The organism is Enterococcus sp. AZ084 (assembly GCF_051714905.1).
Lineage (GTDB): Bacteria > Bacillota > Bacilli > Lactobacillales > Enterococcaceae > Enterococcus_B > Enterococcus_B pernyi.
On record NZ_JBIOSS010000003.1, the window covers coordinates 1 to 57,671 of the forward strand.

Sequence of the window (57,671 nt, forward strand, 5' to 3'; positions counted from 1 at the left end):
CAAACAACTCTTCTACCGAACCATTCCTTCAAGTAACCAAAACAAGCAATATAAAGGGTACCAACTATTGGTTCATGATGGCTCCGATATTAATATTCCTTATGATGAAAACGATCCTGAATCCCATTACACCATCGGAAAGTTTGATAAACCTGTAGGATCTTTTCATCTCAATGCTTTATATGACCCATTAAATAAATACTATGCATCGGTAAACTTCCAAAAAATTAGACAGCTAGACGAACGGAGCAGTTTGTGTCAAATGGTTGATGAGTTTACTTTTGAAAAGCCAACAATTATTATTGCAGATCGTGGTCATGAGTCATTTAACGTGTACGAACATATTAGAAAAAGTGGTCAAAAATTCGTAATTCGAGTAAAAGATACCAAAAGTAATGGCTTTCTTAAAGGACTTGGATTACCTCAAAAAGGAACATTTGATAAAGAGGTTAACCTTTGGTTAATAAGAAGACAGACAAATAAAATCAAAACTGACAAGAGCTATCAATTTGTGCGTAAAAAAGCCAGCTTTGATTATCTCCCATCCGATTCAAAAGAAAGCTATCCCGTTAGTCTCAGAGTCGTTCGGATTAAGTTGAGTGAGGATAGTTATGAATCTTTAGTCACAAATCTTGATTCCTTCACTTTTAAAAGCGAAGATTTAAAAGTACTTTATCACTTACGCTGGGGAATTGAAACTTCCTTTAGAGAATTAAAATATGCCTTAGGTTTAAACCAATTCCACTCAAAGAAACTAGAGTTTATTATTCAAGAAATTTACGCTCGTCTCATTATATACAACTTTTCAATGGAAATTGCTCAGGTAGTGGCGTTATCAGCTCCTTTAAAGCAGTTCTATCAGCTTAATTTCACACAAGCTATAGGCATTTGTAAAAGATTTTTTCTTGATCAAACCGTCAATGTAGAAATTTTGATAAGAAGATATCTCCTCCCCATACGACAGAATCGGAGTGACCAGAGAAATATAACAAAAAAGAAATTTGTTGGTTTTTTATATCGTATTGCCTAATATTATAAATCGGACTATACCATATAGGACGTTTTTTTGTGTTGCTTAAAAATATAAAATTGGTCAAGTTAATAAGAAAAAAGCGATATACTTGAGACTATTATTTACTTTTTTGCCTTAACTTAATGACATTGGAGTATACTCTGTTGTCCCTTAAAGAGAATAACTTTCTGGTCTAATTAATTGAGACAGATTATGAGAAAAGAGAAACCCTTGGATAAAAGGATTCCTCTTTTTTATTTATCGCTTAATTTTTTAATCATACGGTTGATCGTTTATGACACTTCAAAGAACATCGTCATGCTTTCCAGTAGCTAGTAACCATAATTCTAAAACATCGTTTTTTATTTCGTATACAAGTAGCCAATCTTTTTCAATATGCAATTCTCTAAGTCCTTGTTTATTTCCTTTTAATGCATGGTCTCTATACTTTTGATAAAGTACGTCTGTTCGTTGTTGGACAAGTAATTCTAAGACAATTTCTAGCTTTTGCATGTCATAATGCTTTTTCTTTAGGGTCTTGTAATTTCTTTTAAAAGTAGGAGTTCGCTTAATCTTCATCGTTTAAGTCTTTCATTAATTCAGCTACACTATCAAATGACTTATAATCTTCATTGTTCATTTCTTCTAATGCTTGCGCAAGATTATCTTTTCGTACAGTCATTTCAAAAGGAATTCCTTTTTCACGAACAACTTTAGTTAAAAATATTTTAATCCCTGTTGTCAAGTCAATTCCAAGAGAGTCAAAGATCTCTTTAGATTCTTCTTTTAATTCATCATCAATTCTAAAGTTAATTTGAGCCATTTTTCTCACACCTTTCATATTATAAGTATAGCATTTTTGTGTAGCGTTATAAAGCGAACGCTTTACAAAATGAGAATTGACTCCTTTTTTTCTTTAATCATTCTATCCGCCCTACCTCCTTATTAATTATTTAGTTTTATGTTCCACATTCTTTTCGGCTTACTAGTAGCCATATACGATTGCTGGTTAAATACTCGTAACAAGTAGTAAAACAAACACGGCGAGATTAGCCAAAAAGAAAAGCCTTAGAGTATCTTACTACTCTAGGGCTTCAGTGTTCACATGTTCTTTTTCTGCAAAACAATCATATCGTGATTTGTTGTTTTTTTAAATGGTGACCTCACCTATCGTTTTCCTTTGTAAGCCCAATTATTTTAGAAATATTCATCATCTTTGTATCGATCAATTATTACCACTTCATCTATAACATCTTCTTTCATCTGTTTAGCAATCAAGCTAGGACGAATTTTTTCTAACCAATTTTGATCAGGTACATAGTCAAGAAAATTACCGATTGTCGTTAGAACTATCTCATCACTAGATAATTCAACTAATCGTATAAACTTGAACTGTGGGATTGCTGCTACGTAATTGATAATATTTTCATCGGTGTGTTCAAAAGATCCCATATACTTTAAGCTAATGTTATCGTAAATATCGATTAATTTCATAGTGTCATCTCCTATTAATTTTTTTATTTGTAATTTTAGTTAGTGCATATATTCGCTTTTCGGAATATATTGGTTTAACTCAAATTGTCTCTTTCAGTTCTGGTTTGTTTAACATATTTCTTCTGTTATTGGTAATATCTGCCGTTAGAATAAATTTTTTAATGTTCTAACCATTCGGTTATTTCTTTCAGTCTCTGTTCATCAGGTTTATAGCCCAATTCATCCATCATTTTTATATCTTGTTCCAACGCTACTTTCATTCTTTTACTTTTTTCATTTTTTACCTCTTCAATTGTTGGTGAAAAATCAGGGCTTATGTGTGAGGTAATGAAGCCTTTATAACGTTCGTACAAATCCTCTAGTGTATCAACCCACTCAGTAGTAACAGCACCAGTGGTTAGCGTTACAAAACTATATTGTGTTGCAGATTTAAATTGAGTTCTTTCGACAACTATATGCCATGCAGGATGGCCGTTTATTCCCCACAGGACTAAATCTCCTACTTTTAACATGTTTAACCCTCTTTCTACTTAATTTTTTCTGTTACTTAATTATTTAAAAGTAGTAATGAATTTCCCTATATCTGACTGTAAAAATTCTTTTTCTTGTTCAATATCATAAATTTCCTTAATTCGTTTAGTTATTTCATTTTCCGAATTATCATTCAGCCAATTAGTAAGCATCATATATTGATGGCTATCTCTTGTCTTAATTATTTTCAAAGCTTTTTGAGGATTGAAAGTAGCACTACTTTTGCCTAAGAGATACTCCAGTAGTAGATTCAAATTATGAAACCATGTCTCTACAATTTGTGATTTTTTATTAAGTTCATTAATTTTTTTTTTATGGAAATCCAACCTGTGTGTGCGTGTCAACTTATTCATTATTATCACCTTTCTGAATCAGCTATCGCTTCCGTTAACAGACTACTTATTTTTCTTTTTTCAATAATAAAATCTTTGATCTCATCTGACTTGTTTTGATGTCTTAAACGGTTTAAGTGTTTGTATGCTTTGTAAAATGCTTCATTGATTTCTTTTTGTGTAAAACCTTCTGTTTTCAACTCAAACATAACTTTATCTGAGTAAGTAGGTACGTTATCAGGTGGATAGCCCAAGCCTTCTCCTGAACAAACAATTTTAGTTTTTTTGTCAAGCCAACATGGTCCGAATTGGTTTAATATACCTATATTTTCATAGAATGCAGTCCTTTGGTTCATGTGTTTTTCATCTATAATATAACCTCGCTTATTCAGCCAATTGTTTAGCTCCTCATGCGTACCGATAAATAATATCTCTTTAGTGAACATAATGAATTAATTCCTTTCTATCACATTTCTTTCGTTAATCATCTATTTTGGTGGTTAGTGGACTAAGCGTAAGCCCACATTTCATTTTTTGGTATCTTGGTCATCGTTATAGTCCAACCATAAGAACCGTCTGTGTAATAATATTCTTTATCCTCTTCCTCGTCTTTTAATCTTTGCCATTCGTTATGATTATCATTGAATCTTAGACACTCTTCAAAGGCTTTTGTCGCTTTTCTCAAAGTCGTAAAAACTCCAATTTTAATATCTCCACTGCCAGGATATTCTTCTACCACAATAAACAATTTAGTCACTCCTTTTTAATTCCGTAATCTCTGTCTTTAATGGAATTATTCTTCTTCCTTTTCCAACTTCACTAGCTCATTTAGTAGCGATTTGTACAGCCATTGATAGCTTTCTTTTGCTATCGGCGCTTCGATGTTCACTCTATGTTCATCTAAAATTTCTGTTAGTTTCTCTTTCATTAATGTTCCTCTTTTCTATTATGATATCTTCCATCTGAAATAAATTCTTCTTCAATCTCTGCCACCATTTTTTTAAAACCTTGATTCTCTCCTATCGAACTCTACTCTAACCAGTAGATTGTATTGTCTTTACTCGGATATACTTTTAGTTTTCGTCCAGTCAGTTTTACCAAATCAAATAATAAGCTGGTAGGTATTCCTTCTTCTTCCAAGGCATTTGATCGATAGCTATGATTAGTCATCAATTCACGAGCAACTTCCTTATCTAAGACGCGTTGCTTTACCAATAAATCGACTAATTGACTCAAAGATAAATAGTTCTGCTTGTTAGAGTGAATCCCACCTATAGTTTTAGTCATAAAGAATACTCTCCTTTGGTTCACAACTAATTTTTTCAGAATAGGCAGTCAACGTATCTAAATAACTTTCCGCTTCTTTTCGTGTTAGAAACTCCGCAATCTTCTTTTCATTTTTAAATACAAGATACTTTTCTTTTGCTGATTTGATCGTATACATTTATTCTCCTCCATTTCGGTTTTCTTCAAGCCTTACAAGCTGATTCTTGCATTGACTAGCCTCTCAGTGATATACTGAACCTATACAAATCAGAAACGTTATGGGACTATCTTAATTCGTACTTAAGATAGTCCTTGTTTCTATGCTACATACTTCTCTTTTCTAAGTTCTTTTTCCCAAATACTTATTGCCTCCCTCAGTTTTTCTGGAACAGGTACTCTATTCCTAGTACTTTGAACTTGTACAATTTTTCCGTCTTTAAATTCTAATGTAAAGTATGGTTTGCTTGGATTATCAACCTTTCTTGCAAATAAAATGGTTGTTTCTCCCTTGGCGTGCCTGTCAATGTAACTAGCTACACAATGCTTTAGTTCTTTTCCTTCTTGTTTTATATCTTCTACAGACTTAGGTAGTAGGAACAAGATATTGCCGACTTGTCGCTCCATATAAGCTAAATTTTGGGCTCGTGTTACAAACTTCTTTTTTTCATTTTCTGTTTTTCTAGCATTGATAATATCTACTAATTTATCATGTGCTTCTTCTAAATCATCAGGGTACTTGTTTTTATTATTCACCTTAATTCCTTCGTCGTTCAACATATTCAGATAATCTCGATACATACTAAAACGTACCTCTTGCTTTAGTAAATACGTTTGTAACTTCATTAAGTGATTATTTTCAAAAAAATCATTGATTTCATATCTGGATACATATTTTTCAATACCTAAAATCATTTGAATGCCTCGTGTTTCCATTTCTTTTTTTAACAAGAAGTCGGCATATCCACGAGAAGATTTTTGAAAAAACTTCTTAAACTTTCTTAGCCAATTTTTTGTCATTACACGCATATCTATCAGGTATATTTTGTTCATAATATCTTGTGCAAGCTGTTTTGCCCCTATTTTTTGAGCAAATTCAATTCTTTCTCTATATTTGTAAATGTGGGGTAATTGTTCTGGTTGCACGCCTCTCAAGTCAAGATATTTTAGCTCTGAACTTCTACCTAGTTTCTCTATCCAACCATTAGGATAAACCTCTGGAACATAATAATTAAATATGCCAGTGACCGCTTTCTTACCAAAACAGTAATGCTCGTTTGATTCTCTGCATACCTTCAAGTGCTTGTTCTCTGCTAACCTCTCTAAGTTAAAAAGGTGATATTTAAACATTTGCTTCCCTTCTTCAAAAAAAGAGTAAACTTCATAGGTTTGTATCTCGATTCTTTTTGTCGAAGATAGAACAATCATGAAATACTGGCACTTATCAAAAAATGTCAATCTTGAATTTTTTGCCAGTCGTTTCTCGTACGTGTTACTATGTTTTCTAGTCGAAGCGACAATCGTTTCTCGTTTGTTTTTCCATACGTACGTTGGAAATTGTTGATAACACCATTCAAAGAATGCTTTTGGCGGTTTAAGACAATCTTTAGCATAGTCATTCGCAATTTGTATTTTTTTCATAGAAAATCTAGCAAACTTAATTGCTCTCCTTCCGGTGATTTTGTTTCTTTTTTAGGAACATGGTTTTCTTTTTCGCATTGCTTACTTACTGTTACTGATGGATTCGTTACGCTCATCTTTGGTTGCTTTATTTCAACTTCTTCACTCTTAAAGTAATCTGTCACCCATTGAAAAACATCATCATGGATAATTAGTGCGCACCCTCCAATTGCTTGCTTCATTGCCTGCGAGTAACAATACTGCATTGCCTTTCTAATACTTTTCCCTTTCTTTAGAATCCCCTCTAAAAGCTCATTATCTACTTGTACCTGTTGGCACAACCAATTGTGTATAATATCTTCCGACCTTGGACGTTCCTCACTCATTTCTTCCATCATCTTGGCATGTGCCTTTTCTATTAATTCATTCATTTCAATTCTCCTTTCTTATTGTGTGGTGCTTTCCATAAACTAGAAAGCACCTATCCGATTATTTTCTCGATACGAGTAGTAAGTATTTTGTCCGACAATAATATGGTCTAAAAGCTCGATATTTAACATTTTTCCGCACGATTCAATATTTTCGGTCACAATATCATCTTCCTTGCTTGGATTCGGCTTGTTCGAGGGGTGGTTATGTGCGATTAAAATTCGACAAGCATTTGATAGTAACGCACGTTGAAAGATATCTCTTGGGTGACAAGTAGTATAGTTTAACGTTCCCTTATGGACGATTGAGTAACTGTTAATATTATTCTTGGTATCTAAACATAACAGCACTAAATTTTCTTGTGTGTCATAGCCAATTTCATCTTGCAACCACTTTGCAATTGAATAAGACGAGGTAATCTTTAACGGTGGAAACTCTTCATAAACACGACATTCTTGCTTGATTTTGACGATTTCATAGACTTTTTCCATAAATTCAGCTCATTTCTTTTAAGGTTTTGGGTTTTCAACATACATTTTTTTTAACGTTTTTCTGAGGCGAAAAGGTTTTAAAAAATTTCAATTTTCAGATCGTTAGATTTCGCTCCTTTCTTTGATTAAACTTCGTTCCATTTCTTCCAACTGTTATCCTCGGCGTGCTTATGCCCTACACCTGTAGCAGGCAGAAAAAAAGGGAGTGCTGTAGGGAAAAGTTTTGAGTGATCTTCTCAAAAGTTTTCCCGCCCCTTTTTTTCTGACTGCGGAAGGTGTATAAGCAGTGACGCTGAGGGTAACAGTGGTTTGGGAAGAAATGGAGCTTAATCAAGACATCGGACGAACGAGCTGAAAATCGCTTTGAAATTTAAGCCCTTGACCTTGAACTTGCCTTTTGGTTTTGATCTTGATCTCTTGTTTTTTACTTATTCTTTTGTCGCTTTTCCTGTTGAGTAATCAATGATTATTCCAGTCTGTATATTTGGTATCAGAACGTTGAAATTAATCTGCTTGTCTTCAATACTCTTCGCTTCTAATTGGATAGCGCGTGGGACTAACTCTGTTTCCGTAAAAATAGGTGTTACTCTATAACGTACATGATTATTTGTACTCTTTAAGTATTGCGCAATTTCATTTTCATACTTGACCATGTGAATCTGATTTAATTCTTGTGTGCCAGTAAATAGGTTTTTCCAGTTTGCATTTTCACCAGTTAGTTGAAATCCGAGTAATAGCGATAGGTAATCCTTTGATATTATCTCCGGATTTTCCCCCGCTCCACACCGTACGTGAGACTTTCACCTCATACGGCGTTCCATCTTATATCATTTCTTCTAATTCAACTAAATTACATAACTCACGATAGTGTTTAATTTTTGTCAGTTGTTTTCCGTTTAACTGAAGGATATTTAAATAGTTATTTATCGTGCCTTTAGAAACCGCATGAATCAAAATATGAACCCATTTATGAACAATAACTAAATTATCAAAGCTATCCGTACCACCTAAATGTTTGGGTATTTTATGGTGGCAATGGACATCTTCCGCTTTAAGAAATGCTCCTGTGACTGCACATAAGCCTTGTTGCATAGAATATTTTGAAATTCTATTGTCCGCGTATTCTATATTTTTATTATCAGAAAGGTACATAACCATTTTTGAAATTTCTGTACATATATTGGGCAAAAGTTGGCTGTAAATTTTCTTTCGCCCCTTCTTTGTATAGAAACATATATCTTGGCTAAAGCACATATCATTTTTCGTTTGGACATCTGATATCGGATATAGGTACGCTCCTGCAATATTGTAGGTTTTATAGCTGTTCTTGTGTAATCTCTTATAAGTTGCGTTTGCTTTAGTGGGTGGTCCATATTTCCCTGCTGATTTCAACCGATTACGGAAAGTCTGCATAAGACGATAGGCGATTTCGTGAAAGTCTTTATTTACATGTGTAGCTGATTGAAAATAATTCTTTGTTCCTAGTAAATACGCATTGTATTTGTAGGCTGATTTTTGTATAGGGCTTTTCTGAATTTCACGAATAAGGCATCTAAGTTTTTCACTTATCTGTTTCTTTTTGGCTTTTGTTATATACGTATGAGCGACATAGGATTTTCGCTTTTTGACAGCTTTTAACGTGAAGCCCAAAAATTCTGATTCTCTTTTCCTTAGATTAGTTATTTTAGATTTTTCTGGTGAAATATCTAAAGATAAATGATTGTTCAAATAGCCTTTTATACCGTGGTAAATTCGAATTGCTGACTGGTGATTTTTAGTAAATATCTTGAAATCATCAGCGTAACGAACGATAAACATTTCTTTTAGCGTTGTTTTCCGCCTTAAGCCCCTTAATCTTGAAGATGGGTGATATGGCTCTCTCGTTTTCATGAATTCCCATTGGTTGGCAATCCACCAATCAAGCTCATTTAATACCACATTAGATAACAAGGGAGACAATATCCCTCCTTGCGGAGTCCCCTTTTTCGGAACACCCTCTCCTTCAATTGGGGCTTTTAACATCTTGGCTAGAATTGCTAAAACTCGTTTATCTTTTATCCCTATCGTATATAGTTGCTTTATCAGCTTATTGTGATTTACATTGTCAAAGAATCCTTTTACGTCAATATCTACCACGTAGTGAAAATTCTTTCGCGTTAGAAATTTACATCTTGCCATTGCGTGTTTAGCTGACCGATTAGGTCTAAATCCATACGAATGGTTATAGAATTTTGCTTCACATATTGGTTCTAAGATCTGTAAAAACATTTGTTGGATAACTCGGTCTCTCATTGTTGGAATTCCTAGTGGTCTCTTGTTACCGTTACTTTTTGGAATATAAACCCTTCTTACTTTCTGAGGTTTGTAATCCGACAGTACACTTCGAATATATCTGACAAACATTTCTGTATTTGCTAGTTTATAATCATCGATCGCGATCCCGTCTACTCCAACTGTTTTTGAACCTGTATTATTTTTAATCACCCTGTATGCCAAGAGGATATTTTCTCTGGAGATAATTCGTTCATACAAAGGGACAAATGTTGTGGATTTGTTTTTGCTTCTCTCATATAAATCGTCTAATACTTCTTGCATACCGTAATATTCTACATATCGTAAATACGTACTCACCGATGGATAACTCACTCCTATTTTGGAAGTCCCATCATCTTACTCGACCCTGTAAGTTTCATTCAGTTGTTTTAAAATTCAATAATAATAAGACTTGGGGCTATCCCTCCATGCGAATTACCACATATCAACAGTACTGTGCCCCTACTCTCACAAGGATAAAATAATTTCGATTGTTCTCTTATATATACCTGCTCATGAATTAGATGGTTCTCATGCAGTTCCTTGCTTTCCACGTTCCAATTAAGTTAGCTTTGCATATATCCTTAGGTACTTACTTTGAGCCTGTTAATTTATATCTTCTTTGTTAGGTATTCCGAATTTCTTCCTCATCACCATACTTTTCGGTAATTAACCCTGCGCACGCAGTATATAGTTTTCACTATATTACCGATTTAGACCCGTTCATTCGCAAGTTCGTCAGTCAACGTTTGACATTCTTACCATAGATAATTTATAGCATCCCGACCTATCCTCAGCCATATCTTAGGTACAGACTTAGGCTTTGTTCAGCCGACTTCACCTGGCTTCACACAATAAATAGCTATTCCTATTTGTTGCATGCAGGAGTATCAGATAGTTTGTTTCAGCTCAACTTGAAGGCTTTCATTCCAAACTTCACTTAATTAGTTATAACTACATATTTTGTAGTTCTCCTATTTCGTATTTACATACTTATAAGGAAACGTGTCACACAATGCGATCGATTATAAAGCCAATTACCATCATCTAATTTCTTTTGATTCCAACCAGTCGGATAAATCATTGAGATATCTTCTCTTGGCTCTGAAGGCATCATACTTTTATGTAGCAACGCATCAGCGACTCCTACTCTGTTCAATGAATCTAGATCCGAAAACGTGTGCCAGGGTTCAGTTGATTCCAATTCTTCTAGTGTGAAACTCGCATAATTACCGTTCAAATTTACAATGCTTTTTATCTCGTCAATTTCAATTTCCCCAAGCTCATTTACCGGTTGCCTATTGATTTGGATCATAAAAGACTCGATCATGTTTTCTACATCGACATTTATCATCCCACCACCTATAAACAAACCAATCAAACCAATTAAAGTCGTAAAAAGAATCTTTAATTTCTTCACTTTTTTTCTCCTTTTTTATTAATTTAGCTTTAGCAAAGAAGAAGGGAGCGTTAGCGTCCTTCTTCTTTCCATGAAACTCATTAAAATAAAACAAGTTGTTCGGCGTCAGTTGGTGGTGTCCATTCTTCTTCTAATTTGTTTTCTATCTGAAGCAGTGGGTTTATTTTCTCCTCTTGATCACTGTTTTTTTCAGGAAATAGGTATTTGGGATTGATCATGTGAAAGGGTGTATACCAAGTTGAAAATTTTTCTCTTGATAGCGAATCTTTTACCTCACATACGGCGTTTACACCAAGTAATGAAAGTTGTACATACGTCATTAACAGACAATTTTCATCGATATCTTCACACCACACACGTAATTGCTGTTGATAGTTATATCCCTTACGTTCCATTGCCTGCGTAAATGCGATTATCATGCTACCTGCGCCACATGCTGGCTCATAATAACCAAGCCATCCCTTTTCTTCGATTAACGGTTCATTTTCCGTTAAAGTTAGTTCGGACATTAGCCTTGAAATCCCATAAGGTGTAAAAAATTGTCCGGAATCTTTGTTGCTAATTTCGAGATCCATATAAATTTCACCGAGCCAATCCGTCACTTTTCGATCAAAAGCTTGTACTAATAAACAGAAACATTTTACAAAAACATCACTCTCCGTTTTCGTGTATTTTCCGATTATCTCGACATATTCAGCTTCTCGGCTATCAAATTGTGTTTTATCTACACTATTTGATACGGTGTATGCCATTAAGTGAACCCAATCAAAGAAAATCGTAGATATATTCTGCTTTCCAGATATATTTTTTAGTCGTTTTGAGATCTCATCTTTATAATTCATATTTTCTCCTTTATTCGGCAACCGCATATGCGGTTGCCGATCTTTCCTTTTTAGTTAAATCATTAATCTTAGAATGGTAAATCATCATCTGAAATATCAATTGCTGCACCTTCAAAGTTTGGATCACTATTATCGTTTTGTTGATTATTTTGGCTACTTTGGCGTTGTTCGTTGACTGTTCTTGGTTCAAGTAATTGGAAAGTTTCGACGACAACCTCAGTTACATAAACACGTTGTTGTTCTTTATTTTCATAACTTCTTGATTGAAGACGTCCAACAATCCCGATTAATGAACCTTTTTTTGCATAATTTGCTAAGGTTTCCGCTGATTTCCCCCAAATGACACATTGGATATAGTCCGCCTCACGCTGTCCTGCCTGGTTCGTAAATCTTCGATTGACTGCTAGTGTAAAACTTGCTACCGCCTTGCCACTCGACGTATAGCGCAAATCAGGGTCTTTTGTTAAACGTCCTACCAAAGTTACATTGTTAATCATAGTAAATTCCTCTTTTCATCTGCTTTATTTTTTATTCATCTTCTGGGTGATCTTCTTGCATTTGTTGTAACAATTCTAAAAATAGTTTTTCGTCTTCAGCTGAACCTTTGGCGCGTATTGGTAACCCACGTCCAAAATTTTGGCTTTCAGACCTTTCTTCTTGATTTTCTGGAGTATATTTTGCTATCAAAGTTCATATTCACCTCTTAGTCTTTTGGCACAAGGAGCGCAAACATAACCTACGCCCCAAGCACCCCTTGGTAAATAATCAAGTAGTCGGTGGCATTCCTCACAGTCGCCGTAAAAAGTCGCTTCACTCGCAAAATCGATCGATTGTTCTAAGCGTGCCAGGTTGATTTCAATCGTTCTGAATCGTTTCATGCCCCGCCCATCTTCACGATACACTTCGCAATCGACTAATATTGGCGACTCGATATCATTGATACCAATAATATCCCCTTGCCTAATTTCTTCTTCTTGAAAGACAAAAGAATTTTTGCATTTATACTTCTTTCCTTCATTTATCTTCATCTTTTGATTGATACGAAAGGGTTATAGAACCCTTTCGTATGTCTCCTTTCCTGATTCTTTAGTTTAGAGTTTGCCGAAGTGACCAATTGTTTCAAGTAAAACAAGCGCGTGTGCTAAATCATAAACACTATTCATAGGGTGTCTGCGGTATCGAATCGAACTAGAACGGTCTTTCATCATTAATGAAATTGATTTATCTTTGAAAAAGGCAACGGCTCTCACGCTCTCTGTTTCAAATATTTGTTCACCGTTATATGTGTCTAGCTGTTCTAAGTGCCGATAAATGGTTTCTGCTTGCTCGTATTTCTCTTCAATCGCTTGTTCTAAGACTTCCTCTTCGTACTCACAAAACACGTACGTATTACAGCCCTCTAAAATCTCACCTTGTACTTTTTCGTCATATCGAATGCTCCCCCACTGTTTTTGGATTTCGTAACGAATCGCTTCCGTTTCTAGCGTTAAATCGTGCAATTTTACTCTGATAGAAGTGCTTCCGTAGCCCACCATTTCAACCCGAATACGTACTTTTTTCGTATTAATTCCTTGCTCTCTCAAACTTCTTTTGATATTATTTGCAGTTATTTCCATGCGAATCTCTCCTTATTTGTCGTTTTTTGTTCCCCAAAGTTCATTTCAGCAAGCGATTTGTGGGAGGCGAAAAGAATTTGATTTTTAAGAATGTCAATGGTCCTTTATTTATTCTTTTCCTCTTAGCTTTGTTTGATCTTGGATCATTTCGAGCTGAGCTGATAGCGGTTTGGCGTGCTTGTTCCATACACCTGTAGCAGGCAGAAAAAAAGGGAGTGCTGTAGGGAAAAGTTTTAAGTGGGCTTCTTAAAAGTTTTTCCGCCCCTTTTTTTTCTGAATGCGGAAGGTGTATAAGCACTCTCGCCAATCCGATAGCAGCGGCTTCAGATCGACATGAGACAAAACAACAGCGAGAAGGTGAAATAAAGGCCCATCGCCCTGACATTTTTAAAAATCTAAAAAAGATTCCGCATGCGGAATCTTACTTCTTGCGGAAATCATTGCTTGCAATGAGGTTCCACTTCTCTTTTCTTTTGACTTTCTGGAGTAATCACATGGCTTCTTCCGTAACGATGGAATATCTGGAGGAATTACGGAGTATTTACTCAATTAGTACACTACATATCTTCATTTTGATTTCTATTCATTATTTCACTTTAATTCATCATAAAAATATTGTTTTATGATAAAATTTTATTAAAAAGGAGGTAATGACTATGGGGCATCTGATAACTAAAGCAATTCCTACAGAGGCTTCAGCAATCGAGTATTTGAAGGATCACCCGACGTTACATGAAGGGTTTGCAATATCACCTTTAACCGCAAAAAAACTATTTGGTCAATATATTCTCGATAAATATAAGTTTGTTTGCCCAACTGATGGCTGTTCTGCTAAAGTTACTTGCCGTTCAATCGAACCAATCCACAAAAATAGTCCCACATTTGTTAGCCGCCGTCGTGTAAATAGTGCTCACATTGAGGCTTGCAAATTTCATCCTAAAAACAAAGATCTTGTTTTCTCTAAATCGAATAATCCAGCTGAACGATTTGAACGAATTAAAACAGGTGATATTGTTTCTGATTTATCCGGTACACAAGGTTTTTCTCCTAGAAAAAGTGTGAACACAAAGAAAGAATCACCCGATACGGACGCTACAGAGACGCAATTTTTTTTACCTAGTTCATCAAAAAAACAAGATTTGAGTACACCACGTTCAAAGCGACCTACAAGAGAACATTTAAAAACACTTCAAGACCACGTGGAAATGTTCAAATATGATCCTGAGTTTAAAGTGACTCGTAAAAGTAATAGTGCGGTTGTACCTATAAAGTATCTTTTTAAGCCAATCTCCGCTAACTGCCTTTTCGAAGAATTAACTGATCAAAAATATCCTACAATTTATTATGGAGAGGCTAGGTTAGCAAAAACACAGAAAGAATCTGTGATTAGCATACGCTTCAAGCATAACTTTCAAAAAAATACTTTGAAATACTCAGATAGAAAGAACCACTTTCTATCACTTCTCATCTCAAAAGAGTATTTAATGAAAGAGTATCCAGATATTTACAGTATTTTTAAAAAAAGGAATGATTATCTTTTCAAAGTTTACACCACGCTTCCAATGTTTTGGAATGTTATATCAGAAAATACAATGTATTTAAATGTTTCTTCTTTTAAAGAAGCTATAAGAGTCGATCCTTTTAAAGACGAATTATTTTCTAACATCTTTATCTCTCAATAGTTTAGGTTAGGGGCTGCACACTTGTAGACCACTAATCTAAACTGTACTTACATATGAGGCATATGGCATTATATACATCTATTTCTTCTACGGTTGCTGGGAACCAATCTATTTTTTTTGTATCTATATATTTAAACCTTGAAATCACTTCTAGATTAGTTTCTAATAAATTGACAACGTTAAAGTCAAAATAATCCTTCATTAGCATCTCGATTTTCTTGCATTCCTCGTCACGATATTCTTCTGGAAGCGGGCCAAAATCTAATGCGTTATAAATGTGGTAGTTATCTCCTTTCTTTTTGTAATATCCCCAGTGGACAACTTCCAATGGATTACTAGGAGGTTCCTTATCATCGATTTTGGCGAATTTATTTTTTTCCTGATACTCTAATATCGTTGCTATAGAAGAGTGAATTTTTCGTTCTTCTTCCGTTACAGAAATTAATTCCAGTTTTGACGTATCTAGGTAAGCTACGTTCCTCATTTTTCGCAAATCTCTATGTGTTAAATCAGCAACTAAAAAGTACTGATGATTTTCAAGAAACTCATTTTCCCTTTTGATTTGATAACCTTCTGGAAGTTCATGTTCTGCTATTGCTTTATAAAAACGCTTTTTGTAATAATCTTCATCCTTGTAGTATTCTCCATGAATAATTTTCATTTTCTTTGGTCCCTTCTACTCTGCTATTTTCGTCTTAATCTTCAACGATTGCCATTTGGTGAATATATGGCTTCTTCCGTAGCGGCGGTGGCGGTTGGAGCGAAGGAAGAAATACGTCTAACTAACAAACAAAAAACCAGCATGAATGCCTTAGAGTTAAGGATTCATACTGGTTTTTATGGTATAATAATAGGTGACAGTAAAGTTTAATGACGGTGGCTATCCAATCGAAAGTGAGGTGGTGCGTATGATCGTACTTCCGAAATCTTATGAAAGGAGACGCCTTTTGCCTGTTGAAACAGCGCTAGCATTAATGATTAGTTTCGGTTCTTTAATCGCAACAATCATTTTTGGTATTCTAGCGATAGTAAACAACGACAAAAAGAAATAGCCGTCACTTTAGCCGAGGACTAGCTATTTCTTTTTAAGATATACAGTTAGCGGTCACCGTTCTTTAAACGGTGCTGTCATAGGGAGAGTTGTTAGCGCAACTCTTCTTTACATATTGATTATACCACGATACTGCTGAAAAAACTACATAAATGCCAAAACCGGAAAGCTTGCTTTCCTTTTTTTGTTGCCCCGTAAACGGTGGTGGCGGTCGGAGTGTCGGGGCAACAAAAAAACTTATCCTACAATACATTTGTATTCTCAATTATGTCATCAATCAGATCCATTGTCTCGATAGGTTCAAAACTCAGTTCTGCCGTTAAGCGTGCGCTCGTTTTTTCAATTCGATAGACAACCTCCATATTTTTTTTTACTATTTCTGTCACCTCGTTATTAGGTAGTATCGCCTCTTTCACACACACATTTAATGAATCAATCGCTATTGAATTATTTTCTGGAATCAAATTCTTCAGCACTTGGAAGTATTCCTCAATCATATAGGTATTTTCTTTACAATCTTGTTTGATAGATTCGCTTCCTGGTAATTCCCAAAAGCTCGTTGCTTTAATGACTGGTCCCAAATTTTCTCTCCACATTCTTTTGGTCATAAATATAACAATACCTCTCATTAGCAAACTAATTACCAAAGCATGACCAATGGCTGTCAGTGAAATATTAAAATTTAGGGTAATCAAAGAAATGAAAAAGACTGTTCTTACTATCTTTTTTATCAAATCCAGAGAAAATCTATTTTTGTGCACCCAAATCAATAAAATTGCCATTGCACCGAGTACTACCCAAATCTGTATTAGTTGAATTGCTAAAACATTAATTGCTTCGTTGAACGCATCCGCACTAATGATTTCCCCATTTAAAGTGAGTCCAGATTGTACAAACTCCGTTACTATTTGACTTTTAATCCATATCAGAATGCTTGCATACAGGCATAGTAAAGCTCCCTTTCTAAGAAAAATTTGTGTATAATTCAGCATGGCTAGAAATTGCGCTCTCCAGTATAGGTTTCTTTCACTTTTTTCACTCATATCCTGCCTCCAATAAGTTTCTTTTATTATTTTCATTTTTAAAACTTCGATTCTCAGTTCGACCGTAAAGATAATCGATACTTACGTCGTAAAAATCACATAAAGCTACTATTCTTTTATTACTAGGATATTGGTGCCCATTCTCCCAATTACTTACCGTTCCTTTACTGACCGGCGGATCAAAGATATTACTCACATCATCTAGCGTTAAAAATCTTTCCTTCCTTAATTGAGCAAGCCTCTGATTGATCAATATTCCTCTTGTTTCTTTCACCTTATCTATTCCTCCATCGATTGTGATATATTATTGTATTAATTGTGTGATCACTGCTACAAAGTTATAACTCATATGAAGCAGTATTGGCATGACGATCGTTCCACTTTTTTTAAATGCCCATGAATAAATAAGGCCATTTATTAAAAATGGGAAAAAGTTCTTTTGCCAATGAAGAATGGCAAAAAGGATACTAGAAATTCCTACACTTATTTTCCAAGAAAAAACTCTTTGTAGCAGTGAAATCAAGTATTTCCTGAAAATCATTTCCTCTATCACTGGTACCCACGTTAGGCTTCCGATTATGCTGAATAGATTTACTTTTTGAGCTATATTCTCAAACGGAGGCACGTCCAACAAATGGTTAGCTGCATACGTTATAATCCACGAAGTACCCACCAATAAACATAAACTGACGATAAACAAAACCCAATCAAGTTTATTTTTTAGAAAGAACAATTCTTTCAGGCTTTTTTTTATGGACCTTACGTTCATTTTCGTTAGTTGATTTCTCCTTTCCTGTTTTTACGAAGGTTGTAATAAACTTCGAGGGTTCACCTGGACGATTGTGGGAATAATAATAGCCATGAAGATTAGGAAGTCGTTTAATTTTGTTCGGATTGATTACAAATTCATCTACTACATTATTTGAACTTTCTCCGGTATTTCCTTCCTCATTGCTTCGACTCGTTTGTTTCACTTGTTTTTCAGTTCCAATAAATTTTGATAGTTCATTTGCCGTATCATCATCTGTCCGTAGAATGACAAAATTTGTTAAATTACCAAGTATCTGTTTCGTTAACTCTTCTGATACTTTATTTACATCAGCGATTACCTGCATAGCTACGATAGTTTTTACGCTAAAGGACGCGGTTCTATTCAGTAAAGCTTCAAAGGATTCATCAACATAAACACCCAATTCGTCCATCACTAACAAGGCTTCTGTTTGGTCGTCTCTTTCAGCTTTTTGACTCAGAAACAATTTGTACTCGGCGACAACCAGCTTTCCTAAACTTCGTGCAAAATCACTGTATTTGAATTCATTTAAGTACACGACAACGACTGCGTCTTCCTCATAGGCTTGCCGTAAAGTAAACCCATCTTGTCCAAAAAGATAGCGGCCGTCTCCATCGTTAAAAATCGCTAAACGACCGATTGCTTGGACGACAGTATCTTTACAAGAAGCTAATACTTGTTTTGCTCTACTGTACAATTCCTTAGAAATAATATCTTTACTATACAGTCCTTCAATTAAGTTTTTAAAATTTGAGGGATCAGAATACTTAATAATACTTTGAAAGCTATACTGAATGTCGGCCGCTCGCATGACACGTCCCATTACTTGCCAATAGGTAAGTGCTTGAATCCGATAATGTTCTTCGGACCACTCGGTTAAACTAGACAATAAATCTTTTAATTCTGTCTCAGTTATGCCTTTAAATGGATTATACGGATTCGTTTTTGAAATTTCTGATTGATTAATGACATATAGGTTTCGATTGTATTTCTTTGCCAATTTTTCGGTGACTATATTCAAATCGTAGTTCGAAGTCCCCCCTTTACCGTCGATCACGACGGTAAATTGTCCTTCACGGATCGACTGTTCGATATAATGCAAAATAGTCGCGGTCTTCCCTGTACGAGTAGATCCGAAAGCACCAACGTGCCCCTTGTCATTAAAGTTGATCCCGCCTCGACTATTTAACATAACTTCTCTTCGTGTTTCCTGTTTAACTGTTTCATCCATAAGAATCTCTGAAGAACTTTTTTGTAAGAGTAAACCTGTACTAACTATCATCGTTCCTACACCCCATCCAAATAGATTGATTCCTAGAATCCATTGAATTGTTGACGGTAGGAAATGTTCTCGAAAATATCCGTCAGCTGTGACGTATGCCACCATACTTGCAAAACCATCTTGGTTTGCAATGAGTTGGGTATAGATTAGACTTAACAAGCCCATTGAGCTTCGGCCCATTTGTTTCTGATTTAAATAAAAGATACTTACCACAAGAAGGAAAACTCCTAAGGTGAGTATCATCAATTTTGACGACTTTTTTTCATAGTATTCCTGAAGAATTAAATACGAAAGCAACGCAAGTGATCCTGGTAATGGAAAGAGAAATATTCCTAGACAACATAAGACGATACCTGCTTTTGATAATCGACTTCGCCAAACAAAAACGACATCTTGATACATACGTTCACCTTTCTTTTCAGTTAATAATTGGTATGGAACAAGTCCATTTCCCTGTGTTCAGAATAAGAATAGAACTCCTCAATGAGTGCATCGATAGGTGTAGTAGAAAGAGTCGCAAGACGCTTTGATGGTCTTTCTAAAACCTTCTCAACCTCTTCAAAAGTGAGCAATTTAAATTGAGCATCATCAATTCCAACATATTCTTTGGCTTCTACTAATCTGTTGTAAATTAAAGATTTCATTTTAGGATAAATCCAAATTTGACCATACGCACGATTTTTATTTGCACTAACATTTGTTTGTACTCGAAAGGCCTCTTTCTTTTCTTTTTCGTATTCAACTATCCACCAATCATTTCCTACTTTAAAAGTTAAGTCACCTTTTCGAGTCATTTTTTTGTAACCACCATAATTATTTTTTTTATACTCATAGGTTCTAAAATCACGATCGGTAATGATAGAATGGTAGTCTAATTTTGCTTCTGAAAAATACTCTCGTAAAAAGCAAGTACATGTTAAAACACCCAACTCATGTCGAACTGTTGCGTCACTTACTTTCCCAAGCCCAGAAATTTCAAGAACTTCCTTACCTTTGGTACCTAACGAGTAAATTTGTGCTTCCCTTCCTTGACGCAAGTCTCTTTTCAAATAACCATTTAATTCTAACTTGCGAATTCTTTTGCGCACATATTCAATAGACGGAAAACCGAGTAACGAACAAAAATGTTTTGGTTGCGCAATCCTCCATCGGTTGACGACTTCAAGAATCATCCAATCTCTTTCAGTTAATTCAAGTCGATTATTCAACTGCATATATTTACCTCACCTTTCCAATAAAAAAAGAAAATAGTAAAACTATTTTCTCCCTTCTCAAATCTAATTATCAGTCATATGATCTCATTCAGGTTTATGAATCGAACGAGATAACTTGCCAATCTAAACATCAGTCGGACGATCTCTTTTGGTTTTATGTTTTTAAGACAGCCCCTTCAAGATTTGGTGAAGGGGCGTTGGCGCTAGGGGTAGTTGTAAGTTCCCTCTTTCAACGATTGAAAGAGGGCGGAGGGAGTTAGTTCGAGACCCCCAAGACTGGGGGTAGGGGGTTGATCTTTTGACCTTGACCTTATCCCTTTATTTTTCTCTCTTCCACACCCATTTTTTATTTTTTTCATCCTATTTATTTTATTTTTTTACTCTTTATATGTTCTCTCATCTTAGCTGCCCGCCCCCGCAAATATGCTTTGTTATACCATATTGCCGGTAATCAAATTTGCAAAATTTTATTATTGTTGGGTGTGGGGGGTTCTCGATCGAAGAGCGAGAACCCCCCACACCCAACAAAGGCGGTATAACAACGTTTTGCATAATTTGCGGGGGCGGGCAGCGGGTCCACGGCAAAGACCCAAGACCGGACCCCTAAAACACCATAAATGCGATACCGGACCCAAGACCAGACCCTATATAGGACCTCTTACAATAAAGGGATATTTGGTCAAGGAAATGGAACACTTACTTTTGAATTTCTTCAATCCTTTTTTCTAACAACTTAATACGTTCTGTTGCCTCACTTCTCAGTTGTTTTTCTGTTTCTAATTGCTCATTCAGATTTGAAATGGTACTTTTTATCGCCGAAATTTTCCCTTCCGTTTCCTGTAAAACACTGCCGACTTGGAATTTTTTTTCTTCCGTTAGTTGTTCATATTGATCTAAACGATGGGCAATATCTTGATTAATTATTTGACTATTTTTTTCACTTTCATCGATTATTACCGTCTGAATACGTATATCATTTTGAATTGAATCGATTTGTAATTTGCTTTCTTCCGCATTTAAAATTGACTCATTTTCCATCTTAGATTCCTCTTTTGAGACATAAAATCTCAAGGATTGATTCATTTCTTGGGTTGCATAATAAGAAATATCCAATCTTACAGTTGCTGCGTCTGGTTCAATTCCTTCTGCCATTAATACAAAATAGCGACTCGTAACAGGAATAACTTTTACCTTTATTTGTTCCTCTGGATTCTTATCTGTCACCAAATCAGCTTCAATTTTTCGTTGCAAATCATCGACTGATTGGGACGTTGGTTCAAAAAATAAGTCCATTCGGAAACTATTTTCTTCTTCATTGAACACCTTTTTAACAACTGACAAGGTGCCTTGTTGAACCAAATGCTCTTCAAATAATTCAACTTCTTGGTAGTCTAAATCAGATTTTTGTGCCATGCCATGAACAAAAACTACGACTATGGAAAGGAGAAAAACAAACAGCGTTTTGAAATATACTTGGCTTTTTGTACCAAAATATTTTTGTTTAAATCGTTTAATTTCCTCCATTACTATCTCCCTTATTCAGTATAGTTAATTCCGATTCATGAAATATTTCACTGTCATTTGTTTGAAAAAAAGTGACCGTTATCGGATAATTTTTTTCCTTTTTTATGCTTGTAACGCATCCAATTTGTCCAAATAAATCTCCGTTCGTTGTTTCATATTCATCTGAAACAATGACGATATCATTTAATTCCATTGCACTTTTCCCTCTCTATTCTGTGTTCTTACTCTTGACTAGAAAGAATAATTTGGAACCCTACTTGATCAATTACCCACCCATCTGATTGAACCATTGAAACTGTAACAAGCATTTTTTGTGGGACATTATCGACTTTCATTGAAAGTATATTGATTATTGTTCCTTGGATATGATCAACCGTTTGAACAATCGATTCAGTTTCTAAATCTTCAATGTATGGTTGGAATACTTGGCCACTTTCAGGAATTTCTTCTTCCTCAAAAACAGATTCTGTGACTAGCTCTTTCAGCTTGGCATTTCGTTCTTTGGGTTTTAAATTTCCATAATAAGCAGCAATGAATGCCTCGTTCACTTTCTTCATTTCTCGTTCATATTGTGATTTTTGTTGCCACTCGATATAAGCATTATCGACATCTGCTTCTGGGATCACTTCTAAACTTTCAGTTGTTGATTCTTCTGTTTTTTCTTCCCCTAGTATTTCATCTAGTAAGGATTCTTGGGTGCTATCTTCTGTAGTTTGGGTTTGCGCTATGGAAGAAATTGTTTCTCCTGTGTTACTCTCAACAGTACTCGTATCTTCTTCATTATTCGTGTTGAAAAACCCTGTCATAGCCAATATTGCTAGAATAACTACTCCTACACCTATTCCGATTCCTACCACCTTTTTCTCGTTTTCTTTCATTTTATTTTCCTTTCATTGACTGATTCCCAGAACCTCTGCTGGGTCTAATAAGCTTGCGATCGATAAATCTCTTGACGTTGAAATTTCTAAATGGAGGTGAGCGCCGAAGCTGTTTCCTGTGTTTCCTACATGACCGATAATGTCACCTTGTTTCACTTGATCACCAACTTTTACGTTGTTTGAAACATTGTGTGCATACAAACTACAGTTGCCGTTAGCATGTTCAATCCGGACGTAATTCCCCCAGGAGTAATGATATTCAGACGCAATGACGACACCGTCAGCTATTGCCTTTATCGGTGTTCCTTGCGGATGACCAAAGTCAATTCCTCGATGGAATTCTTGCACTCCACCTAAGACACGCGTGCCGAACCATGAAGTTATCTGCGGTGGACTCAATGGCAAAATAAATCCTTCGTTGCTACCAACTTCTCCCTGGCTTAGATACTGTCTGACTAAATCAACGTAATGGAAATTTCCGCCGTTCCAATATAAGTAAGGGCGTCCATTCGTTTCTGAAACAGCATTTACATAGCGGTACGTATTACCTAAAACATTGCCTAAAGAAGGAGCTACCACGTCTCTTGAGTACGCTTCTGCTAAATCGATCGTATGTTTTTTCCCTCGTTGCGACACATAGCCGATATAGCTTGTACCGAAGTTATAGGCTTGAACAACTGCCCATTTATCTGTGTCTACGGCTTCTGCTAGCTGTAAGGCACTTGCATAGTGTTTCACTCCTTGAGCGATAGAATCCGGTTCATTATCGATTGTGTTCATCGGCAATCCTGCACTCTCTGAAGATTGCATGATGTCTGGCAAACGTCCGCCCGTTTCTACAGTCGTGATGGCCATGAGTATTGGTACGTGATCCACAATGTCGTATTTTTGTGCTTCTTTTACAAAGTAGGACTCCCACTTCAATACATCCGCCGGAATATTTTGAATGCTCCCTACCCCTTCGTCTTTCGTCGAATTGGTCATGGAGATAATCATAGTGACCGACACAAAGATAAACACTAAAAAAAGACCACCGGTCGTAAAAAACAAACTTCCGAAAGTCTTTAGTGCGAGCATTACTTTTTCTCTTTTCGTTGCTTCACCAGTTATAACTCGTAAAATTTTCCTAAACACAATGCCCTCCTGTCCTTCACTGTAATCCATTAATTAGTTGATAGGATCTACTATTGGATTGGAATTGCTTCACACAAATAGATGCCCTCTACTGTTTGAAAGTGCATCATACCAAAATCAAAAATTATTTTTTCCTGAGTTTTAAATATTTTATCAACCTTTTTTGAGTGTTTTTTTGGAACTGTTAGACCAAATTGATTGATTTCATCAATAGAATTAAAAGTAAACTCATTTAACTGATTAGTGCTTTTTTCTTTTTCTTTCATAACTTAATGTCCTCCAGCAAATCGTATCAATTGTTTTTCATCAGGATCTGTCGTGATTTTATAGTTATTAGCTCCACCTAAGTTGATAAATACTTCCCCTTGTTCCATCAATGATAAATCATTGTATTGTCCTTCTGTTAAAAGACTGCCCATTGCTTTTTTCATCGTTCCAGCTACAGAAGCATCTAACCCTAAGAAGAACTTACTTGAACACAATTCAAATACCTGTTTGATTTTTGAAATATAATCATCAGAAGAATTTTCAGGAAGTAATTCTTGTGGCGATTGTGTCGCAAAGAAGGCACCAGCTGAGAATTTTCGCATTTCTTTTAAGAACTTTACAACTTGTTTAACGACGAATACAGTGTCTGGACTAAGAATCTCCTGACATTCATCCAAAAAGAAAGCAAAGAAAACGACATCATCGATCTCGATCTCATTGTTCGCCAGTGCGATTTTTTGTCTTCGCCCGTTGTTCAATGCTTGATTCCAAACAATATTCATAGCCGTAAATAATAGGCATTTGTAGATTTCTGTATCAAAGTGACCGATCGTTTCAATATCGAAAAACAATACCTGCTCATCATTAAGATTCTTAAATGAGGTTGTCCCATTGAATATTGAGCCGTATTGATTGGTCATTGAGTCAATAACGGATAAAAAGTTTTCCATTTCGACCATTTTTACACTTGTCACTCGATCTTTATAGCCATTATTCACATATTGGTTTAGAAAGACATTAAATTCACTCATGATGGGATATTGCTTGGGATCTAAACCAATGATATTAATTTTCTTTTGGTTTTCTTCCGTCATATAATCGTTCGGCAATAGTCCTTTTTCAATGTAAAAAGCGTCAAGAATTTTTCCAAAATCAAGTACATCTACCGAACGCATTAGCGGATTCAAGAAGCGAATTTGATTAAAGAATTTCGCTCGATGTTGCAGATAGCTATTTAGCTGATCGATCTTCATTCCAGTTTCATCTGTAATTGTAGCCAATGGTTCAAGGGGATTTAACATGCCACCTCTTCCTGACAAATCAACAATTCTGCCCTTCTGATGTCCGATTGTCTTTTTCCAGTCACCATTTTTTTCGAATCCACGTATACACGTATTTCTCCCAAATAGCCCTTCTTCAATCAACTTGAGGAGGGTTGACTTTCCCATTCCTGGTTTTCCTAAAAGCATGGAGCTAAAAGATTTACGTACGTTAGTTACGTAAAAAGGATCATAAATGAAGGGGCCACCCGTATCTGTTTGTCCTAAATATTGCCCTCTGGGATCGACAAGAAATTTATGATTGAATGGGTAACTTCCCCCGATTGCTGTTGTCCCGACTGTGAGACCTGCTCTTGCACCTGAAATCTTCTGTTGCTCGGTATAACTCTGGGAAAAGGCAAGCCATTCGGTTAGCGCTTTTCCGATAAACGCTACTACTTTGTAGTCTGAAGCTTTGAGTGATTTTCGAAGAGTAGTAAATTCTTTGTCTAGTTCCTCTTGCGTATCAGCAACCAAATAGATCCTGATATCGATTAATTTCGTTACCTCCCCTCCTTGCTTTATTTCTGAAGCATATCGCTCTAGCGATCGATACTCAGCTGCGGCGTCGTTTCTATCAGTTTGTGTACGTCCTTCTGACGCTTGTTCCCGATATTCATTCAAAGAATTGTTGATATCCTTCAATGCTCGTTCTTTTTCTAAAGGGGCGATATCAACCTTTGTTACTGTATTACGATTCCCCATTAGTGCGGTAAGCCAAAAAGGAACTGGATTTTTCGGCAACTCATAGACGTGTAACGTCGCATAAACACCGTCACCCGCGATAATTTTGTCTTCCGTCGGCTTAAATCCACCCTGTGGCTGAATTCTAGAAATAAACTCTAAGTCATAGCCCTTTTTTTCTAGATCTAACACTTCTTTTTTCGATAGCATAATTTCCTCCTAAATCGCTGTATTCATATTGAACAGTTTTGTAAGAATCTTTTCTGTCTGTTCTGCACTAACATCCTTAATTCTAAGTAGTGATCCACCGGAACGTTTCAGTAACGTTTTGGCTAAAACAATTTCTTTTTTTGTTCTTCCATAGACCATGCAATAAAACTCTAAATTGGATAGTTCCATTTCTACCCAAAGGAGACGCTGAATCTGTTCTCGACAAATCATCAATTGCGCCATGTTTTGTCTACTCCTTGCTTGCATCAGCTTTTTGTTCCAAAAAACCAAGTTAGAATCAATGTTCGTAGGAAACATCATGGATAAAATACTCATGTCATCGTCATAGATCCGAGAAAGATTTTCAAATTGAGACTGTGCTTGCTGTTGCTCTTCTGCGCTTAGTCCGTTGATATCTTGAGTAGAAATCTTCAGGAAAGCAAAAAAGCTATCGTCGTTTTTCACCACGTCATTTTGATCCATTCGCTTGATAGGGATTACTTCTTGAACAGAAGGAAGCTCCCCTTTTTTAAGGGGACGCTTTTTCTGACTTTTTCCTTGTTTTATCTTTGCCATTAAACTAATTTGCTCCTTTCTTATAGCTCTGTGTACCGTAAATCGTTCGATCCATTTTAAGCAGACAATAAAGAGTGTATAGGTTTCTGTGTCCTCCGTTACTGCTTGGCTTTGCACACAAGAAGATCCCTAATGCAAATAGCAAGCACTCAATAACGATAAAATGTCCGATGGGTAGTTGAATATAGTCTTGAAGATAAAACATGCCACCACAAAGTCCTAGAATCAAAGCAAGATCCAAAAAGTAGAAAGCTTTCAAGCGAACTTCTTGCTTAATGTTTTTTTGAATTTTCATATGTTGATATTTATTCGCCATTTCTATCACCTCGGTCATTATTTCTTGGTGGTAAATAGTCTTCTGCATTCATATTCTTTAGAGTGTCATTGGCACTTGCAAATCGCGTGTCACTTTGTTTCTTTTCTTCCCAGATTGGTTTGGATTCAGATTCCTTATAGCTTGTTCTATCTGTTGATTCTAAGGTTTCTAAGGGCTTCGTTGATTCTTTCTCTTTCCTTAGTGAACCTTGATCACTATTTGTCGATTTCGTGGTCTTAGAAACCGTTTCAGAACTATTTCCTGCAACGTTATCTTCTTTCCTAGCTGTAGTTGGCTGTTCAGACTGTACGATTTGTTTTTGAGAAGAATCGCCTTCATTTTGTGTGACTGGAGGCGTATCGACTTCTGTAGGATTCTTCTTTAGTGCTTCTTCTGAACCCTGGTCAACTTTTTTCTTGTCTGGGTTTTCAACTGTTGAATTCATTTTATTTTGAGAATCAGATTCATTACTTCCTTCTGAGCCATCTAACATTGCATTATTCGCTGGATCTTCATTTTTCAAGTTTTCTGGACGTTGTCCTGAACCTTTCGTCTCGATACTTGAAGCGTCATTTACCGTTTTATCCTCATTATTGGAAGAATCTTGAACGATCACTTTTCCATTTTCGTCTGTCTCTTCTCCTTGATCATTAGGATTTTCAGACAAATCATGTCCTTCAGTGTTCAGTTCACTGTCAGAAACAGATTTCTCGTCAGCTGAATCTTGTACTTTATTGTGGTCTTGGTGGGTACTATTATCCGCTTCAGCTATGATTTCTTTTCCGTCTTGATCAAGCTCACCATTATTTTTATAGGTATTTTTCGTATCTTCATCTGTTGAATTTTCTTGTCCATCGATCGATTGATTTAGATTTTCTTCTTCGTACTGATCTTCTGAAATTGGACTAATATTATCTAGCGTTGTTGGTGGATTATCAAAGATTTCATCGACTTTATCATCCAACTTATCGTCGATATGATCCTTAGCTTTGCCAATATTATTCATCATTTTCTTATCGCTATCTAGTTTATTTGAGACACCATTTTTGATTTTGCCTCCTGTAGCGCGCATTGTTTCGGGTGCATGTAACGCTGCTTCGCCTAAACCAACTGCAGATTTTCCAATTCCCATGGCTGCTTTCGCCCCATAGTATCCACCCACAATTGATTTAAACCCGCTTCGAGCGCTAGTATCCACACCTAAATATTTTCCGAATGTTCGTGGTCCAGTCATTGCCATAGACACGCCCACAAGGCATAAAATGGCATAAGCAACTATATTTAGGTTCAATGTGGCAAGATACGTGAAGTAAATCGAAAACAAACTGATTGAAAAACCGGTCAGCATGATCGTTACAAACGTATTGCCCATATCTTCAAAAATCCTTTTCACTTTTTGACCTGTTTCAATATCCATGGCTGCCAAAACTGGGAATAGAATCCGAGCAAAAACCAACTCCAAAATCGCTGCACCGATGGTAAACCCCGAACAAAGATAAACAAATGTCATGGTCCACAAAGAAATCAAAATCGTTGCTGTGTCGGCACTAAACCGGAATTTTCCGTTATCAAACGTTGAAAACCACCCGTTTTTGATTTTGTCCGCATAAAGTGATCCATCATCAGCTACCTTGATTTGGTAGCCTAAAGCTTCTGTATTTTCTTCATTACTGGCTGTTTTCTTTAAATCTCCGATATCATTAGGTAAAATCATTTCTGTTAAATCGGCATTTTTGAACGCATTTTCCGATAAATTCATTGTCCGGTCATTTGTATTGCTACTATCAAGTAGCTCAAAGCCATTTCTTGATAAGTAGGTGAGATCGGCCATGTTACTTTGTACGATATTATAGGATAAGCTTGATCCGGTACCGTGCAAGTCTTTTGAGGCATCAAAGGTTGCTTTCGTTACATTCATAGCGGAATTCATCAGTCCAGGCAGATAGATAATCAAATTAAGGAAAATAATCCCACGAAGAAGACTACCTTTCAGATCCACTCGATCGCTAAACATGTATTTGTAGACGATATAAAGGAGTGTCACCGTCAATACAGAAGCGGCTAAAATCCGCATACTGGTATAAACGGTCCCAATCATCCCCTCGTCAAGAAAGCCCGTAATTTTAAATATCTGATCGATAACTTTTTCCGTATAAAGTGCAATGTGATAGGATATTTTAATTACCCACATGGTGAACATATGCCAAATAGAACTAAAAAATCCTGCGTCTTTGACCCAATCAGAATATCGAAGTAGAAATTCTAAAGCTTGTTTTTCCATTCCTTCTCTCCTTTTTCAAGTGAAAAGACAACAAAAAAAGCAGTCTATAGTTAGATTGCTTTTTTTCAAACGATTGATTTGTCTAATCTTTTAATAGTAAATTCGCTTCTACTGGAAGGTTTTCTTGGTATAAAACCAATGCTAACTTTTCTTTTTGAACAGCTGGTAGTTTTTTGAGTGTATCCAGATCATTTTCTTTATAACGCTCAAAAATCGCTTCACTGTCACCGTTCAGAATAGCCACCTCTAACAACTGTAACTTGTCAGTGATCGGATACACCTCTAGGTATTCGTTCAGATGGCTTTTATCTCCTTGCGCAAGTAAATAATCGACAATGTCTTTTTTCTTCTCTGGGAACGTTTCTGCAGCTTCTAAGTACTGGTTTTCAATCAAATAATCTTCAAACGTTTGTGGCGTTGTTTCGGCTGTACTTTGTGTAGTCTGAATTGATCGATTTTCTATTACTCCCATTAAGCGTTTCTCCATTTCGCTGGTCTGTTTTTGAATCACTTGTGTCGTTTGTTCTTGAGCAGCATAGACATTATGAATCGTATATAGTAAGGTGCCAATGCCACCAATCGTTACAAAAGTAACCGTAGCGACAAAGAATCCTTTCCACCAAGTATTTTTTGGTTGCTGAGTTGAACTAGGTTCTGTTGGTTGAGGACCAGTAGCCGGAGGATTTATCTGAAAAGCTTTTATTGTTTCAAGTAGTTGGGCTTGTTGCGCAACAAGAAGATCATGGTTTTGTTTTTCCATACGTTTGGTGGTATCCACGGTTTCTCGGATCGCCTTTTCTTCCAATGCAACTTTCTTCTCTTGAACCTCAATTTCACGCGCTTTAAGTTTTAACTCTTCGTTTTCCTTTCTATTTATTTCCTCTTCCCGCTGCATTTCTAACCATCGTTGATACTTTTGTTCAAACCTTGGTTGTTCGTCTTCTAAGCGTTTTTTAAGCGCATTTAGATAATTCCCTTCATTCTGCTTAGCATTCGTCAAGGTTTCTGTCACGACCTGACGCATGCTCTCAAATTGAGCGATCTTAAACGTTTCTAAAGCTTGAAGATTTTCCATCTCGATTTTTTGAGTCGCTTTCTTTTTAAACTTCTGAATATTTATCTGTGCTTCTTGTTCGATTTTTTCTTGAATCTCATTTTCAAGTTGCATTTTTTCAGTCGCATAGTTGTTGTTAACACTAGTCATTTCTTGGCTGTGTTTTAATTTCAATTGTGCAAGTTCTTTCTCTTGTTTCACTCTTAGTTGATCGATTGTTTGCTTGTGTCTTCCCGAAATCGTTTGGATTCTTTTAGTCAGCTCTTGTTGCCAGTGACTTTCGATATTCGCTTTAATGACGTCGATCTCTTTTTTTAGTACTGACGGATCATTTTGATTTACCTGCCGTTCATACTGTTCGGTCAACGTTAAGATAGCCGTATTTAATAAATTACTTTTCGTCTCTACCAAGCTAGAAATGAGTGACGAATAAAAATCTTTTGTAAAAGATTTTTCAATAAATTCTTTTTGCTTCTTTTCAATAAATGTTGCCGGTTCCGTCAAATTGAATTCCGATAATACGTGGGATACCCCATTCTTAATACGTCCATCCATCTGATCGATTAGCTGATCTAGTTCTTGAATAATAGGCACTTGTTCAATCGATACGTATTCCTGCAAAGAAGGAAGTTGGGGTTTGGTTTCTTCTTGAGAATCAGTTTCCACTTTTTTATCAACTGGTGCTTTTTTATTAACTTTCGAATCTTCAGTTTCTTCCACTGGTTGTAGCAAGAGGTCCTTTTCTGTTTCCTCGCCCTCTTCATAATCTGGTACGTAGCTTGATTCCTCTACTTCTATTATTTCATTCACCACTTCAGATTGTTCTTCTTCAGTAGTTTCTTCCGTTACATCTTCTTTTTTCTTAAACGGAAGCTTTGAGCTAATTGTTGAGAAAAAGTTACTCTTTGTTACTTCTGTATCCGTTGATTCTATTGTAAGAGGTTCAGAAAATGATAAGTTGATCTCGTTTTCCATAATTTCTAAAGAAATACGTAGATTTTCATCAGCTGTGTTTCGAATTTCCCTGATTAAGTCCTGGCTAATCAAATCCGATAAGGTGTACCCTTCTTCATACGAAATATCAAATTGAATCTCTTGTAAGTTTTCTTGGTTCTGTACCAAAAGGGTCATTTCACCTTCATAGCCCTCTTCTTCAATAACTTGGAAATACAAATCTTGCGCTTGAGGCAGATATAGCCATTTTTTCAACGGGAGTACTTTCTGTTTTTTTACTGTCTTAGGTACCTTAACAAACTTTAGTAAATACATTTTTTCTCCTTTCTTTCCTGTACTTGCTAATAATTTAGAATAAACCAGCTAAGTTAAACACTTAGCTGGTTTACTTTTAGAATCTCGCTGTACTTGTCATCCAGTTAATAACAGTAGTGATTCCTGCGATAACACCCACACTAACAAAGATTTTGAACAGCTTCGTTTTAGCGACATCGGCAAATTTATCAGAGTACATGTACATAAACATGGCTGCTATTGCGATCACGGCCGCTACTGCTGGGGCTAATGTCTGCGCTGCTGAGACGACTGAATTTAGAGAGTTGACCAAATTTGAGATTAAATCGTTCTGAGGTAATACGACAAGGCTTAAAACTGTTGATTTCATGTGTATTCGACTCCTTCTTGTTCTATATTTTTGTTTATTTCTTTAGTGTTGTTTCCTTTTTTTCGACGTTCTTTTAAATCTTTGGTGATCACTTCTAATGCGGCTTCTTCAACAATTGAATGTTCCCACTGGAGATTTTTTCCTTCCATAATCTCTAGTTTTTTCGTTGTTACGATTTCTTTTTTCCACTGATTAAAGTTCATGCCTTTTTCTTCTAATAGTTCCTTTGCGGATTCTACAATCAGACTTGTTTTTTTTGCGGCCATATTTATCACTCCTTATTTACTCAATCGGTTCAGCACGAACCATTAATCGATAATCTGTTTCCACTCGGCTACCGTCACACGTCAACAAAGTTAAATAGTGTGGATCTTCCGGATTATCTAACATGTATTCCCCTTCCGATTGGTGTATGACTTTGCTCTCAATGACTCTATACGTCGCTTGCTTGTCAAAATACGTTAAGTGGATCTCGTCACCTATGGAGACTTGTTTCAATCCGCCTAGCAGTAGTCCGCTATTCGTCATATAGTGTCCTAATAAAGCAAAATTCCCTTTTCCGATTGCTTGATTCGGTTTTACCGTACCAACGCCAACGCTAATATTTGCTTGAGTGATTCCTTCCAGTACTGGTAATTTCAAATCAATTGAAGGAATTTCAATCATTCCAACACCAAATCTAGAAATTTGATTTTGAACATTTACATTCAATGTGCTTGGTTCTAGTGTCTCTACATCCATACCCGAATAATCTGCAGGTCTAGGCTTGATCTCGTCTTTGCTTTCCATCGCTGTCAACGCTTCAACCTGTATTTCTGCAATACTTTTTTCAAACGATCGTTGCTGTAAATATCCAAGCAAGAAGAACATAGACACAAAAAGAAAGACACTAGCAGAACCTGCGGCTATTAGAATTCGTTTCTTCCTTTTTGCTCTCGATCGTCCGATTTTGATCACTTTTTTCTTATTAACATCGCTCACCTCCTAATTGAAAAAGGTAAAACTGATAATCAGCTTTACCTTAAAATCAAGTATTTTATTTGAATAACGTTGAAAATGCTTCTTGAATCCATGTCCCTGTAGTTACACTGCCTGCTTGTGGAATTGCAGGTGCTTCTTCAGTTGGTTTTACGAAACCAACAGTTTGTTCTTTATTTTTTAAATCAAAGTGATCACTCACCAGGTCTGTTAGCTCTTCATCACTATATACCATGTGAGTAGCTACCAACTCGTCTCCGTCATTCATCGTGTTCGCTGGAATCATTACATCAAAGAGAAGTTCCTGTTCTTCTTCTCCTGTTGAAACAAAGGAAGAAATACCTTTATCGACTACTTCCCCAGTCGCTCCATTAATAAATTGCGTCACGACAAAGTATTCATGTCCTTCTTTTCCACCCAAAGTCCAAGCGTAATCCGTCAATTTGTTATCAACGGTTGGATCGACCACTTTTGAACCAGTTTCAGTTTCTGCAAAAAGTGTTTCGATCTCAAGATCCAAGCGGTTGTTTTCAACTTCAAAAATAATAGTTTCACCATTATTGTCAGCTGAAATCTCAAAATCGTACTCTTCGTCATTTTCGTGGTACCACTCAAGTGGTTTTGTTTCGACTAGTACATATTGGCCGGTAGGTAGATCTTCAATGGTAATTTCACCATTTTCATCTGTGACATAGGTTCCAATTACTGTCCGTGTTTCTTCTGTATCTCCTACGCCGTCTGTGAACGTTTCTGGAGTTTCTGTATCAGATTCTTCAGTACCATCTTCTTCTGGGGATTGTTCCTCTTCACCTTCAGTTGTTTCGTCTTCTGGTTCTGAGTCGATTGGTTTGAACTCCCCAATGCGAATCAAATCGAATTCAACACCTTGCAGTGCTTTTTGATCCATGCCGTCCGTCTTGATCACTTTTACATTGGCACGTGCCAGTTTGTTTAATATTGCATCAGACTCTTTTTCAGCGTCTTCTTGTTCTGCTTCTCCAGTCTCGTTTGAATCGTTGTCTTGCTCTTCAGAGACATCAGTGTCTGCTTCTGGATTTTCTAAATCATTTTCGTTTTCTTGATCAGCTTCTGTATCTGTTTCTTCATTGTTTTCGTCTTCTTCAGCTGGTTCTTCTTCATTTGGCTGTTCCGGATCTTCTTCCGATTCTTCCATTTCCGTTTGCTTAGCTGAAACATGAATATCATGTGTTTGTTCATTCGTTTCTGGCTCATAAGTGAAGAAGTATTTTGCTTCATTCAATACATGATCAGAACCTGCATCTACTTCTTGAAGGTACATTTGAATCGTCTGATTTGGTAATTTTAAGCCTTCAAACGCAATTACACCCTCTTTTACGACGGTATAAGCCAACGTCGTGTCCTCTTCTAAAACAGACTCTCCGACTGTTAGTCCTTTTGCCAATCGCAAGGCAAATACTTGACCATTGTTCGCTGCTTCGACATCGATCACTGCTTGACCATCTGCCCAATCAACAACTACTTCTTGATCCTTTTGACCGTAAACATTGATTTCCTGTAAGAAATTATCTACATCGACTTCACTAGTCGAAACTTCAACTTCTTGCCCTGCGTACTCAATCGAAAATGGTACCGGTTCTTTTAACAGCGCTACGCCTGCAGGTGCGCCGATTTCAACTAGATAGTAGTTTCCAATATAGAGAAATGCTGGTGAAGTAGCAGAACCGTCCTCCGTGGTTTCAAGGATATAATCTTCGCCATCAAATTGAATTGTTTCTCCTTGCTTAAAGCGAACCGTTCCGTCTGGTGTCACAACGTCCTCAGCCGCTTCAATCTTGAATCGGAATCCTTGTCCTTTTAATTGATCAAAATCAAACTGAGTATACTCTCCATATTCAGAATTATTTACACTTGTTTGAATAGCAGTTTCTACGCTTTTATTGACAGTTACTAACCCTTTTTGGGGATCATTTTTAACATGTAGTGTAATCACCCCATTCGCATTATCACCAGTTACTGAAAATACGACTGGTTCTGTTGGTAAAATATACCCTTCTGGTGCGCGGATTTCTCTTAATTCATAGCGATCTTCTCCAAATGCCAACATTTCAGAAGTAACGATTTCTCCTTCATCATTGGTAACAAACGTATCAGTCAATTCCAATGAATTATTCTCACGCATGCTTACATAGGCACCTTCACCATCGTTCCCCCAACGATCCCAAATCTTAAAGCTAGTTCCTGCTAAAGGAATTCGTTTACCTGTTTCAGCATCTTCTTTTAAGATACGTAAACGGGCTTCAATGATTCGATCTTCTAACAAATAAAAATGCACATAGCCTTCTTCAGTGATTGTTACCTCAAAGGGTTCAATCAGTAAATAGCCAGGTGCACCTTTTGTTTCTTCTACGGTATACGTATCATACGGTAAATCTCCAATATGAAAATATCCTTTTTTATCAGTCGTTGCAGTATATTTTAATCCTGTTGTTTTCGAAGTTGCTGTTATCTCAACTCCTTCAAGTGGTGGTTTAATATCTTGATTTGTTGTATTAGATGATTTCTCCTCTTCTTTTTGACCCAAGCGGAAAAATGAACGAATATTCCCCATTATTGACGGTGTTAAGTCTTTTGATCCAAATTTATAGCCTTCGATTCCGCCCTTAATCACTCGATCGTTGACTGTCTTACTATGAATAGCGACTGTCTCATTCTGTCCTGCATAGGTCAACTGAACTTCGTGTGTTTCTGGATCAAGGTTGTACCCTTCAGGTGCTTCTACTTCTTTTAGATAGTACGTTCCAAGTTTCAGTCCTTTAATCTCTGCCTGTGAAAGACCGTCAACATCTTCCAAAGTTAATATCGCAATCGATTTGCCTTCTGAATCTGTTAATTCGTATTTAGCCCCGAAAAGTGTCGCGGCGCCTTGTGGTTTGTTTCCAGTTTCTTCATCTTCTTTAATAACTGTAAGATTTGCGAGTTGTTCTTTATTATTAAATCGAAGAGTGGTTGTTTCATTCGCTCGTATAGTTAAGGTTTGAGGTTGTGCATTCAAGATATAGCCATGTGGCGCTCGAATCTCTTCGATGGTTACTTTTGTATCAACTAAAAGATTCTCCCACCGTGCCTTTCCATCTGCTCCTGTTGTTAATTCTTTCGTTTGCCCAGTTGAAGTTGTAAAACGATACGTTGCATTAGCTAAAGGTTTTCCAGTATCTTCATCCACTTTTAATACTTCAGCGTGACCTTCTTTTAAAACTTCAATATTTAAATTCACAGTTATTGGATCATCAACATGCAATACACTTACCCTTTGTCCGTTACCTACTCGATAGGCTAATGCAGCACTAGCAAACTCATTAGGTATTCTTGCAATAGATACGATACCATTTTTATTTGAATTGGCGTTTGCCGTGATATGCAGTCTATTACCTTCTTGTCGAAGTGTTACATTTGCTGTATTCGTAAGATTATTCATAGCATAATTTGCAAATACGCCATTTGTATCATTGATTGTAACCGTTTCTCCAACTTTGACAGTTACTTTTTGATTATGGAAACTTGGTCGAGTATTATATTTTGATATTTCTGTTTCCACGGATTGTTTACGTGTCCCGTAATTAGAAACTGTGGTGGACAATGTTTCGCCTCCAAATGCTTCCCAAAGCATTTGTTGAACAGCAACATATTGTGTATCTGATTTATCTGAATTTCCATACCAACCAAAATAAGCAATCAAGGATAATCGTTCTCTTAATTGTGGATTTGAAATGATTTGTGTTACGTTTTCTTGCGATGCTCCACTACCTAAGACAATGGGAACACCTTCCTCAATACAAAAAGCAATCTGTCCTGTTTCTCTTATTCGAAACATATAGAACTTATCATGCAAAAAGTTGGTCCCGTTTGGAATATTTCGCCATACACGATGTTCAATCGTACGAACATTTTCTATAGTAAACCCTGTAGATCGAGTAAAATTTCTTTTTAAACGGGCATATTCTTCTGATTTTTTCAACATTTCATTTTGTTCGGTAGTGCTCTTAGCATGTTCACGAATATAATCTAACGTATATTTCGCATCGAACTCACCAGTAATTTCTTCTTCAACTTGGTCAATTGGTTGGACATCAGTACCTGAAGGTAAAATAAAAAGCGAATTACCTATTGTTTCAACAACGGGCAATTCACTCTCTTCAGGACTATCATTTGCTCGCGCATTTTCCGACTGGACAGTTCCTTGTTTTATTGTATTTGATAGTATTGAGTTGTTCTTAAGAACTTTTTTCAATTCAATTTTATCTTGTTCAAGTTCTTCATCTTTCGCATCCACTTGGCTTATTTTAAACTCTTCTATATGATCAGCAATAGCCATGCTTGGTGCAATAATCAACTGCCCTATAATTATAAACAAAGCAACTATATTAAGGCTTCTTTTAAACATCTTTGCTTTCAATAATTCCCCTCCTAAAATTTCTAATAATAAGGAAAATTAACGATACAGGGTGCCCGAATCACAAGGCATTCACTTCCTTTCTTAGCCTAGAAAAAACAAAGAAGCGATTCAAGATTATAATCTTAAATCGCTTCTAGATAATTAATTATATTAATAAAAATCTACTGAATAGCTTAAAACCTCTCCATTTGACCAAACTAAAGGTTTAGAAGTAGAACGCATACCAAACCATTGACTATCGGGATTCATAACTTGTGCTAACCCCCATTCAGCTGCTTCGATGTTCGTCTTGAATTCCATGCCACTATTACCTAGTGGTGTTACACGATATAATTCTTCTTCTGGACCAGTTTCGTTTCCTCCTGAACCATTATCCCCACCTGTTGGCGGTGTTGTTTCTGTACCCCCACCAGAAGAACCGTTATCGCCACCAGTTGGTGGTGTTACTGTATTTCCTCCGCCTGTTGAGCCATTGTCTCCTGTTGCTGGCGGTGTGACTGTACCTCCGCCTCCTGTAGAACCGTTGTCAGCGCCAGTTGGTGGTGTTACTGTATTTCCTCCGCCTGTTGAGCCATTATCTCCTACTGCTGGTGGTGTGACTACTTGTGAGCCTTGATTATTGTTAGAACCAGTTGTCGGTGCTTGTCCAATTGGTTGACTTGGATCTATTTTATCTTCGTCTTTCACAACAGACTGCGCAATTGTTTCTCCTTGAGGGTTTTGAACAGTGACTACATTACCTTCAAATACTAATTTATTTCCTGCATAAATTAAATCTACATTTGCAATTGAATTTCTTTCTGCCAGTGCCTTCACTGTCATGTTTGTGGCTTCTCCAATACCGCTTAAAGTATCTCCAGTGACGATTGTGTATTCTTTACCGTCTGTTTTTGCGATATCTGCTTTAATTTGTTCGACTGAACGAGGTGTCCATTCTGTGGCTTCTGCCTTTTCCGTATGAATAGCTAACGCCATTCCTCCAACTGTTACTCCGATTGCTAACACTTTTAACATTTTCATTTAGGTTCCTTCTTTCTTTTTTTATCTTAAATTAAGCATACCTTACTTAGCATGCTTAGTCAAGCATAAGTTTGATATTTATATTTAATTTGGTATACTTTTTTTAGTATCTAATATTTAGGAGGTCTTTAAAATGAAATTAACTGAAATTCAACAATGGGGTAAAAAAAATCTACTCACCAGACAACAAGCTGCTAAAATCACAGGACAGTCTTACACTGCATTCTCACAGACAATCAAAACAGGAAAGATAAAACCTTTTTTTGAGTTTGGAGATTCAGGACCTTCGGTAGTTAGACTTTATTTAAAGAGTGACATTGAAGAATACGCACAGCAATTAAAAACTAAAAAAAGCATTGTCTCAAAAAGCCAAAATATCGAGAAAAGCAAATGAAATCAAAATTATTCCTAGTTCTCCCAATTATCTTTATTTGTTTAAGTTCCATTTTGATTTACCAATCTCGTAATAGAAGAAATGACTACCGAAGTACAATAGAATCCTCATCTATACCTGAACCTTCTGCTTTTGAACAACTACAAAAAGGAAAAAACAAAGAAATAGTTGACTTAGGAGAAGCAATGATCACCTTTGTTCATTTTGAAGACGTCAATCAGGCTATTCTCTCGATAGGTGACGAAGAAATTCATTTCCCGCTATCAGTCACAAACATCGATAAAAACCAATTTGAATTAATCGGTTTGGCAGATAGTCCATCTAATCTAACGATTGGCTCAACGTTTGGACTAGCTCAAGATACAAATCAGCAACATTATTATTATCCACTCGAAAACGAATGACGCCTAGCCTAATAGTTGCCAGGGAACGCCCTCCTCACAAAAAGGACGCTTAGTTTCTAGGAGTAAAGTATTGTTGAGACTTTCAAAAAGGTATTCTTAAACTAATAAACTAAAAATTGGAGTTTAGGTTTTAAAAGATCTCCCTGGCAACTATTAAGCTAGGATTCACTTACTTATAATAACTATAAATTAAGCATATCAAACCGACTAACTTTCGCCAAACGATAACCTGTGTCTTTTCATACAATTTTAATAAAACGATGATTAATATAGACCAATTATTTTTTTTATTGATAAAAACGATTTAATATTGGTTTTATTCAAAAATAATTTTCAACCATTTTGGTAAAGATAACATTTTTAGTTTATAATTAATTACAATAACCTTTTTATTGTAAAAGTATTCACATTTTGAGGTTTATGGTACCCATCCATACGAAAATGCACGGTAGGAGTCCGGACAAAGAATTTACTCATTAAAATGACATGTAAAATTGACTGCTACAGTAACTATTTGCACTATCAAATCGACTTCAATGAAATCACTAAAAAACCAAGCACAACAAAGTACCACAAAAACAATAGGACTAGCGGAAACCACAAAAGTCCGAAAAAATAATAATTCCAATAAACTACTGATCCTAAAATCATAGCAAAAAAACCACTGATAAAGATTCGCCAAAACCAAATTGCCAGTTTTCCAAGACGTCTTTCGTATTCTAATGTCCATTCATTTGAAACCATAATTTGCGACCTCTCCTTCTGCTAATTTCATCGACTTCATTTCTACTATTAACCGATTGTTCAATTCTCCATTAGAACCCCTAATTCAGTTTCTTTTTGTGCATATTATCCGACAAGGCACATTACATTCCACCATTCATCAACAACATAAAATAGTGATTGCAGCAATCTGATCCATTACATACATTGACCATCCGTCAGAATCTTCAACAATTAGCTCCCCACCAGGTTTCATATTCCTCCATGCAGCGATTATCTCTTGGCTACTGAGGCCCGTTGAATCTATTTCATGGAAAAATAATTCTCCACTCGATAGATAAATCGATAAAATTTCTTTTTTTTCTACTTCCTCTTTCTCATTAGTCATAGATTCGTTAACTACATCTGGTGATTCTTCATCAGTATATTCAATCTCCAGATTTAGATTCTTAACATTTTCCTCAAAGATTTCCAATTTTCTAGCCTTAAATGTTTGATTAACCAAAATGGCTAAACCTACAGTTAAAATTGTTAATAACCACATAATCAAACGAAGCCCTCCGGTCAACTCCTCCCATGTAGTAACAAACCTGGTATTAGCACTAATTGACCAAAGATCCTGATGATTCTGCAACCATAAATTTACTAACAGTGCTAATATTATGCATACATACATTCCTGCAGTTAGCCATACAAGACTTTTTTTGTGCATCTTATTATCATTCACCGCTTTCTTTATTTTTGTTTATATTCTGCCATGTCTTTTAGTAATTCCGAGACATTTCTTCGGCAATGATACCTGGAAGTTGGTTACGCTGTTTTCGTTGATGATACGACTGTGTGATTCTTTCTCTATCGACAACGAAGTAAATTCCTGCTTTCGACCGTACAATCTTTGCTACTGGGACTTCTTTCACCAGTTGCCCTTCTTCCAAGTTATTCACGATTCTCAATGAATGGATATATCGTAAATGGATCAATTGCTTTTGGTATAAAGGGGTAGCGTGGACGACAGTATTCGTGACAATATATGCTCGTTCGCCTGGTAACACTTCATCATGTTTGAACTGAATATTGCTCGCAAATAAATCTTCTTTTCCGATCACAAACTCCAAATCCTTCTCCTCTAACAGTAGTTCTTCCAATTGGAACAACCGTTTCTTTTTATCTTTATTCCTCTTCTTTGCGGTAGATTTTGCCATATATTTTCCCCTTTCTTTTGTTTCTCGTGTGAAATGATCACACCAAATTCAGTGATTTTCATTGTCTCTGTGCAATGCAATTGACGAATCAGTCGTTCCGTCTTTTTTGCATGCCACGCTGGTTGTTCGGCGATCCATCGTTTAAGGTGAGCTTTAGCTAATTGTGATTTTCGTTGTTTCTGCATATAATCAAACAACATGAAATACTCCTGCATTGCCTCGACTCGGATGATTTCGCCATTTTCCATGATCCTTAGTGCCTTGCTTCGCTGTAATTGTTGAAACAACTTGAGTTGTCTTTCTTTTATCCAGTAATCATTCGTTTCAAACCAACGCTCTAAACTACTACGCTTGATTGACTTGCGCTTAGACTGCCGCATAAAAGCAAGTAGAACTTGTATTTCAGTCATTCAACTCACTCCTATTTCGTTTGTTTTAAAGACATACCTGTTCACAAAGAACCGCAAACAAGTAATAAAAATGGTACGACACTTTTCGGATAAGTGGGAACCTGACCGTTTTAGGGGGACGGACAACCTATCTCTCTTCATCATTTTGAGAAGTACAAAGTATTTCTTTTCAGAACAAACAGCTGGGTTTTAAGGCGTTCAACTGCGCTACTTTTCTCGCCACATGCCAGAGACACGATCTCCTGCTCAAGTTACCACGTCAAGCAGTCTGTCATTTTTGAATGTATCTATCTCGCCAGACAGAAAACAGCGAGACCTTTCTCGTTCATTCCAAAGCCAAACACAACGCCTTGGATAAACGTCCGATACTATCCAGTTTTCAAGGATCATGTAAACAACGATAATCGTTCTTTACAAACAGCTATGTCTTTCGTTTAACGATCTTTCAAGCCCAGTCTTTCACTTTCATTGGTGGTTCAAGCATGACCAGGGATTGAGCCAAATGTTTTTTCTTGGCCATAATCTTTCCACCACTCTCAACGACTGTTTTAATTTTGGGATAGAGTACCTCTATTTCTTTAACCGTCAGGTTCGTTTGATGAACAAATTTTCCATTTCCAAGATTTGCCCATATACTTCCATCGATTAAACGAACGGTAATCGCTCGTTGTAAAATCAATCGGGGAGAACAGGGCTTCATTTGCGCTGACTTATTCATTTTTTTCCACTCCTTCACTAACTTTCTCGAACACATATCAGAAAATAAAGGCAAACAAAAAGAAGGAATTCCACATGTGTGAAATTCCTCCTCAAAGATTGTAGTTGTCAACAACGCCCTATAACACCTAATTTTATCGCTCGTTTTACACGTACTCCCCCACTGAATCAAACGTGTAAAAAAACGATTCGTATTAGTCCAAGTCCATACACAAACGTTCGCGCTCATCATCTGTAAAATCACTTTTTAAGATTGTTTTATAAAAAAGATTTTAAAAATAAGCAAAAACGAATGAATACCCCTCAGTTGTTTGTTATAATTAGCAACGTTGTAGACATCGTCTACAATGATCAAGGAGCAATCCATTCAACATGGGACAATGTTGTTTGGACCCTTTACTCTCAACGACCTTCCAACTGATTGGCGTCAGTTTGAAGCGAGAGAGCTAAAGGTGCTCCTTTTTGTTTGCCCTCATTTCAAGAACTAGACTAAAATGTCTAGCTCCTTTTCGGCGAACAAAATCTAGTACTTTATTTAATTCTTTTTAACGATAACATGCTTCTTATCACCCTGGCAACAATAAATTATCCTAAATTTATTCAGACTCTATTCTCTTTTAGTAAAAATCCCCATCGATAAATCCCTCTAGATCCTTATTTAATTCAAGAAATAAACGCATACCTATAGGTTTCCTAACTAGAAATAATTTGTCTTAATAGTTATTCTAATTTATAATAAATTTATGAGGAAAAATTTTTAAAAGATAATAAAAAGATTCACAAACCAGATTAAAATAATTGGTCTATATCTAATTAAGAGTCAATAACCATAATTAAGGACGAATGATTTGCGCATCTCGTGGATCGATTGGAAATGGAAACATCAGCAGTCCCCCCTCTCGTTAAAAATTTATGTTGTACAACATTTAATTGAATCGACGTCTTAATTAGCATACAACAATTAGAAACAAAAGTCTGGTAAAAAGTGACGATGTGCTAATTTAGCACATCGCCATTTTTTTATTGACATTCAAAGGAGGATATGTTAAATGGAAATACATTCATTGATTCGAAGCTTACGTCTCAAACATGGGCTTAGCCAGCACGAAGTTTCAAAAGATATTATGAGCCGCTCTGCCTACTCCAGATTTGAGTTAGGAGATCGGGCATTAACCTCTAATGAATTTGACTTGATCATGACAAGATTAGATGCTCAAGTTTCCGATTTAAACGATATCGAAAATTTAGAAAATCCTCTTGCGGCACAAATCAGGCAACTGGTTCAAGATTATTTGAACAATACACTTGACTTGAGCCATTTGGAAAAACTATATTTACAGCTCAAACACGATAATAATAAATCTATGCGCGCTTATCGAAACTATTTATTCTTAAAACATCAATTTAATCATGTGCTTCCGATTATTGATCCAATTACGACAAAAGAAATTAATAGACTTTTTCTAGAGATAAAAAATAAAAACCATTTAACCAATTATTATCTTCAGTTAATCGCTGACTTTACTCCATATTTCTCAAAAGAACACCTTATTTACTTTTTTGAAACATTAGAGAAGTATCCTGTCGAATTTATCAGTGCATTAGATTGCCAGTATTTACATGTCTTTCCTACCACCATATCCAATATAACCGATGCTCTGATCGACCTTGCCGTTTTAGATAAAAATGAACTAGACCAAGAATTACTCGCTTACGCAAAAGCTAGTTGTGACAAATTGAGTCAAATTTTAAAAATAAGTCCTTTATTCAATTACAATCTGTTACTGACTCTATTCAGAATTCGTATTGAGTTTTATCAAGCGCAAACCAAAGCAGAAAAATCCATTGCATTAGAAAAAGCTAGAACCTATCAAAAAGAAGTCGAGTTTATCGCGAACATGCGGAATTATGAAGGAAATAAAATACAAACAACCGCAGATATTGTTTTATATAGCCTAAATAATCTAATAACTACCGGAATGCCTGGGAAAGTCGCTTACTTTATTGACTAAAAACGCTCATATCACGATTAAAATTAACAATTCTAGCAAGTAACTTGTAAATTTTTTACTGATAAAGACACATCAGCTACGCTGAGACACACCTAGACAATTCCCATAATCACGACTGATTTTAACCTTCGTTGAGCCAATCATGCAAAGGGACTTTCGGTAATTTTTCGCTTGATTCAGCTTGTTGTTTTGCAGCAATCGGATTTTCCATAAACCAGTTCTTAACGTAAACAAAGATTAGATTTTGAATATTTTCAACTTTTTCTGTTTTCTGTTTTTGATAGGCTTTTAAAAGAGTTTGATATAATTCTTGCTCGGCATTAAGCCCATAAATATCTAGATCCTCAAAAATAATTTTAGTCTGAGTATCTTTTTCTGATTTTGCTTTTGCGTTATGGATTGTCTGAACGGTCTTTTGAGCTTCACTGTAACTAGACGAGAATGTTTTAATCAAACTTAGTACTCGGTCAGGGACAAACGTGGCAATACTATTGTCTTTCATGATTGTTTCAAAATTATCTAGCAATAATTGATCTTGTAGGTGGTCTTTCTCTGTGTCTATATTGTGTCTATTAGTGTCTAAAGATTCTTTAATATAATAATCTTGTGCGATTTTCGCATTCCCAGTATTATCAACGGTTTCCGCACTATTTTTACGATGTGCGATTTTCGCATTCCCAGTATTATCAACGGTTTCACTGATTTTGTCTCGACGTGCGATTTCCGCATCTCGTGACTCGTCTGTAGTAGTGGCAATGTTAGTATTCTCGGATTGTTCTCTTTCTTTTGGAACACTCTGAATAAAGAGATCGTCAGCTGTTATTTCAGGCTGTAACAAGTAGTATTTATTTTTTTCATTTTTTTTAGTTTTTGGATTAAATTCACCTTGCACAATTGATATTAGGCCAAATGTTTCCAACTCTTTTAAAATACTTTTCACTTTTCCTTGATAGCAATTTAATTTTTCCATTAAATCTGATTGGGTAAATTCTAAGTAAAGCATTCCATCACTATCAATCCATTTTTCATGAAAAGCACGTCTAAATTCATTTTTGAACAACATATAAGCAAGCTTGGAGCTATCTTTTAGTTTTGAGTATTTAGAATTATGAATTAAAAAACTTGGGAACTTATAGTATTTCTCGATATAAATGTCTGTTGCTTTATATCCCATATTTTTTATAGTGTTTTTTTGTAATTGAGATTTAGAGGACACGATTTTTAACCTACTTTCGATAAATTTTGATTTATATATACTTTAGCCTTATTTATTCTCATAAATAGCATAAAGTATTTTTTGTAATAAGTAAACATTTTTATTTGGTATAGAAATTTCCCTATTTCTAAACTTCTAAATATAGAAATAGGGAAATAAAGAATTATCCCTATTTCTATATTTTAAATAATACAGTTTTAAAATACTGATATATTAGGGTTTTTGACTTAAAAATAATTATCGTTATAGAAATTTCCCTATATAGAAAAAGGGAAATATAGAAAAAAAGAAAATTCTATATTTCCCTTTTTCTATACCTGTGGTATAATTGAAGTGAAAGTGAGGGATATTCATGAATTGGAATAAATATAATGATAAAGCAACGACAATTACTGTTGGAAATTATAAGGGCGGAGCGGGTAAGACAACTAATGCAACTTTGCTTGGGTATACTTTATCTAACTTAGGTATTAATACCTTGGTTATAGATTTAGATCCACAGTCAAATGCAACTAAAGAATTAATGTTAACTAAATTTATTAATTCTCCTAAGGAAGATACAATTGTAAACAAAACATTAATGGCAGGAATAAAAGATGGTTCTCTTTTAGATTTGCCGGTTTTAATTAAAAAGGATTTATCACTTATTCCATCATTTATTGATTTTGAAGGATTTGCTAAATATGTTTATAAAAACGCTAAGAACGATCAAGAAGAAGATTTCTTTTTATATAAGTATTTTGAACCATTAAAAAAGAATTATGATCTTATTATTTTGGATGTTCCACCTATGAGTATTGAAATTACCAAAAATGCTGTAACTTCATCTGATTTCGTTTTAATATCCCTCCAAACGCAAGAGTATAGTTTAACTGGTGCTGAAAGTTATGTTGAAGAATTAGAAAAGCTTACTAATTTATATAACTTAGATCTTGATGTAATCGGTATTTTACCAGTTTTAATGAAAAACAATGGTAAAGTTGATGAATACATTTTGGAAAGTGCTAAAAATAGTTTTGGTGAAGAAAACTTTTTTAAAACATATATACCTCAAATGGAAAGAATTAAAAGATTTGCGATTAACGGTATTACTGATCAGGATCGACATGATAGAAAAGTTTTATCAACTTATGAGCTAGTTGCAAATGAATTATTAGAACGTCTAACCCAATTTAATAACCAATAGGAGATCGATTATCATGGCAGAAAAAAAACTAGGATTGCTTAACAAGCAAAATACTTTAGAAAGAAAAAAAGGGAATATACTTCCTAAGCAGTCTTTTACTGAAAGCTCTGAGGATAGAATTGCCAAAAAGAAAATTGAGTTTAGGAATCAAAAAGGAAGTATAAAAGTACCTCTATCTACTAAGAGTGAACTAGCTGCTCTCAAAGATATTACGAAAACTAAAACAGATTATGAAATCATACAAATGTTAATTGATTCATATGTTCCAACTTTGGAAACATCTAAACAAAAAAGGTTTAGGTTATTAACAGAAGAAGAATAACAAAAAAGAGACTAATTTAAAGTCTCTTTTTTTGTTATTTATTAATATAGAAATAGGGAATTTTCTATATTTTTTATAGTTGATTGTTGTTAAAAATATGATAATATTAATATAGAAAAAGGGAAATAGGGAAATTTCCATATTATTAATTATTTTTTGTTATTTAACAGCTTTTGATTTAAAGTAAAATGATTTATAGTTTCGTAAATTTATATAAATATAAAAAAGAATATAAAATTTTCTATCCTTTTTATTTATATGGAAAATTAAAATATTTATTATTCAATATGTTTCTTTTTCTTTTTCCCTTTACTGATCAAATAAGCATCATAATCTTCTTGAAGTAGTAGTAGTTTATCATACAGATCAGACATGTTTAAGCTTGCCGCAAGCCCTAAGTCATAAATGAAACCTGCAGGTAGTGATTCAACTCGTCGGTTCCGTGTGATCCAACTAGCGACAGTCCCTTGACTATAACCATAGGACTCACAGAATTGATCGACAGTAACTCCTAGATACTTGATAATAAATACGTTGATTGGGTGGGAATAAACAAAGGTATTTCGAGACATGGTGGGTGAGCCTACCTCTCCTAATATTATTGCGAACGCAATAATATTTTAACGTTTATACCATGCTATTGTCTACTTCTTTTATTCACTAGGACTAATCCCTCATGTCGGCATCAAAAAAATAGGCTTAACCCCTTCTTGCTTTTCTATTCTTTCTTCATCCATACTAATGATTCGTCTTCTACAAAATATTCGCTAAATTCTTGTTCATTAATGACCATGAACGTGCCTGGAAAGAGTTTTAGAAGGATTTGTCCGTACTCTATCGCAATCATGCCACGCGCTGTTTCAAAAGCGACTTTCCCATTTTTCGAGAATTTCTTTGTTTTTTTAATCGCCGTATTCCCGCAAAAAGTTCTCAAACAGCCGTATTGTCCTTTAGTATATTTCAAATACTCAAAGGGTTTTTCATTAAAACAATTCCCTGTCGCTTTTATTCTCGTTTGCTGTTTCTCTGCTACTAACCAACTTTTCTTAGTCGAATGCTCTTGCAAGCGTGCTTCTACTGAAATAATCGAGCCATCTTCCTGTTCTAAATAAATGGAAGAATAATAATCCTTTGAGATCGGAACAGCCTTACTTAATTCTGAAATCTGTCTTCCTAATAAACGACAACCAGTTTCCTGGGCGAACGTATAAACCAAATATTCTGAACCATCTTTGAACAAGAGAGAATAGACTTGATACACTTTTTTTGGCTTCGCCTTTTCCTTTTTGGGGACTGCAGCCAACTGTTGAATCACTGGTTGTTTGACTTCGTGTGTTTTTTCATACTCCATTAATTGTTTTACCATAGGCTGTAGCTTATCTTGTATTTCTTGATACTTCTCACAGTATAGACAATAACGATCCTTACCAATCGGATGAAACAAATCCGGATCGGACTTATGTTTCTTTTTGATTTCTTGCAATTTCTCCTCGTAAAAATATTTCATTGTCAGCATTTGTTTGTACTCTGATCGATTCACTTCTTTTACTCCTTTTGTATATTATCTACACATCATAAATTTTTTCTTCAAATAGCTTTCTATTTATTCTATCACACATCAATTCTCTTTATTTTCAGTAGAAAAGGGATCACTAAAACAACTAAACAAAAAAATAGCGTTAGATTTTGGAAAGGGTGATTTAGCATCTATTCGACTTTCCTTATCGCTATTTTCTGTACGGATGTTTCAGTGACCCCTAAATCCCAGTACTTATCTAACTCTCTTCATACGGCGCAATATAATAGTAGAAACTATGATACCCTGCGCTAGCTTCCACATAAAAGGTAAAGCATTCAACGCCAACCTCGTTCATCAATTGTTGCCCATATCCCCAAATTTCCTCTAGTAATTCTTCATAGCAAATATAGCGCCATTCGTACTGCTGAATGATATTCATAGCTGACTCCATTTATCTAACTCCTGGATTTCAATGTGGCGAATTTCATCGTAATGGACCTTATACTCTCCAATAAAAATGCCTAATTCATCATACCCATGAATTTCTCCCTTAATATCATCCGGATAGTAGCCTTCAGTATCACGTTCTTCCTTTTGGACACAAACAACTTTTCTTTTCAGGACAGCAGCGTTCAATACTTCCGTAATCTCTTCAGTCGTCATTTGTTCTTTGGCCAAGTTTAGATTTGCACGCTGCTCGACGTCGGCATCGATCTTTTCTGTGTGATCTGAAAGATAAAAGCCTGCCCATTTCAAACGTCCTCGATCATTGTATTCAATCATTATTAAGCCCTCCATTGCCCCCAGCATGTCCACCAACCAATGTACTTCTAGTAATACTACGTGCGCCTTCTAACTTAGAAGAAGCGTGTACAATCGACGTAAATCCATATTTCTGTCGGATCTTGTCGATAATCTTATCTAGTTTTTCCTCATTGATCTGTTGTTGTGGATCACTAAACAAATCTAGCTGAAGCGAATCCGTATAAACGAGCTTACTGTAAGTAATTCCAACGTGCCTTACTTCTTGTCCTTCATAATATTTGTTGAAGAGATAAAGGCAATAGTACTGAAGCTCTTTCGTATTATCAGTGAGCGGGATTTTCATTTGGTGAGAAAACCCTGACTTTGATTCCAGGATCGACGTCCCTATATACAAGCGGACACAACCAGTCTTGCACTTATGCTGTCGAATACGTGCAGCCACTTGTTCCGCCATTTCCTTCACCACGATCTCGACTTCTTCTTTCCTCGTATAATCCCTCGGTAGCACCTGAGAATTGCCATAGGATTTCTCTTTAGTTGGTTCTGGCGGTTCTGCGATATCCGTTCGATCAATCCCATTCGCATGAAAATAGAGCTGTAGTCCAATAACCCCTAGTTGCCTCTTGAGCGCGTAGGGGTCCCAATTGGCTAAATCTTTAATACTCAGGATACCCATGTGATTCAATCTTTTTTTCATGCGTGATCCGATACCCCAAAAGTCCGTCATTTCTTTAATCGCCCAAATTTTTTCTTGCACATTTTGATACGTCCATTCCGCTATAAATCCCTTATTATGCTTGGCTTCATTATCTAAGGCTAATTTAGCTAAAACAGGATTATCACCAATACCGACGGTCGCGATCAAACCAGTTTGACGGTAAACGTGTAACTGTATCTGTCTTGCGAGCTGTTTTCGTCTCTCACTTCTTGTACCAGGTGTCGTAAATAAGTTCAGCGATTTTGTTACCTTTAGAATCGACTCATCGATGGAATAAATCAATAAGTCTTCATCTGCGACGTATTGCCGAAAAATACTATTTACTTCCATATTTTTTTTGATATATAAGTTCATCCTTGGTGGTACAATGTGTAATTCTTTAGGCAAAGGATAAGGTAAATCACGAGGTCTACTGACATTCGTGATTCCATATTTACTTTTGGCAGTTGGTGAAGCGGCTAAAGTAAGCCCTGACCCTGTATTATCTGCTCGACTCATCACAACTAAAGGCGTTGTTAATGGATTTAAATTTCTTTCAACACATTCAACGCTCGCATAAAAACTTTTTATATCGATCAAAAAGTAATCATTTACTGGTTCATTTGAGTAATCAAGCATAACAATCTCCCCCATTCCAACACAATTATACAAACATACGTTCGCTTTTGTAAAGGGGAACTACCTAGAAAGAAAAAAATCAGACAAAAATGTCTGACTTTTCTTTACTCAACTAGATTAACTATTATAAGTAGGTTCTAATTCGCCCTGTTTGACCAACTATATAACCTATGAATCCTAAATGACCTTAGAATCATCGTATGAACACTAAATAGCATGTCATTTTCTACATTCTATATAGATTCTCTTACCTGGACGAATGGATAACCCAAATTTCGTCTTAGCTGGATCGATATATTTTAATGTAACTTGGTCTAAGTTTACGAATGCTAAATTATTTAGTATTAATTGCTTCAGTATCTCTTTTCCGTCTTCAAAATTTTTAACTTCTTTCTGTGACTGAACCGACCAATTATCTTCTTCTATAACATAAAAGTGTGGTATCGGTTCTTTTTTCCCTGTTAAAGCTTCCATGCCATCTCTAGTTATTACTAAAGTTTTTCCGAATAATCTAATTTCTCCATCAGGTATTTTATTAGGATACTTTTTCTTCATTTGTCTCACATAACCTGAATCGTATCCCCATCTTAGGCTGGCTTCAGTCGCAGTCATTAAATCATTGTCATGCAAATCATATTTCTTTTCTGACATATTAGTCTCCTTTTATACACTTTATAGCTTACAAATAATAATAACCTTTATAGTGTATAAAATCAAATAAGTGTTTGTTTTGAGTGTACCCTAAATAGACACTGGCATGACATTGAAAAATCTGGTTTTCTAGTGTATGATTAGGGTGTATTTTAAATAGTTGCAGAAAGTAGGTAAAAATTTTGAGAGTTGCATACATACGTGTCTCATCGATTGATCAAAATGAACAACGGCAAATTGAAGAAATGAAAAAGTTTGGCGCAGAAAAAATTTTTATTGAGAAACAATCTGGAGCAACGATTACTCATCGACCAATTTTCCAGGAAGCTTTAGAATTTGTCCGAGAACAAGATATTTTTATCGTGGAAGCCATCGACCGACTTGGAAGAAATTATGACGAGATCATTGAATCGGTCAATTACCTTAAAAAGAAAAATGTGCAGCTAATCATCACTAGTTTACCAATCATGGCTGAAGCAATTGGAAATCCTCTCCTGGATAAATTCATCAAAGACTTAATCATTCAAATCTTGGCTATGATTGCCGAACAGGAACGTACAGAATCTAAACGACGCCAGGCACAAGGAATTAAGATTGCGAAAGCGAATGGTGTTTACAAAGGACGTCCTAAGTTGTATAGTGCAGACACAAAAGATCCCCAACGTCGCCTTGTTTATAAAAGCATCGTTGAAGATCTTAAAAAGGGTGTTGCGATTGCTAAGATTGCGAAAGACTACAATGTTACGAGACAAACTGTATATAGAATAAAAGGGGACAGCATGGTCAACGACGGATAGTTGGTCATGCTGTTGTTTCTATTTTATTTACTTACTTTTTGAAATACTGTTCTAACTTTCATCAATAACTCATCAACCAAACTATCATGTGCTTTTTCCAAGAAAATACACTCTCTGGCTTCATAATCAATTGTCGTTAATTGATCTAATAATACTTTTCCTGTTGTCTTCATTTCATATTTTGAATTAATATTTACATATAACGGATAGTTTCTAGTTGTACTAGAAATAGGTGCAACTGTAACAACGTTACTATAATCTGCAATAATATCATGACTTAAAACAATATAAGGTCTTTTTCCTGTTTGTTCGTGTCCAGATCGAGGTGCTGTATTCAATAATAGAATATCGCCTTGTCTAGGCTTTCTCACCATTTTTCATTACCTACTGCTTCACCTAAGTTTTGAATCGTCACATGATTTCTTTCGTCAGTATAATTTTCAAATAACTGCTCAATTGTTAATTCATTTTCTAAATTAGCAGCTTCGATGATTAGACGCTTTTGACCGTTTACTTCTTCTTGTATTATCTTCACTTTGTCTTCTGTATGAATTCCAAGATATTCCATAATATACTTTGGCAATCTAAGACCATTACTATTTCCCCATTTTTTTATAGGTAGCATTTCCATATTAGACACCTCTTTCTGTATATACATAGTATAACACATCCAAGAAAGAATGTATATACATAATTATCCTTTCCTGTTAAATTGGATTAACATTCTATGAATTTTTGAACCAATAGAAGCCTTACTTTATCTTTTATTTCTCTTGCTCAACTTCAATGTCCTTTTCTAAATTAAGTTTTTCAGCAGATAAACAGAACGGACAAAAAAGCATACTCTGTTGGTCTCTAGGAAAATATCTTACTGAACCTAATTACGTTAACTGCTAAAAGAACAATAAATAAGAAGCAATAACTTTTAATTTTGATCATACCCCTATCTGAACAAGAAGCTTTACTCACATTTTTCACTAAAAGATTATTTAGTCGTGTTTATAGAGTTGAAAAATTTTTTTCTGGAACAATACTTATCAAAAAGAGTGTTCAAAATGTAATTTTTTGAACACTCTACAAAATCTTTTTCGTAATAATTTGGACGATCTACCCATTAAACAATCATAGAACATTGAAAATTATGGAATGTTTCGGTTCCATACTGAGATCATACCCGCATAATTCTTTGAAATAGGTGTGGTAATCCGTTTCAACCATTCGAATAATGGCCTCATCCGAAAAATTATCAAAGACAAGCACTTCCGAAACAATTCCCAGCTTCGCATCGATCCCTAAGATCTCTGGCCAGACTTGCCAAAAATTATCTTGAGAGATTTGTGCTATGAGGGTCTCCAATCGGTCCGTTTGCCTGTGTAAATAGTCCTTTAGGACTGGGCTTTTTCGTTTTCCTGCTGCTTCAAAAGTTTTATGAAAGCCCTGTAAATAGGCCTCCTTTGTCGTAAATCCTGTCATGCTTCTTTTCCTTCTTTCTTTTAAAAAACAATCCGGTCGATCAATGGATTCAATCGATGTTTGACCCGTGTCCAGTCTTGCGCCGTCGGAAGACTATTCATCAAGATATACTCGGTTTCCAGTGCGTAATCCAAAAGGTACGGTCGGTAGTTGGTGACAATCAGATCAATTTGCGCATCATTCAAGCTTTCCTGCGTCAATTCCTGCAGTGGAAGAAAGAGTAAATTGTAATGCTTACCTAAGAGCTCCTGGGCCTGCAGTCGAATCGATTGCACCACCAAATAATCTCCTTCCAGTAAAAACAAAACCTGCTTGACGGGTTGGTAATAATGAAACAACATATCCATGTATAACGTAAAACTGACGGCCACATCTTCAAAGGTCACTGCTGAAAAGCGAAGTGTCTGTGCATGCTTTTGTAAGAAGCAGGAATTGATCTCATGGATCTGTCCATAGGTTTGCTTGGCCATGATACGGACTTCTTCTAACTCTTTATTCAATACCGGACTTAACGCTTCATTGATCAGACGTGAGACTAAAAACGACGTCATAAATTCCCCTAACGTGTCGGTATCCCATTGTGCAAAGAAGGGATCCGACAGATAATCTGATACCACTTGTTCAAGGCCATCCCACTGATTGAATCGTTGACTGAATGTATGTTCTTGATCTACTCGATGAATCGTTCGCTTGGAAATGATCGATAGATGGACCCAAGCGAATTCTTCCTTTGGCAGATAGATCTCATATTCCTCATGGATCCTCGCTTGTAAAGAATAAAGTAGCTGAAAATCTTTTTCCTGATAATCGACGTTCTTCAACCACTTAGGCAATGAAATAAACTGATGTTGTTTGACACGAACCATCGTGATATAAAGATGGTAATAAAAAGCAGAAACGGTCGTCCCTGTCCCCAGCTCATAATCCCCCAGCTTGCTAGATAGTTCATCCAGAACCAATGCATGCAGCCCTTCGGGCGGACGAATCGTAAAGGGGGTCTGTTCACTGCTGTAATAAAAATCAAAAAAAAACTTGCGGATGTCGGCTTCTTCCCCTACAAAATTCACGGGGGTAAGGGTCAATGTTAGATTATATTCAGCTAAGATCGGTTCAATTTTCACTAAAAACCGACGCAACGTACTTTCGGCATAACTGTACTGGTGTGCCAAGTCAGCTAATGCGATAGGCTCTCCGTAAAAAATCGTCCCGACAATATCAAGGAGAACTTCGTTCTCTAACAGTTGTTCTTTCTTTTCTTGGTATCCTACCCGGTCACGTTCGTCAAAATGAAAACCGTTATACAGTGAAAGCAATTCAATGGTCTTCCCAAAGTAACTTTTGATTGCTTGAACATCTTTGACCATCGTTCGCTGCGAGATCATCAAGCGTTCACTCAAGGCCACGATTGTAAAGTGGTGTTCTCGTTCAATAATAGTCAAGATTCGCATCCAACGTCGAATCTCAGCATTGGTAATAAAAGCAATTTGTAATTCACGCATACCTATCCCTCACTTTTTCATTTTGTTCCTTTTCCCTTCACAATAACCACACAATGTTCGTTAGATTGTTTCTCTTGTGGGCAAAGTTGTTAATTCAAACCTTCCTGTGCGTACCCTTTTTGGGACTTGATTCATTACTTTGATATGGCTTAGGAAACATAATTGATTCGCTAAAATCATCTATAAAGGATGGTCAGTTCTTTCCCCGTAGTTAACTGATCCACAAACAAAAAAAGGCTTTTCTTCATGAATCAGTGCTTCTTTCTTATCATAATACCTCCTTCGCGTAAAAAAAGAAAATTGGTAACCTTTTTCATTACCGACCAATTGGATCATCTCATCGAAATAATCTTTTTCTACTTATATGTATTACATGATCATTCGACGTCCAAAGCCAGTTTGATTGATCAGAGTCTGAGCTATGATGCACTCTTTTTCTGATAGCCCTAAAAATATTACTCCACACATAGTCTTTGGTAATAAAGACTAAATGATAAAATAAATTCTGAATTTTTTCTTTCTGTGAAGAAAAAGAAAAGAGCCGCAGCCCTTTTCTTTTTCAACTAATTGTCGGGAACTGCACTCAATTCCCACGTAAGGGTCGTTTGATAGGTAGCTGTTCTTGGGTTCGCCGTTGGTGGAACTTCAAGGGCGACACTTTCACCTGCACTTTCCCTGTTGCCGAAACGATAAATCCAAGTCCCCGCTCCTTGACCATCGTGCGCGGTCACAAGAAGCGTTTTTTCTTCTGGGATCAGCACAATCCCGTCTTGATTTTGAAGCATTGGTTCGTTAGATTCTTGGACAGATGCAAATTGTTGGTTATTAAGCAACAAACGTGCGCCTCTAAGTTGATTGTCTTGACGATCCGTAAACTGATTATTTTGTGTAACTGCTAATTGCCAACCGTGACGCTCCTCTTTTGGGCGACGATCACTGACTTGGATATAATTTGGTCGCTCTTCTGCGTCATTGATGCTTCCGTCAGCATTCAACAAGCGTTGGGGTTGTGCATAATAGCGCTTGGTCTGCGCAGAAATGCCTTGGGTTCCAAATGAAAAGCGTGACGCAAAATCAATACTCAGTGTCCCTTGTTCTTCAGGAAGCTCAGGTTTATTCTCTGGATCGACTTCAATTTCTGGATTCATCGGATCTACTGGTGAGACAACCTTCATTTCATAAACTGCTCGAATCGTAGTATCTTCGTTTCCCATTGTAACATTTGTTACTGCATTGAAGGGGTCGTCAATCGTACTACCCTCTCCATTAATGATTTCCCATCGAACAAAGTCATATGCTTGGTTTGGATTTGCACGAATCACTGTTTTTTCTCCTGGAGATAGTTGGAATGTCTCTACTTCCGGAGTTCCTCCATTTATTGGATTGGCTTCTAAAACGACTTCGTATTTAATTTCCTCAAATACTGCTCGAAGAATGGTATCAGAACTTCCCATCGTAAATTTAGTGTTCCTCGCTTCTACATCTTCAATTACGCCACCTGATCCAGATACAATCTCCCATCGACTAAATTGGTAGCCCGGATTAGGGGAAGCGCTAATGTCCACTGTTTCCCCTTGAAACACAGAAGTCTTGTTTGACTTAGCATTACCACCTTCTATAGGAAAACTTTCGAACGCTAAATTCTTAACTACAGAATTTGCTGGCCTATTCATAAACATACGGAACCCATGTGCATTACTAGAAGTTGCCCGAAACTCTGCGCCATTTCTCAGTATCAATCCTTTATTACTGATGCCGCTAGGTACAGAAATTCTGTAAGAGTCCCCAAATTCACTTACGGATAGAGTTTGTCCAGTAGTGAGGAGTACTATTCCAATAAGATCGTCCTTTTTGATGAATAATGTATATTCACTGTCGGACTGATAAAAGTATATGGGTTCTTCTAGTAACAAACCATCGGAATTTTTTAATGATATATCTGCAGTAATGCTCGCGCTAGTTCCATAACTAGTTGACCACATAGCCCCAGGCGAGTCTCTAAAATCTATCTGTGAAGCTTGTGAAACATCAAAAAATAAATCGAGATTGTTTCCAGTTGTGTCTTGAACAATATCAGGAAGAATATAACTATCGGCTGTCACTCGCTCACGACGAGCTGCACTACGATCGGATGTCCGTAAAAAGCTAGCAGTCGGTGACATGTTAGCGTTAGATGCTTGAACGTAATAATAGGTTTCAGGTATCAATTCCGGACGTAGTAATTGGTCTCCTCTACTTATAAGCAAAGGGAAATTATCAACATTCCAACTTCTTGGTGTGATATCAAGAAATTGAGTGTCACTATTTTTCTGATGCTCCAGATCATGCTCAGTAACAACGTCTTGGTCCGAATTTCCTTCCATTGAATTGGACTCATCTATTTGTGTTTCTTCCTGATCACAAATTTCAATTTCAACTGAAGATTCACCCACAGATACTTCATACATCCCAGCCACATCGAATACTAATGGAAGAACAAATGTATTTTGCGCACGTTTTGACTGAACAATCCATTCATTAGACTGCTCTCCTTTCTCAACTGAAATCCCTGTTGGTAATTGATCTTTGAGAAGCGTTGCTTCTTCAGGTAAGAATACTCGTGCTT

Annotated in this window: 66 protein-coding genes and 2 pseudogenes (1 of these 68 running past the window's edge); 9 read left to right on the forward strand and 59 right to left on the reverse strand. The window is 36.1% G+C overall.

Translation table 11 applies throughout. The features are described 5' to 3' along the window. The coding region (locus IGI79_RS14320; RefSeq protein ID WP_438846082.1) for an IS4 family transposase at nt 1-1,030 on the forward strand (1,030 nt) is incomplete at its 5' end. 285 nt (nt 1,031-1,315) lie between these two features. Here IGI79_RS14320 and IGI79_RS14325 read toward each other — a convergent pair. The 21 genes and pseudogenes from IGI79_RS14325 to IGI79_RS14425 form a co-directional block, all read right to left on the reverse strand. Then, complete coding sequence (locus IGI79_RS14325; RefSeq protein WP_347082646.1) at nt 1,316-1,591, reverse strand: type II toxin-antitoxin system RelE/ParE family toxin; 276 nt, start codon at nt 1,589-1,591, stop codon at nt 1,316-1,318. Further along, nucleotides 1,581-1,835 (reverse strand): type II toxin-antitoxin system RelB/DinJ family antitoxin, encoded by a 255-nt coding sequence (locus tag IGI79_RS14330; protein ID WP_271525121.1) that lies wholly within the window; start codon nt 1,833-1,835, stop codon nt 1,581-1,583. Before IGI79_RS14330 ends, IGI79_RS14325 begins: the two co-directional genes overlap by 11 nt. A gap of 374 nt (nt 1,836-2,209) precedes the next feature. Further along, nucleotides 2,210-2,506 (reverse strand): hypothetical protein, encoded by a 297-nt coding sequence (locus tag IGI79_RS14335; RefSeq protein ID WP_301357522.1) that lies wholly within the window; start codon nt 2,504-2,506, stop codon nt 2,210-2,212. Nucleotides 2,507-2,664: 158 nt separating this feature from the next. Beyond that, nucleotides 2,665-3,018, reverse strand: coding sequence for a hypothetical protein (locus tag IGI79_RS14340; RefSeq protein ID WP_438846083.1), 354 nt, complete (start codon nt 3,016-3,018; stop codon nt 2,665-2,667). 39 nt (nt 3,019-3,057) lie between these two features. After that, nucleotides 3,058-3,390, reverse strand: coding sequence for a hypothetical protein (locus IGI79_RS14345; protein ID WP_438846084.1), 333 nt, complete (start codon nt 3,388-3,390; stop codon nt 3,058-3,060). A 5-nt stretch (nt 3,391-3,395) separates the two neighbouring features. Beyond that, nucleotides 3,396-3,815 (reverse strand): hypothetical protein, encoded by a 420-nt coding sequence (locus IGI79_RS14350; RefSeq protein ID WP_438846085.1) that lies wholly within the window; start codon nt 3,813-3,815, stop codon nt 3,396-3,398. A gap of 62 nt (nt 3,816-3,877) precedes the next feature. Next, entirely contained in the window at nt 3,878-4,117 is a 240-nt protein-coding gene (locus IGI79_RS14355) for a hypothetical protein (protein ID WP_438846086.1), read from the reverse strand. Between the two features lie 45 nt (nt 4,118-4,162). Continuing rightward, a complete protein-coding gene (locus tag IGI79_RS14360; RefSeq protein WP_438846087.1) occupies nt 4,163-4,297 on the reverse strand; it encodes a hypothetical protein in 135 nt (44 codons plus the stop codon). 101 nt (nt 4,298-4,398) lie between these two features. After that, entirely contained in the window at nt 4,399-4,656 is a 258-nt protein-coding gene (locus IGI79_RS14365; protein ID WP_438846088.1) for a hypothetical protein, read from the reverse strand. Further along, nucleotides 4,649-4,813, reverse strand: coding sequence for a hypothetical protein (locus IGI79_RS14370; protein ID WP_016249989.1), 165 nt, complete (start codon nt 4,811-4,813; stop codon nt 4,649-4,651). Before IGI79_RS14370 ends, IGI79_RS14365 begins: the two co-directional genes overlap by 8 nt. A 140-nt stretch (nt 4,814-4,953) precedes the next feature. After that, a complete protein-coding gene (locus IGI79_RS14375) occupies nt 4,954-6,273 on the reverse strand; it encodes a PcfJ domain-containing protein (protein WP_438846089.1) in 1,320 nt (439 codons plus the stop codon). Continuing rightward, nucleotides 6,270-6,683, reverse strand: coding sequence for a Cas9 inhibitor AcrIIA9 family protein (locus tag IGI79_RS14380; protein ID WP_347082654.1), 414 nt, complete (start codon nt 6,681-6,683; stop codon nt 6,270-6,272). Before IGI79_RS14380 ends, IGI79_RS14375 begins: the two co-directional genes overlap by 4 nt. Nucleotides 6,684-6,722: 39 nt before the next feature. Next, nucleotides 6,723-7,172 carry a JAB domain-containing protein gene (locus IGI79_RS14385; RefSeq protein ID WP_010736452.1) on the reverse strand — a complete coding sequence of 150 codons (450 nt, stop codon included), beginning with the start codon at nt 7,170-7,172 and terminating at the stop codon, nt 6,723-6,725. Between the two features lie 428 nt (nt 7,173-7,600). After that, nucleotides 7,601-7,912, reverse strand: a pseudogene (locus IGI79_RS14390) (DNA/RNA non-specific endonuclease); the annotation flags it as partial. 82 nt (nt 7,913-7,994) lie between these two features. Continuing rightward, nucleotides 7,995-9,767, reverse strand: a complete 1,773-nt coding sequence (ltrA, locus tag IGI79_RS14395; protein ID WP_438753811.1) for a group II intron reverse transcriptase/maturase — start codon at nt 9,765-9,767, stop codon at nt 7,995-7,997. A 703-nt stretch (nt 9,768-10,470) separates the two neighbouring features. Then, nucleotides 10,471-10,905: a hypothetical protein gene (locus IGI79_RS14400; RefSeq protein ID WP_438846090.1), complete on the reverse strand. Its 435-nt coding sequence runs from the start codon at nt 10,903-10,905 to the stop codon at nt 10,471-10,473. Between the two features lie 80 nt (nt 10,906-10,985). Next, entirely contained in the window at nt 10,986-11,747 is a 762-nt protein-coding gene (locus IGI79_RS14405; RefSeq protein WP_438846091.1) for an N-6 DNA methylase, read from the reverse strand. A 68-nt stretch (nt 11,748-11,815) separates the two neighbouring features. Further along, nucleotides 11,816-12,244: a single-stranded DNA-binding protein gene (gene ssb / locus IGI79_RS14410; protein ID WP_438840882.1), complete on the reverse strand. Its 429-nt coding sequence runs from the start codon at nt 12,242-12,244 to the stop codon at nt 11,816-11,818. Nucleotides 12,245-12,275: 31 nt separating this feature from the next. Next, complete coding sequence (locus tag IGI79_RS14415) at nt 12,276-12,434, reverse strand: hypothetical protein (protein WP_438846092.1); 159 nt, start codon at nt 12,432-12,434, stop codon at nt 12,276-12,278. Continuing rightward, nucleotides 12,431-12,775, reverse strand: a complete 345-nt coding sequence (locus tag IGI79_RS14420; RefSeq protein WP_271523572.1) for a hypothetical protein — start codon at nt 12,773-12,775, stop codon at nt 12,431-12,433. Before IGI79_RS14420 ends, IGI79_RS14415 begins: the two co-directional genes overlap by 4 nt. A gap of 63 nt (nt 12,776-12,838) precedes the next feature. Continuing rightward, nucleotides 12,839-13,363: a hypothetical protein gene (locus tag IGI79_RS14425; RefSeq protein WP_438846093.1), complete on the reverse strand. Its 525-nt coding sequence runs from the start codon at nt 13,361-13,363 to the stop codon at nt 12,839-12,841. A 656-nt stretch (nt 13,364-14,019) separates the two neighbouring features. Here IGI79_RS14425 and IGI79_RS14430 point away from each other — a divergent pair. Next, nucleotides 14,020-15,045: a hypothetical protein gene (locus tag IGI79_RS14430; RefSeq protein ID WP_178946823.1), complete on the forward strand. Its 1,026-nt coding sequence runs from the start codon at nt 14,020-14,022 to the stop codon at nt 15,043-15,045. 31 nt (nt 15,046-15,076) lie between these two features. Here IGI79_RS14430 and IGI79_RS14435 read toward each other — a convergent pair whose 3' ends face one another. Next, on the reverse strand, nt 15,077-15,706 hold the full coding sequence (locus IGI79_RS14435; RefSeq protein WP_178946824.1) for a hypothetical protein: 630 nt from the start codon (nt 15,704-15,706) through the stop codon (nt 15,077-15,079). Between the two features lie 247 nt (nt 15,707-15,953). On the opposite strand from IGI79_RS14435, the gene IGI79_RS14440 reads away from it, so the two are divergent. After that, a complete protein-coding gene (locus tag IGI79_RS14440; protein WP_066026087.1) occupies nt 15,954-16,097 on the forward strand; it encodes a competence inhibitor ComI in 144 nt (47 codons plus the stop codon). Between the two features lie 241 nt (nt 16,098-16,338). Here the strand turns inward: IGI79_RS14440 and IGI79_RS14445 are convergent, their stop codons facing one another. The 21 genes and pseudogenes from IGI79_RS14445 to IGI79_RS14545 all read right to left on the reverse strand — a co-directional run bounded on the left by IGI79_RS14445 (nt 16,339) and on the right by IGI79_RS14545 (nt 38,440). Then, nucleotides 16,339-17,139: a hypothetical protein gene (locus IGI79_RS14445; RefSeq protein ID WP_438846094.1), complete on the reverse strand. Its 801-nt coding sequence runs from the start codon at nt 17,137-17,139 to the stop codon at nt 16,339-16,341. Continuing rightward, nucleotides 17,132-17,413 carry a helix-turn-helix domain-containing protein gene (locus IGI79_RS14450; protein ID WP_438846095.1) on the reverse strand — a complete coding sequence of 94 codons (282 nt, stop codon included), beginning with the start codon at nt 17,411-17,413 and terminating at the stop codon, nt 17,132-17,134. Before IGI79_RS14450 ends, IGI79_RS14445 begins: the two co-directional genes overlap by 8 nt. 30 nt (nt 17,414-17,443) lie before the next feature. Beyond that, on the reverse strand, nt 17,444-17,908 hold the full coding sequence (locus IGI79_RS14455; RefSeq protein WP_438846096.1) for a lysostaphin resistance A-like protein: 465 nt from the start codon (nt 17,906-17,908) through the stop codon (nt 17,444-17,446). Next, nucleotides 17,853-19,424: a type IV secretory system conjugative DNA transfer family protein gene (locus IGI79_RS14460; protein WP_438846097.1), complete on the reverse strand. Its 1,572-nt coding sequence runs from the start codon at nt 19,422-19,424 to the stop codon at nt 17,853-17,855. Before IGI79_RS14460 ends, IGI79_RS14455 begins: the two co-directional genes overlap by 56 nt. Before the next feature lie 209 nt (nt 19,425-19,633). Then, nucleotides 19,634-20,425 (reverse strand): hypothetical protein, encoded by a 792-nt coding sequence (locus IGI79_RS14465; RefSeq protein WP_438846098.1) that lies wholly within the window; start codon nt 20,423-20,425, stop codon nt 19,634-19,636. 696 nt (nt 20,426-21,121) lie between these two features. Then, nucleotides 21,122-21,949, reverse strand: a complete 828-nt coding sequence (locus tag IGI79_RS14470) for a hypothetical protein (protein WP_271523567.1) — start codon at nt 21,947-21,949, stop codon at nt 21,122-21,124. After that, complete coding sequence (locus IGI79_RS14475; protein ID WP_438846099.1) at nt 21,936-22,142, reverse strand: hypothetical protein; 207 nt, start codon at nt 22,140-22,142, stop codon at nt 21,936-21,938. Before IGI79_RS14475 ends, IGI79_RS14470 begins: the two co-directional genes overlap by 14 nt. Before the next feature lie 28 nt (nt 22,143-22,170). Continuing rightward, nucleotides 22,171-22,827, reverse strand: a complete 657-nt coding sequence (locus IGI79_RS14480) for a hypothetical protein (protein ID WP_438846100.1) — start codon at nt 22,825-22,827, stop codon at nt 22,171-22,173. 12 nt (nt 22,828-22,839) lie between these two features. Continuing rightward, nucleotides 22,840-23,961 (reverse strand): lysozyme family protein, encoded by a 1,122-nt coding sequence (locus IGI79_RS14485; RefSeq protein WP_438846101.1) that lies wholly within the window; start codon nt 23,959-23,961, stop codon nt 22,840-22,842. Nucleotides 23,962-24,011: 50 nt separating this feature from the next. Beyond that, nucleotides 24,012-24,227: a hypothetical protein gene (locus IGI79_RS14490; RefSeq protein ID WP_438846102.1), complete on the reverse strand. Its 216-nt coding sequence runs from the start codon at nt 24,225-24,227 to the stop codon at nt 24,012-24,014. A gap of 3 nt (nt 24,228-24,230) precedes the next feature. Then, nucleotides 24,231-26,162, reverse strand: coding sequence for a VirB4 family type IV secretion system protein (locus IGI79_RS14495; protein WP_438846103.1), 1,932 nt, complete (start codon nt 26,160-26,162; stop codon nt 24,231-24,233). 9 nt (nt 26,163-26,171) lie between these two features. Then, nucleotides 26,172-26,738 (reverse strand): hypothetical protein, encoded by a 567-nt coding sequence (locus IGI79_RS14500; RefSeq protein WP_207699730.1) that lies wholly within the window; start codon nt 26,736-26,738, stop codon nt 26,172-26,174. Nucleotides 26,739-26,742: 4 nt separating this feature from the next. Then, on the reverse strand, nt 26,743-27,054 hold the full coding sequence (locus tag IGI79_RS14505; RefSeq protein WP_207699729.1) for a DUF5592 family protein: 312 nt from the start codon (nt 27,052-27,054) through the stop codon (nt 26,743-26,745). Beyond that, the gene (locus tag IGI79_RS14510) at nt 27,044-29,335 is read right to left on the reverse strand and encodes a pLS20_p028 family conjugation system transmembrane protein (protein ID WP_438846104.1); all 2,292 of its coding nucleotides are present in this window, start codon (nt 29,333-29,335) and stop codon (nt 27,044-27,046) included. The genes IGI79_RS14505 and IGI79_RS14510 overlap by 11 nt, the downstream gene beginning before the upstream one ends. 82 nt (nt 29,336-29,417) lie before the next feature. Beyond that, the gene (locus IGI79_RS14515; RefSeq protein WP_438846105.1) at nt 29,418-31,598 is read right to left on the reverse strand and encodes a hypothetical protein; all 2,181 of its coding nucleotides are present in this window, start codon (nt 31,596-31,598) and stop codon (nt 29,418-29,420) included. Between the two features lie 136 nt (nt 31,599-31,734). Beyond that, nucleotides 31,735-32,007 (reverse strand): hypothetical protein, encoded by a 273-nt coding sequence (locus IGI79_RS14520; protein WP_271523548.1) that lies wholly within the window; start codon nt 32,005-32,007, stop codon nt 31,735-31,737. Further along, nucleotides 32,004-32,273: a DUF5415 family protein gene (locus tag IGI79_RS14525; RefSeq protein ID WP_438846106.1), complete on the reverse strand. Its 270-nt coding sequence runs from the start codon at nt 32,271-32,273 to the stop codon at nt 32,004-32,006. Before IGI79_RS14525 ends, IGI79_RS14520 begins: the two co-directional genes overlap by 4 nt. A gap of 16 nt (nt 32,274-32,289) precedes the next feature. Then, on the reverse strand, nt 32,290-32,964 hold the full coding sequence (locus tag IGI79_RS14530; RefSeq protein ID WP_438846107.1) for a class A sortase: 675 nt from the start codon (nt 32,962-32,964) through the stop codon (nt 32,290-32,292). Between the two features lie 79 nt (nt 32,965-33,043). After that, nucleotides 33,044-34,957 carry a prealbumin-like fold domain-containing protein gene (locus IGI79_RS14535; protein WP_438846118.1) on the reverse strand — a complete coding sequence of 638 codons (1,914 nt, stop codon included), beginning with the start codon at nt 34,955-34,957 and terminating at the stop codon, nt 33,044-33,046. Then, a pseudogene (locus IGI79_RS14540) lies at nt 34,934-37,228 on the reverse strand (SpaA isopeptide-forming pilin-related protein); the annotation flags it as partial. The pseudogene IGI79_RS14540 and the gene IGI79_RS14535, both read right to left, overlap by 24 nt. A 342-nt stretch (nt 37,229-37,570) precedes the next feature. After that, a complete protein-coding gene (locus IGI79_RS14545; protein ID WP_410301157.1) occupies nt 37,571-38,440 on the reverse strand; it encodes a LysM peptidoglycan-binding domain-containing protein in 870 nt (289 codons plus the stop codon). Between the two features lie 133 nt (nt 38,441-38,573). Here IGI79_RS14545 and IGI79_RS14550 point away from each other — a divergent pair, with 133 nt between their 5' ends. Then, nucleotides 38,574-38,834, forward strand: coding sequence for a helix-turn-helix domain-containing protein (locus IGI79_RS14550; protein ID WP_169059152.1), 261 nt, complete (start codon nt 38,574-38,576; stop codon nt 38,832-38,834). Next, complete coding sequence (locus IGI79_RS14555; RefSeq protein WP_169059153.1) at nt 38,831-39,238, forward strand: hypothetical protein; 408 nt, start codon at nt 38,831-38,833, stop codon at nt 39,236-39,238. Before IGI79_RS14550 ends, IGI79_RS14555 begins: the two co-directional genes overlap by 4 nt. Before the next feature lie 883 nt (nt 39,239-40,121). Here IGI79_RS14555 and IGI79_RS14560 read toward each other — a convergent pair. The 4 genes from IGI79_RS14560 to IGI79_RS14575 all read right to left on the reverse strand — a co-directional run bounded on the left by IGI79_RS14560 (nt 40,122) and on the right by IGI79_RS14575 (nt 42,291). Next, entirely contained in the window at nt 40,122-40,511 is a 390-nt protein-coding gene (locus IGI79_RS14560) for a hypothetical protein (RefSeq protein WP_438846108.1), read from the reverse strand. Nucleotides 40,512-40,725: 214 nt separating this feature from the next. Then, nucleotides 40,726-41,163 carry a hypothetical protein gene (locus IGI79_RS14565; RefSeq protein WP_438846109.1) on the reverse strand — a complete coding sequence of 146 codons (438 nt, stop codon included), beginning with the start codon at nt 41,161-41,163 and terminating at the stop codon, nt 40,726-40,728. Then, complete coding sequence (locus IGI79_RS14570) at nt 41,088-41,573, reverse strand: hypothetical protein (RefSeq protein ID WP_438846110.1); 486 nt, start codon at nt 41,571-41,573, stop codon at nt 41,088-41,090. The genes IGI79_RS14565 and IGI79_RS14570 overlap by 76 nt, the downstream gene beginning before the upstream one ends. A gap of 445 nt (nt 41,574-42,018) precedes the next feature. Continuing rightward, a complete protein-coding gene (locus tag IGI79_RS14575; RefSeq protein ID WP_326273978.1) occupies nt 42,019-42,291 on the reverse strand; it encodes a hypothetical protein in 273 nt (90 codons plus the stop codon). A gap of 1,048 nt (nt 42,292-43,339) precedes the next feature. Here IGI79_RS14575 and IGI79_RS14580 point away from each other — a divergent pair. Then, nucleotides 43,340-44,302, forward strand: a complete 963-nt coding sequence (locus IGI79_RS14580) for a helix-turn-helix domain-containing protein (RefSeq protein ID WP_438846111.1) — start codon at nt 43,340-43,342, stop codon at nt 44,300-44,302. Between the two features lie 121 nt (nt 44,303-44,423). On the opposite strand, the gene IGI79_RS14585 is transcribed toward IGI79_RS14580, so the two are convergent. Then, nucleotides 44,424-45,518: a replication initiator protein A gene (locus tag IGI79_RS14585; RefSeq protein ID WP_438846112.1), complete on the reverse strand. Its 1,095-nt coding sequence runs from the start codon at nt 45,516-45,518 to the stop codon at nt 44,424-44,426. 352 nt (nt 45,519-45,870) lie between these two features. Here IGI79_RS14585 and IGI79_RS14590 point away from each other — a divergent pair, with 352 nt between their 5' ends. Together IGI79_RS14590 and IGI79_RS14595 are read left to right on the forward strand one after the other, a co-directional pair. Further along, nucleotides 45,871-46,704 (forward strand): ParA family protein, encoded by an 834-nt coding sequence (locus IGI79_RS14590; RefSeq protein WP_066026106.1) that lies wholly within the window; start codon nt 45,871-45,873, stop codon nt 46,702-46,704. Nucleotides 46,705-46,717: 13 nt separating this feature from the next. Continuing rightward, complete coding sequence (locus IGI79_RS14595; RefSeq protein WP_066026107.1) at nt 46,718-47,026, forward strand: hypothetical protein; 309 nt, start codon at nt 46,718-46,720, stop codon at nt 47,024-47,026. 278 nt (nt 47,027-47,304) lie between these two features. Here IGI79_RS14595 and IGI79_RS14600 read toward each other — a convergent pair whose 3' ends face one another. From IGI79_RS14600 to IGI79_RS14625, 6 genes are all read right to left on the reverse strand, one after another. Beyond that, on the reverse strand, nt 47,305-47,598 hold the full coding sequence (locus IGI79_RS14600) for a type III secretion system protein PrgN (RefSeq protein WP_438846113.1): 294 nt from the start codon (nt 47,596-47,598) through the stop codon (nt 47,305-47,307). A gap of 146 nt (nt 47,599-47,744) precedes the next feature. Further along, nucleotides 47,745-48,566, reverse strand: a complete 822-nt coding sequence (locus tag IGI79_RS14605; RefSeq protein WP_438846114.1) for a hypothetical protein — start codon at nt 48,564-48,566, stop codon at nt 47,745-47,747. 235 nt (nt 48,567-48,801) lie between these two features. Continuing rightward, nucleotides 48,802-48,984, reverse strand: a complete 183-nt coding sequence (locus IGI79_RS14610) for a hypothetical protein (protein ID WP_438846119.1) — start codon at nt 48,982-48,984, stop codon at nt 48,802-48,804. Next, the gene (locus IGI79_RS14615; RefSeq protein ID WP_438846115.1) at nt 48,981-49,328 is read right to left on the reverse strand and encodes a hypothetical protein; all 348 of its coding nucleotides are present in this window, start codon (nt 49,326-49,328) and stop codon (nt 48,981-48,983) included. The genes IGI79_RS14610 and IGI79_RS14615 overlap by 4 nt, the downstream gene beginning before the upstream one ends. Then, nucleotides 49,321-50,646: a Y-family DNA polymerase gene (locus IGI79_RS14620; RefSeq protein ID WP_438846116.1), complete on the reverse strand. Its 1,326-nt coding sequence runs from the start codon at nt 50,644-50,646 to the stop codon at nt 49,321-49,323. Before IGI79_RS14620 ends, IGI79_RS14615 begins: the two co-directional genes overlap by 8 nt. Nucleotides 50,647-50,865: 219 nt before the next feature. Further along, complete coding sequence (locus IGI79_RS14625; protein ID WP_438846117.1) at nt 50,866-51,297, reverse strand: helix-turn-helix domain-containing protein; 432 nt, start codon at nt 51,295-51,297, stop codon at nt 50,866-50,868. Nucleotides 51,298-51,479: 182 nt separating this feature from the next. Here IGI79_RS14625 and IGI79_RS14630 point away from each other — a divergent pair, with 182 nt between their 5' ends. Further along, nucleotides 51,480-52,094: a recombinase family protein gene (locus tag IGI79_RS14630; RefSeq protein WP_430608522.1), complete on the forward strand. Its 615-nt coding sequence runs from the start codon at nt 51,480-51,482 to the stop codon at nt 52,092-52,094. 23 nt (nt 52,095-52,117) lie between these two features. On the opposite strand, the gene IGI79_RS14635 is transcribed toward IGI79_RS14630, so the two are convergent. From IGI79_RS14635 to IGI79_RS14655, 5 genes are all read right to left on the reverse strand, one after another. Next, on the reverse strand, nt 52,118-52,468 hold the full coding sequence (locus IGI79_RS14635) for a type II toxin-antitoxin system PemK/MazF family toxin (protein WP_077151823.1): 351 nt from the start codon (nt 52,466-52,468) through the stop codon (nt 52,118-52,120). After that, the gene (locus IGI79_RS14640) at nt 52,462-52,725 is read right to left on the reverse strand and encodes an AbrB/MazE/SpoVT family DNA-binding domain-containing protein (protein ID WP_086311655.1); all 264 of its coding nucleotides are present in this window, start codon (nt 52,723-52,725) and stop codon (nt 52,462-52,464) included. The genes IGI79_RS14635 and IGI79_RS14640 overlap by 7 nt, the downstream gene beginning before the upstream one ends. Nucleotides 52,726-53,216: 491 nt before the next feature. Continuing rightward, entirely contained in the window at nt 53,217-53,567 is a 351-nt protein-coding gene (locus IGI79_RS14645) for a DUF7006 family protein (protein ID WP_438840849.1), read from the reverse strand. A gap of 20 nt (nt 53,568-53,587) precedes the next feature. Continuing rightward, complete coding sequence (locus tag IGI79_RS14650) at nt 53,588-55,066, reverse strand: helix-turn-helix domain-containing protein (protein WP_438753825.1); 1,479 nt, start codon at nt 55,064-55,066, stop codon at nt 53,588-53,590. A gap of 563 nt (nt 55,067-55,629) precedes the next feature. Then, a protein-coding gene (locus tag IGI79_RS14655; RefSeq protein ID WP_438840847.1) for a WxL domain-containing protein crosses the window boundary here: on the reverse strand, nt 55,630-57,671 show its 3' portion. It continues 280 nt past the right edge of the window; only the last 2,042 of its 2,322 coding nucleotides appear in the window; the start codon falls outside the window, past its right edge — the gene reads right to left on this strand; its stop codon occupies nt 55,630-55,632.

Coding starts and splice junctions, on each gene's coding strand:
- IGI79_RS14325 (WP_347082646.1), bottom strand. CDS start 1,591: ATGAAGATTAAGCGAACTCCTACTTTTAAAAGAAATTACAAGACCCTA.
- IGI79_RS14330 (WP_271525121.1), bottom strand. CDS start 1,835: ATGGCTCAAATTAACTTTAGAATTGATGATGAATTAAAAGAAGAATCT.
- IGI79_RS14335 (WP_301357522.1), bottom strand. CDS start 2,506: ATGAAATTAATCGATATTTACGATAACATTAGCTTAAAGTATATGGGA.
- IGI79_RS14340 (WP_438846083.1), bottom strand. CDS start 3,018: ATGTTAAAAGTAGGAGATTTAGTCCTGTGGGGAATAAACGGCCATCCT.
- IGI79_RS14345 (WP_438846084.1), bottom strand. CDS start 3,390: ATGAATAAGTTGACACGCACACACAGGTTGGATTTCCATAAAAAAAAA.
- IGI79_RS14350 (WP_438846085.1), bottom strand. CDS start 3,815: ATGTTCACTAAAGAGATATTATTTATCGGTACGCATGAGGAGCTAAAC.
- IGI79_RS14360 (WP_438846087.1), bottom strand. CDS start 4,297: ATGAAAGAGAAACTAACAGAAATTTTAGATGAACATAGAGTGAACATC.
- IGI79_RS14365 (WP_438846088.1), bottom strand. CDS start 4,656: ATGACTAAAACTATAGGTGGGATTCACTCTAACAAGCAGAACTATTTA.
- IGI79_RS14370 (WP_016249989.1), bottom strand. CDS start 4,813: ATGTATACGATCAAATCAGCAAAAGAAAAGTATCTTGTATTTAAAAAT.
- IGI79_RS14375 (WP_438846089.1), bottom strand. CDS start 6,273: ATGAAAAAAATACAAATTGCGAATGACTATGCTAAAGATTGTCTTAAA.
- IGI79_RS14380 (WP_347082654.1), bottom strand. CDS start 6,683: ATGAATGAATTAATAGAAAAGGCACATGCCAAGATGATGGAAGAAATG.
- IGI79_RS14385 (WP_010736452.1), bottom strand. CDS start 7,172: ATGGAAAAAGTCTATGAAATCGTCAAAATCAAGCAAGAATGTCGTGTT.
- ltrA (WP_438753811.1), bottom strand. CDS start 9,767: ATGCAAGAAGTATTAGACGATTTATATGAGAGAAGCAAAAACAAATCC.
- IGI79_RS14405 (WP_438846091.1), bottom strand. CDS start 11,747: ATGAATTATAAAGATGAGATCTCAAAACGACTAAAAAATATATCTGGA.
- ssb (WP_438840882.1), bottom strand. CDS start 12,244: ATGATTAACAATGTAACTTTGGTAGGACGTTTAACAAAAGACCCTGAT.
- IGI79_RS14420 (WP_271523572.1), bottom strand. CDS start 12,775: ATGAAGATAAATGAAGGAAAGAAGTATAAATGCAAAAATTCTTTTGTC.
- IGI79_RS14425 (WP_438846093.1), bottom strand. CDS start 13,363: ATGGAAATAACTGCAAATAATATCAAAAGAAGTTTGAGAGAGCAAGGA.
- IGI79_RS14430 (WP_178946823.1), top strand. CDS start 14,020: ATGGGGCATCTGATAACTAAAGCAATTCCTACAGAGGCTTCAGCAATC.
- IGI79_RS14435 (WP_178946824.1), bottom strand. CDS start 15,706: ATGAAAATTATTCATGGAGAATACTACAAGGATGAAGATTATTACAAA.
- IGI79_RS14440 (WP_066026087.1), top strand. CDS start 15,954: ATGATCGTACTTCCGAAATCTTATGAAAGGAGACGCCTTTTGCCTGTT.
- IGI79_RS14445 (WP_438846094.1), bottom strand. CDS start 17,139: ATGAGTGAAAAAAGTGAAAGAAACCTATACTGGAGAGCGCAATTTCTA.
- IGI79_RS14455 (WP_438846096.1), bottom strand. CDS start 17,908: ATGAACGTAAGGTCCATAAAAAAAAGCCTGAAAGAATTGTTCTTTCTA.
- IGI79_RS14465 (WP_438846098.1), bottom strand. CDS start 20,425: ATGCAGTTGAATAATCGACTTGAATTAACTGAAAGAGATTGGATGATT.
- IGI79_RS14470 (WP_271523567.1), bottom strand. CDS start 21,949: ATGGAGGAAATTAAACGATTTAAACAAAAATATTTTGGTACAAAAAGC.
- IGI79_RS14475 (WP_438846099.1), bottom strand. CDS start 22,142: ATGGAATTAAATGATATCGTCATTGTTTCAGATGAATATGAAACAACG.
- IGI79_RS14480 (WP_438846100.1), bottom strand. CDS start 22,827: ATGAAAGAAAACGAGAAAAAGGTGGTAGGAATCGGAATAGGTGTAGGA.
- IGI79_RS14490 (WP_438846102.1), bottom strand. CDS start 24,227: ATGAAAGAAAAAGAAAAAAGCACTAATCAGTTAAATGAGTTTACTTTT.
- IGI79_RS14495 (WP_438846103.1), bottom strand. CDS start 26,162: ATGCTATCGAAAAAAGAAGTGTTAGATCTAGAAAAAAAGGGCTATGAC.
- IGI79_RS14500 (WP_207699730.1), bottom strand. CDS start 26,738: ATGGCAAAGATAAAACAAGGAAAAAGTCAGAAAAAGCGTCCCCTTAAA.
- IGI79_RS14505 (WP_207699729.1), bottom strand. CDS start 27,054: ATGGCGAATAAATATCAACATATGAAAATTCAAAAAAACATTAAGCAA.
- IGI79_RS14510 (WP_438846104.1), bottom strand. CDS start 29,335: ATGGAAAAACAAGCTTTAGAATTTCTACTTCGATATTCTGATTGGGTC.
- IGI79_RS14520 (WP_271523548.1), bottom strand. CDS start 32,007: ATGAAATCAACAGTTTTAAGCCTTGTCGTATTACCTCAGAACGATTTA.
- IGI79_RS14525 (WP_438846106.1), bottom strand. CDS start 32,273: ATGGCCGCAAAAAAAACAAGTCTGATTGTAGAATCCGCAAAGGAACTA.
- IGI79_RS14545 (WP_410301157.1), bottom strand. CDS start 38,440: ATGAAAATGTTAAAAGTGTTAGCAATCGGAGTAACAGTTGGAGGAATG.
- IGI79_RS14550 (WP_169059152.1), top strand. CDS start 38,574: ATGAAATTAACTGAAATTCAACAATGGGGTAAAAAAAATCTACTCACC.
- IGI79_RS14555 (WP_169059153.1), top strand. CDS start 38,831: ATGAAATCAAAATTATTCCTAGTTCTCCCAATTATCTTTATTTGTTTA.
- IGI79_RS14565 (WP_438846109.1), bottom strand. CDS start 41,163: ATGGCAAAATCTACCGCAAAGAAGAGGAATAAAGATAAAAAGAAACGG.
- IGI79_RS14570 (WP_438846110.1), bottom strand. CDS start 41,573: ATGACTGAAATACAAGTTCTACTTGCTTTTATGCGGCAGTCTAAGCGC.
- IGI79_RS14575 (WP_326273978.1), bottom strand. CDS start 42,291: ATGAATAAGTCAGCGCAAATGAAGCCCTGTTCTCCCCGATTGATTTTA.
- IGI79_RS14580 (WP_438846111.1), top strand. CDS start 43,340: ATGGAAATACATTCATTGATTCGAAGCTTACGTCTCAAACATGGGCTT.
- IGI79_RS14590 (WP_066026106.1), top strand. CDS start 45,871: ATGAATTGGAATAAATATAATGATAAAGCAACGACAATTACTGTTGGA.
- IGI79_RS14595 (WP_066026107.1), top strand. CDS start 46,718: ATGGCAGAAAAAAAACTAGGATTGCTTAACAAGCAAAATACTTTAGAA.
- IGI79_RS14600 (WP_438846113.1), bottom strand. CDS start 47,598: ATGTCTCGAAATACCTTTGTTTATTCCCACCCAATCAACGTATTTATT.
- IGI79_RS14610 (WP_438846119.1), bottom strand. CDS start 48,984: ATGAATATCATTCAGCAGTACGAATGGCGCTATATTTGCTATGAAGAA.
- IGI79_RS14615 (WP_438846115.1), bottom strand. CDS start 49,328: ATGATTGAATACAATGATCGAGGACGTTTGAAATGGGCAGGCTTTTAT.
- IGI79_RS14620 (WP_438846116.1), bottom strand. CDS start 50,646: ATGCTTGATTACTCAAATGAACCAGTAAATGATTACTTTTTGATCGAT.
- IGI79_RS14625 (WP_438846117.1), bottom strand. CDS start 51,297: ATGTCAGAAAAGAAATATGATTTGCATGACAATGATTTAATGACTGCG.
- IGI79_RS14635 (WP_077151823.1), bottom strand. CDS start 52,468: ATGGTGAGAAAGCCTAGACAAGGCGATATTCTATTATTGAATACAGCA.
- IGI79_RS14640 (WP_086311655.1), bottom strand. CDS start 52,725: ATGGAAATGCTACCTATAAAAAAATGGGGAAATAGTAATGGTCTTAGA.
- IGI79_RS14645 (WP_438840849.1), bottom strand. CDS start 53,567: ATGACAGGATTTACGACAAAGGAGGCCTATTTACAGGGCTTTCATAAA.
- IGI79_RS14650 (WP_438753825.1), bottom strand. CDS start 55,066: ATGCGTGAATTACAAATTGCTTTTATTACCAATGCTGAGATTCGACGT.